This is a genomic window from Flavobacterium tiangeerense, assembly GCF_007830355.1.
Lineage (GTDB): Bacteria > Bacteroidota > Bacteroidia > Flavobacteriales > Flavobacteriaceae > Flavobacterium > Flavobacterium tiangeerense.
The window spans coordinates 115,343-173,013 of sequence record NZ_VLKO01000007.1 but is presented as its reverse complement, the minus strand read 5'-3'; the positions used below and the strand labels follow the sequence as shown (position 1 = coordinate 173,013).

At 32.8% G+C, this 57,671-nt stretch carries 53 protein-coding genes (1 of these 53 cut by a window edge); 17 read left to right on the top strand and 36 right to left on the bottom strand.

Translation table 11 applies throughout. The features are described from left to right. Positions 1-25: 25 nt before the first annotated feature. On the top strand, positions 26-2,416 hold the full coding sequence (locus tag IQ05_RS09585; protein ID WP_144892389.1) for an outer membrane beta-barrel family protein: 2,391 nt from the start codon (positions 26-28) through the stop codon (positions 2,414-2,416). Positions 2,417-2,472: 56 nt separating this feature from the next. On the opposite strand, the gene IQ05_RS09580 is transcribed toward IQ05_RS09585, so the two are convergent. Further along, positions 2,473-3,144, bottom strand: a complete 672-nt coding sequence (locus tag IQ05_RS09580) for a ZIP family metal transporter (RefSeq protein WP_144892387.1) — start codon at positions 3,142-3,144, stop codon at positions 2,473-2,475. Between the two features lie 2 nt (positions 3,145-3,146). Continuing rightward, on the bottom strand, positions 3,147-3,911 hold the full coding sequence (locus tag IQ05_RS09575; protein WP_144892385.1) for a class I SAM-dependent methyltransferase: 765 nt from the start codon (positions 3,909-3,911) through the stop codon (positions 3,147-3,149). 69 nt (positions 3,912-3,980) lie between these two features. Here IQ05_RS09575 and IQ05_RS09570 point away from each other — a divergent pair, with 69 nt between their 5' ends. After that, positions 3,981-5,183, top strand: coding sequence for a THUMP domain-containing class I SAM-dependent RNA methyltransferase (locus IQ05_RS09570; protein ID WP_144892383.1), 1,203 nt, complete (start codon positions 3,981-3,983; stop codon positions 5,181-5,183). Between the two features lie 44 nt (positions 5,184-5,227). Then, positions 5,228-5,464 (top strand): hypothetical protein, encoded by a 237-nt coding sequence (locus tag IQ05_RS09565; RefSeq protein WP_144892381.1) that lies wholly within the window; start codon positions 5,228-5,230, stop codon positions 5,462-5,464. Positions 5,465-5,556: 92 nt separating this feature from the next. Here the strand turns inward: IQ05_RS09565 and IQ05_RS09560 are convergent, their stop codons facing one another. Genes IQ05_RS09560 through rlmD form a run of 3 tightly spaced genes read right to left on the bottom strand, consistent with a single transcriptional unit; the run spans position 5,557 to position 8,336 of the window. Continuing rightward, positions 5,557-6,393: a DUF6048 family protein gene (locus IQ05_RS09560; protein ID WP_144892379.1), complete on the bottom strand. Its 837-nt coding sequence runs from the start codon at positions 6,391-6,393 to the stop codon at positions 5,557-5,559. Further along, positions 6,365-6,886: a DUF6452 family protein gene (locus IQ05_RS09555; protein ID WP_144892377.1), complete on the bottom strand. Its 522-nt coding sequence runs from the start codon at positions 6,884-6,886 to the stop codon at positions 6,365-6,367. Before IQ05_RS09555 ends, IQ05_RS09560 begins: the two co-directional genes overlap by 29 nt. A 37-nt stretch (positions 6,887-6,923) precedes the next feature. Next, positions 6,924-8,336, bottom strand: coding sequence for a 23S rRNA (uracil(1939)-C(5))-methyltransferase RlmD (rlmD, locus tag IQ05_RS09550; RefSeq protein WP_144892375.1), 1,413 nt, complete (start codon positions 8,334-8,336; stop codon positions 6,924-6,926). Positions 8,337-8,566: 230 nt separating this feature from the next. On the opposite strand from rlmD, the gene IQ05_RS09545 reads away from it, so the two are divergent. Then, the gene (locus IQ05_RS09545; protein WP_144892373.1) at positions 8,567-9,619 is read left to right on the top strand and encodes a sensor histidine kinase; all 1,053 of its coding nucleotides are present in this window, start codon (positions 8,567-8,569) and stop codon (positions 9,617-9,619) included. Between the two features lie 58 nt (positions 9,620-9,677). Here IQ05_RS09545 and IQ05_RS09540 read toward each other — a convergent pair whose 3' ends face one another. Continuing rightward, positions 9,678-10,988, bottom strand: a complete 1,311-nt coding sequence (locus tag IQ05_RS09540; protein WP_144892371.1) for a CPBP family intramembrane glutamic endopeptidase — start codon at positions 10,986-10,988, stop codon at positions 9,678-9,680. A 238-nt stretch (positions 10,989-11,226) separates the two neighbouring features. On the opposite strand from IQ05_RS09540, the gene IQ05_RS09535 reads away from it, so the two are divergent. Continuing rightward, positions 11,227-11,637, top strand: a complete 411-nt coding sequence (locus IQ05_RS09535) for an OsmC family peroxiredoxin (protein WP_144892369.1) — start codon at positions 11,227-11,229, stop codon at positions 11,635-11,637. A gap of 55 nt (positions 11,638-11,692) precedes the next feature. Here the strand turns inward: IQ05_RS09535 and IQ05_RS09530 are convergent, their stop codons facing one another. The 3 genes from IQ05_RS09530 to IQ05_RS09520 form a co-directional block, all read right to left on the bottom strand. After that, on the bottom strand, positions 11,693-12,334 hold the full coding sequence (locus IQ05_RS09530) for an SGNH/GDSL hydrolase family protein (RefSeq protein ID WP_144892367.1): 642 nt from the start codon (positions 12,332-12,334) through the stop codon (positions 11,693-11,695). A gap of 105 nt (positions 12,335-12,439) precedes the next feature. After that, a complete protein-coding gene (gene cysM / locus IQ05_RS09525) occupies positions 12,440-13,327 on the bottom strand; it encodes a cysteine synthase CysM (RefSeq protein WP_144892365.1) in 888 nt (295 codons plus the stop codon). A gap of 223 nt (positions 13,328-13,550) precedes the next feature. After that, a complete protein-coding gene (locus IQ05_RS09520; protein ID WP_144892363.1) occupies positions 13,551-13,847 on the bottom strand; it encodes a DUF2752 domain-containing protein in 297 nt (98 codons plus the stop codon). Positions 13,848-13,969: 122 nt separating this feature from the next. On the opposite strand from IQ05_RS09520, the gene IQ05_RS09515 reads away from it, so the two are divergent. Beyond that, positions 13,970-14,131, top strand: a complete 162-nt coding sequence (locus tag IQ05_RS09515) for a hypothetical protein (protein ID WP_317133640.1) — start codon at positions 13,970-13,972, stop codon at positions 14,129-14,131. Next, on the top strand, positions 14,121-14,672 hold the full coding sequence (locus tag IQ05_RS09510) for a Smr/MutS family protein (protein ID WP_144892359.1): 552 nt from the start codon (positions 14,121-14,123) through the stop codon (positions 14,670-14,672). Before IQ05_RS09515 ends, IQ05_RS09510 begins: the two co-directional genes overlap by 11 nt. Before the next feature lie 105 nt (positions 14,673-14,777). Here the strand turns inward: IQ05_RS09510 and IQ05_RS09505 are convergent, their stop codons facing one another. After that, positions 14,778-15,722, bottom strand: coding sequence for a hypothetical protein (locus tag IQ05_RS09505; protein ID WP_144892357.1), 945 nt, complete (start codon positions 15,720-15,722; stop codon positions 14,778-14,780). A 191-nt stretch (positions 15,723-15,913) separates the two neighbouring features. Between IQ05_RS09505 and IQ05_RS09500 the strand changes: the two genes are divergently transcribed. After that, a complete protein-coding gene (locus IQ05_RS09500) occupies positions 15,914-16,831 on the top strand; it encodes an EamA family transporter (protein ID WP_144892355.1) in 918 nt (305 codons plus the stop codon). Positions 16,832-16,853: 22 nt separating this feature from the next. Then, complete coding sequence (locus tag IQ05_RS09495; protein WP_144892353.1) at positions 16,854-17,987, top strand: cysteine desulfurase family protein; 1,134 nt, start codon at positions 16,854-16,856, stop codon at positions 17,985-17,987. A gap of 17 nt (positions 17,988-18,004) precedes the next feature. Here IQ05_RS09495 and IQ05_RS09490 read toward each other — a convergent pair whose 3' ends face one another. The 10 genes from IQ05_RS09490 to truA all read right to left on the bottom strand — a co-directional run bounded on the left by IQ05_RS09490 (position 18,005) and on the right by truA (position 30,365). Beyond that, positions 18,005-18,391 (bottom strand): response regulator, encoded by a 387-nt coding sequence (locus IQ05_RS09490; protein ID WP_086454238.1) that lies wholly within the window; start codon positions 18,389-18,391, stop codon positions 18,005-18,007. Next, positions 18,384-21,413 (bottom strand): PAS domain S-box protein, encoded by a 3,030-nt coding sequence (locus tag IQ05_RS09485; RefSeq protein ID WP_144892351.1) that lies wholly within the window; start codon positions 21,411-21,413, stop codon positions 18,384-18,386. The genes IQ05_RS09490 and IQ05_RS09485 overlap by 8 nt, the downstream gene beginning before the upstream one ends. A 185-nt stretch (positions 21,414-21,598) precedes the next feature. Beyond that, complete coding sequence (locus IQ05_RS09480) at positions 21,599-22,183, bottom strand: fasciclin domain-containing protein (RefSeq protein ID WP_182651071.1); 585 nt, start codon at positions 22,181-22,183, stop codon at positions 21,599-21,601. Positions 22,184-22,377: 194 nt separating this feature from the next. Further along, positions 22,378-23,445, bottom strand: a complete 1,068-nt coding sequence (locus IQ05_RS09475; protein ID WP_167496937.1) for a serine hydrolase domain-containing protein — start codon at positions 23,443-23,445, stop codon at positions 22,378-22,380. Between the two features lie 191 nt (positions 23,446-23,636). After that, on the bottom strand, positions 23,637-24,554 hold the full coding sequence (cysK, locus tag IQ05_RS09470; RefSeq protein WP_144892349.1) for a cysteine synthase A: 918 nt from the start codon (positions 24,552-24,554) through the stop codon (positions 23,637-23,639). Positions 24,555-24,557: 3 nt separating this feature from the next. Continuing rightward, positions 24,558-25,394: a serine O-acetyltransferase gene (locus IQ05_RS09465; RefSeq protein WP_144892347.1), complete on the bottom strand. Its 837-nt coding sequence runs from the start codon at positions 25,392-25,394 to the stop codon at positions 24,558-24,560. Between the two features lie 206 nt (positions 25,395-25,600). Further along, positions 25,601-26,989 (bottom strand): dihydrolipoyl dehydrogenase, encoded by a 1,389-nt coding sequence (gene lpdA, locus IQ05_RS09460; protein WP_144892345.1) that lies wholly within the window; start codon positions 26,987-26,989, stop codon positions 25,601-25,603. 162 nt (positions 26,990-27,151) lie between these two features. After that, positions 27,152-27,670, bottom strand: coding sequence for an adaptor complexes medium subunit family protein (locus tag IQ05_RS09455; RefSeq protein WP_208653360.1), 519 nt, complete (start codon positions 27,668-27,670; stop codon positions 27,152-27,154). Positions 27,671-27,752: 82 nt separating this feature from the next. Further along, on the bottom strand, positions 27,753-29,507 hold the full coding sequence (locus IQ05_RS09450) for an ABC transporter ATP-binding protein (protein ID WP_144892341.1): 1,755 nt from the start codon (positions 29,505-29,507) through the stop codon (positions 27,753-27,755). A gap of 114 nt (positions 29,508-29,621) precedes the next feature. Beyond that, positions 29,622-30,365: a tRNA pseudouridine(38-40) synthase TruA gene (truA, locus tag IQ05_RS09445; RefSeq protein ID WP_144892339.1), complete on the bottom strand. Its 744-nt coding sequence runs from the start codon at positions 30,363-30,365 to the stop codon at positions 29,622-29,624. A 242-nt stretch (positions 30,366-30,607) separates the two neighbouring features. Between truA and IQ05_RS09440 the strand changes: the two genes are divergently transcribed. Further along, complete coding sequence (locus IQ05_RS09440; protein ID WP_144892530.1) at positions 30,608-31,105, top strand: metallophosphoesterase family protein; 498 nt, start codon at positions 30,608-30,610, stop codon at positions 31,103-31,105. Here IQ05_RS09440 and IQ05_RS09435 read toward each other — a convergent pair. The 3 genes from IQ05_RS09435 to IQ05_RS09425 all read right to left on the bottom strand — a co-directional run bounded on the left by IQ05_RS09435 (position 31,080) and on the right by IQ05_RS09425 (position 34,170). Then, positions 31,080-32,807, bottom strand: a complete 1,728-nt coding sequence (locus IQ05_RS09435; RefSeq protein ID WP_144892337.1) for a tetratricopeptide repeat-containing sensor histidine kinase — start codon at positions 32,805-32,807, stop codon at positions 31,080-31,082. The two genes, IQ05_RS09440 and IQ05_RS09435, sit on opposite strands and share 26 nt — an antisense overlap. Positions 32,808-32,875: 68 nt before the next feature. After that, on the bottom strand, positions 32,876-33,538 hold the full coding sequence (locus tag IQ05_RS09430) for a response regulator (protein ID WP_144892335.1): 663 nt from the start codon (positions 33,536-33,538) through the stop codon (positions 32,876-32,878). 218 nt (positions 33,539-33,756) lie between these two features. Then, positions 33,757-34,170 carry a DUF4293 domain-containing protein gene (locus IQ05_RS09425; RefSeq protein ID WP_144892333.1) on the bottom strand — a complete coding sequence of 138 codons (414 nt, stop codon included), beginning with the start codon at positions 34,168-34,170 and terminating at the stop codon, positions 33,757-33,759. Positions 34,171-34,354: 184 nt separating this feature from the next. On the opposite strand from IQ05_RS09425, the gene rho reads away from it, so the two are divergent. The 3 genes from rho (at position 34,355) to IQ05_RS09410 (ending at position 41,399) form a co-directional block, all read left to right on the top strand. Beyond that, positions 34,355-36,112, top strand: coding sequence for a transcription termination factor Rho (gene rho / locus IQ05_RS09420; protein ID WP_144892331.1), 1,758 nt, complete (start codon positions 34,355-34,357; stop codon positions 36,110-36,112). 233 nt (positions 36,113-36,345) lie between these two features. Next, positions 36,346-38,814 carry a zinc-dependent metalloprotease gene (locus tag IQ05_RS09415; protein ID WP_144892329.1) on the top strand — a complete coding sequence of 823 codons (2,469 nt, stop codon included), beginning with the start codon at positions 36,346-36,348 and terminating at the stop codon, positions 38,812-38,814. Positions 38,815-39,068: 254 nt separating this feature from the next. Then, the gene (locus IQ05_RS09410) at positions 39,069-41,399 is read left to right on the top strand and encodes a PAS domain S-box protein (protein ID WP_144892327.1); all 2,331 of its coding nucleotides are present in this window, start codon (positions 39,069-39,071) and stop codon (positions 41,397-41,399) included. 33 nt (positions 41,400-41,432) lie between these two features. Here IQ05_RS09410 and IQ05_RS09405 read toward each other — a convergent pair whose 3' ends face one another. The 5 genes from IQ05_RS09405 to IQ05_RS09385 all read right to left on the bottom strand — a co-directional run bounded on the left by IQ05_RS09405 (position 41,433) and on the right by IQ05_RS09385 (position 46,682). Next, positions 41,433-42,851, bottom strand: coding sequence for an amidohydrolase family protein (locus IQ05_RS09405; RefSeq protein WP_144892325.1), 1,419 nt, complete (start codon positions 42,849-42,851; stop codon positions 41,433-41,435). Between the two features lie 168 nt (positions 42,852-43,019). Continuing rightward, positions 43,020-43,598 (bottom strand): hypothetical protein, encoded by a 579-nt coding sequence (locus IQ05_RS09400; protein WP_144892323.1) that lies wholly within the window; start codon positions 43,596-43,598, stop codon positions 43,020-43,022. An 8-nt stretch (positions 43,599-43,606) separates the two neighbouring features. Beyond that, positions 43,607-44,851 carry an NAD(P)/FAD-dependent oxidoreductase gene (locus IQ05_RS09395; protein WP_144892321.1) on the bottom strand — a complete coding sequence of 415 codons (1,245 nt, stop codon included), beginning with the start codon at positions 44,849-44,851 and terminating at the stop codon, positions 43,607-43,609. 65 nt (positions 44,852-44,916) lie between these two features. Beyond that, entirely contained in the window at positions 44,917-46,155 is a 1,239-nt protein-coding gene (locus IQ05_RS09390; protein ID WP_244289557.1) for an MFS transporter, read from the bottom strand. A gap of 5 nt (positions 46,156-46,160) precedes the next feature. Then, the gene (locus IQ05_RS09385; protein ID WP_144892317.1) at positions 46,161-46,682 is read right to left on the bottom strand and encodes a GNAT family N-acetyltransferase; all 522 of its coding nucleotides are present in this window, start codon (positions 46,680-46,682) and stop codon (positions 46,161-46,163) included. 160 nt (positions 46,683-46,842) lie between these two features. Between IQ05_RS09385 and yaaA the strand changes: the two genes are divergently transcribed. Continuing rightward, positions 46,843-47,601: a peroxide stress protein YaaA gene (gene yaaA / locus IQ05_RS09380; protein WP_144892315.1), complete on the top strand. Its 759-nt coding sequence runs from the start codon at positions 46,843-46,845 to the stop codon at positions 47,599-47,601. Between the two features lie 43 nt (positions 47,602-47,644). Here the strand turns inward: yaaA and IQ05_RS09375 are convergent, their stop codons facing one another. The 4 genes from IQ05_RS09375 to IQ05_RS09360 all read right to left on the bottom strand — a co-directional run bounded on the left by IQ05_RS09375 (position 47,645) and on the right by IQ05_RS09360 (position 52,335). Continuing rightward, entirely contained in the window at positions 47,645-49,228 is a 1,584-nt protein-coding gene (locus IQ05_RS09375; protein WP_144892313.1) for a DHA2 family efflux MFS transporter permease subunit, read from the bottom strand. 76 nt (positions 49,229-49,304) lie between these two features. Then, complete coding sequence (locus IQ05_RS09370; protein ID WP_144892311.1) at positions 49,305-50,384, bottom strand: HlyD family secretion protein; 1,080 nt, start codon at positions 50,382-50,384, stop codon at positions 49,305-49,307. Between the two features lie 9 nt (positions 50,385-50,393). Beyond that, a complete protein-coding gene (locus tag IQ05_RS09365; protein ID WP_144892309.1) occupies positions 50,394-51,719 on the bottom strand; it encodes a TolC family protein in 1,326 nt (441 codons plus the stop codon). Further along, positions 51,709-52,335: a TetR/AcrR family transcriptional regulator gene (locus tag IQ05_RS09360; protein ID WP_394345201.1), complete on the bottom strand. Its 627-nt coding sequence runs from the start codon at positions 52,333-52,335 to the stop codon at positions 51,709-51,711. Before IQ05_RS09360 ends, IQ05_RS09365 begins: the two co-directional genes overlap by 11 nt. A 198-nt stretch (positions 52,336-52,533) precedes the next feature. On the opposite strand from IQ05_RS09360, the gene IQ05_RS09355 reads away from it, so the two are divergent. The 3 genes from IQ05_RS09355 (at position 52,534) to IQ05_RS09345 (ending at position 54,502) form a co-directional block, all read left to right on the top strand. Then, the gene (locus IQ05_RS09355) at positions 52,534-53,112 is read left to right on the top strand and encodes a TetR/AcrR family transcriptional regulator (RefSeq protein WP_144892305.1); all 579 of its coding nucleotides are present in this window, start codon (positions 52,534-52,536) and stop codon (positions 53,110-53,112) included. A gap of 32 nt (positions 53,113-53,144) precedes the next feature. Then, positions 53,145-53,777, top strand: a complete 633-nt coding sequence (locus IQ05_RS09350; protein WP_144892303.1) for a nitroreductase family protein — start codon at positions 53,145-53,147, stop codon at positions 53,775-53,777. A gap of 167 nt (positions 53,778-53,944) precedes the next feature. After that, positions 53,945-54,502: a DUF4494 domain-containing protein gene (locus tag IQ05_RS09345; RefSeq protein ID WP_144892301.1), complete on the top strand. Its 558-nt coding sequence runs from the start codon at positions 53,945-53,947 to the stop codon at positions 54,500-54,502. Between the two features lie 117 nt (positions 54,503-54,619). On the opposite strand, the gene IQ05_RS09340 is transcribed toward IQ05_RS09345, so the two are convergent. The 4 genes from IQ05_RS09340 to IQ05_RS09325 form a co-directional block, all read right to left on the bottom strand. Next, complete coding sequence (locus IQ05_RS09340) at positions 54,620-55,129, bottom strand: GNAT family N-acetyltransferase (protein WP_144892299.1); 510 nt, start codon at positions 55,127-55,129, stop codon at positions 54,620-54,622. Positions 55,130-55,478: 349 nt separating this feature from the next. Further along, entirely contained in the window at positions 55,479-55,709 is a 231-nt protein-coding gene (locus IQ05_RS15510; RefSeq protein WP_244289556.1) for a hypothetical protein, read from the bottom strand. 187 nt (positions 55,710-55,896) lie between these two features. Beyond that, positions 55,897-57,186 (bottom strand): threonine synthase, encoded by a 1,290-nt coding sequence (gene thrC, locus IQ05_RS09330; protein WP_144892297.1) that lies wholly within the window; start codon positions 57,184-57,186, stop codon positions 55,897-55,899. A 127-nt stretch (positions 57,187-57,313) separates the two neighbouring features. Beyond that, positions 57,314-57,671, bottom strand: partial view of a homoserine kinase gene (locus IQ05_RS09325; protein ID WP_144892295.1) — the end only. 569 nt of this gene lie beyond the right edge of the window; 358 of the gene's 927 nt are visible here — the last part of the coding sequence; the start codon falls outside the window, past its right edge; it ends in the stop codon at positions 57,314-57,316.

Here is a 57,671-nt window from a genome sequence, read left to right as displayed (position 1 = left end):
AACAAGTTTTTAAAAAATAGAAATCATGAAAAAAGCAAATTACCTTATCTTTTTATTAGTACCATTCTTTTGTTTAGCACAAGCATCATTTAAACTGAAAGGAAAAATCTCAAGTGAAACAACTCCGTTAGAATGGGCAGATATTTCGGTATCCAATTCAGAAGGAAAAATTATTTACGGGACAACCTCAATGAAAGATGGTAGTTTTGAAATCAATCTTAAAAAGGGGTTTTATAAAATTGGGGTTACCCTTATAAGATTTAATGAATTTGAAAAGGAAATTTTGATAGAAAAAGATATTGATTTAGGAACAATCCTTTTAAAAGAAAGCGCAACCGGTTTGAAGGAGGTTATCATTCAATCTAACAAGAAAACAATCGAACAGAAAACGGATCGTCTAGTTTATAATCTTGAAAATAATGTTACAACGGTTGGTGGAGACGCTTTAAGTGCTATAAATACAGCACCTGGAGTTGTGGTACAAAATAATACAATCAATATTTTAGGAAAAGGAACTTCTCGCGTTATGATAGATGGACGAATGATTGAATTGGTAGGAGAGGAACTGAATAATTATTTAAAATCGATCTCGGCAAGTGACATTAAAAATATTGAAATTATCAGTAATCCCCCATCAAAATATGAGGCGGAAGGAACTGGTGGATTAATTAATATTATTATGAAAAAAGGAGTTCGTGATTCTTGGAAAAATACAACTACACTTTCTTATGATCAAAATAAATATGGTATTACAACTTTAAGAGATAACTTTTTTTACCATAAAAACAAGTTCAGATTTGCTGCTAGTATGAATGTAAAATCAGGTTATTTAAATGATAAAGATGATTTTAAAATGTATTTTCCTGATGGACTGTCGCATTTAAAAAGTGAAACAAAGGTAAAAACCGAAAATCTTTCAGGTAAGGCAGCCCTAGATTATGATCTTTCAGAACGCATAACTATAGGATTTCAATTTTTACGTGATAGAAATAATCCGGATTTTAAATCGGATATTAGAATTGAGAATTACAATACCCAAAATGATTTGGATAATATTACACTGAATAAAAGTTTCACTGATAAAGGATCTCGAAATCAAACTTATAACGCACATATGATTACCAAGCTGGATGACTTAAAACGAAAACTATCTTTTGATATTGATTATTTTGATTATAGTTCCAATTTTAACCGAAATTTTGTGGCTAAAAATTATATGCCAGACATGACATTTATTGATGTGAATCAGTCAGGAAGAAATGTTTCAAATCAAGATATTAAAAACTGGAGTTTTAAGGCCGATATGGAACATCCACTTCAGGCAGTCAATTTATCTTACGGTGCGAAAATAAGTTTTACAAATAGCGAGAGTGATGTACTATACTACAATACAATTACAGGATTTCAAGAATTAGATCCGAACCAATCCAACCGATTTAGATACACCGAAAATAATCATGCGCTGTATGTTAATGCCAATAAAAATCTGGGAGAAAGTTGGAGTTTTCAAATGGGTGTTCGATTAGAAAATACTCATACAACTGGTTTTTCTGAAACTTTGAATCAGGAAAAAGTTAATGATTATTTGAAATTATTTCCAACTTTTTATGCTTCTTACAAGAAAAACGAAAGCAATACTTTTAGTTTAAATTATGGTAAAAGAATTAACAGACCACGTTTTGACTTATTGAATCCGTTCAGGATTTACATCAACAGCAATAGTTATTCCGAAGGAAATCCGTTTTTAATACCGTCATTTAGTGATAATTTTGAGTTTTCACATTCTTATAAAGAAATTTTGAGAACAAGTGTTTTTGTCAATTCAATTACAGATGGCTATGGTGTTTTGTTTACCTCAAATCCAGAGACCAATACACAGATTATAACCCGTGAAAATTATTTTAAAAGCTTAAATTATGGAATAGGTGAAAGTTACTCAGCAAGTTTTACAAATTGGTGGTCTAGTGAAAATTCATTGTACTTTTTGGGAGCAAAAACTGAATTTATTAAAGACATCAATGCTAAACCATCAAACAGTTTACAAATTGATTTTTCGACAAATAACACTTTTTTATTAGGCAAAACAACAAAATTGCAAATCGATTTTATGTATACAACACCATTCAAAGAGGGTTTGTATAAAGTAGGGTATGCCTCGAGTTTTGATATTGGTTTCAAACAGGATTTGTTTAATAAAACCATGCAGATTGCTTTTTTAGCAAATGATATTTTTAACACCTCATATTTAAAAGATTTTACTTCGGTTGTTAACGGTGTAAAACAAGTGTATAGTCAAAACAGCAGTAGTAGATTCGTGCGATTATCTTTAGTTTATAATTTTGGAAACAAAAAGATAAATGTACAACAGCGTGATTTTGGAAATAAGGAGGAAAATAAAAGAACAGGAAGTAATTAGAAAGTTTAAAGTTAAGAAACAGAATCTAACCTATTTCTGTTTCTTAACTTAAAAAATTATATAAAATATGCCAATGCAATTCCTATCACAATCATTGAAACCTTAGCGATATTGAACTTGTGTCCTTCGCTGCTTTCAAAAATAATGGTAGATGAAATATGGAATAAGATTCCTATCACTATTGCTGTAATTTGGGTGGTGTATTGGCTAATAAATGGCAAATAATCAGATGCGAGTGTGCCTAGTGGCGTCATGATGGCAAAGGTAATCATGAAGGCAAAAATTGCTTTTGGATTGAGATGTGAATTGATGAAAAACGTAGTCAAGATGATAGCAATAGGCAAGTGATGTATTGCAATACCAATGGCTAAATTATCATGTTGATGACCCACAGGAAAACCTTCTAAAAAAGCATGAATGCATAAGCTGATGAACAATAACCAAGGAATGTGATTCATGTTTTCATGTCCGTGTACGTGTCCATGCTCTGCGCCTTTGGAGAAAAACTCTAGTATGATTTGGAATAGAATTCCTAACATGATAAAGATTCCAATACTGCTTTGATTGCTTTCATAAACCTCAGGAAGCAGATGCATTACCGTCAACGACAATAAAAACGAACCACTAAAAGCTAAGAGTAGCTTTAAGTTGGTCTTGTTTTTTGGCTTTAATATTGAGGCAATGATATACCCTAAAAGTACAGAAAGTAAAGGTAAAAGGTAATTCATTGTTATTTAAAAATCATTATTAGTCGTTCACTATCTGTTTTATGGAATTTTTTCAGTTTGTAATCTCCAAAGATGTCCAAAAGATAAATTCCTGCTTGATCCATTAATACTTCAAAATCTTTTAGCGTTAGTGCTTTTACTTTTTCGGTGAAATGAAATTTTTGACCTTTGTCCTCGAAGCTAATATCTTTATAAATATGACCTTCTTTTTCATACCTCGTGATGTGAAAATCAATTTCATCAACCGTTTTAGTTTCTTCTGGTACCAAAGTTTCGAGTACATGATTTACATTCATGAAATCAATCACTGCAAAACCATATTCTGACAAGCTTTCTTTGATGGCTATAAGCGTTGTAAGGTTGTCTTTGTCATTTTCAAAATAGCCAAAACTGGTGAATAAATTAAATATAGCATCAAATTTTTCTTTAAAAGGCTCACGCATGTCATGAACTTTGAATTGTAATTTTTCATTAGCATTTTTATTCGCTTCGGCGATACTATTTTCAGATAAATCGGCACCAAGTACGGTAAAACCCAATTGATTTAAATATATAGAATGACGGCCTTTGCCACACGCTAAATCAAGGACTTTAGCATTTTCTGGTAAATTCAGATAATGGGTAAGATTGTCCATAAAAACTTGAGCTTCCCTGTAATTTCTATCCTTATATAAAATGTGATAATAAGGAGTATCAAACCAAGAGGTGTACCAGTTTTCTGTTGATTTGGGTTGATTTTCAAGGGATGTATTTTGAGATGCAGACATTTATTCTTTTTCAATTAATTCGATTGATGCAAATTTAGTGTATTTTTGCAACGAATACTTGATTTTACAATGGAAAATAATTATAAAATGATTGCCAAAACCTTTTTTGGTTTTGAAGAAATACTAGCAAAAGAATTGCAAAACCTAGGCGCACAAAATGTAGAGCAAGGGGTAAGAATGGTTAGTTTTAAAGGTGATAAAGGGTTTATGTACAAGGCTAATTTATCGTTGCGTACCGCTTTAAAAATTTTAAAACCCATTTATTTTTTTAAGGCCAATAATGAACAAGGATTATACAAAGGTATTGCGGGAGTAAACTGGTCTAAATTATTGAATGCGAACCAGACTTTTGTTATAGATACCACAGTACATTCAGAATATTTTAATCACTCTGAATTTGTTTCTCAAAAATGTAAAGATGCCATTGTAGATCAGTTTAGAGAAAGAACAGGTCAACGACCTAGTATTGATAAGGTTCACCCTGATTTAAGAATTAATATTCATATTGATAAAGACCAAGTTTCGGTAGCGCTAGATACATCTGGGAATGCATTGAACCAGCGTGGGTATAGAACTGCAACAAATATTGCACCTATAAACGAGGTTTTGGCCGCTGGAATTTTATTACTTTCAGGTTGGGATGGTCAAACAGATTTTTTAGATCCAATGTGTGGATCAGGTACTTTTTTAGCCGAAGCAGCCATGATTGCGTGTAATATTCCAGCTAATATCAACCGAAAAGAATTTGCTTTCGAAAAATGGAATGATTGGGATAATGATTTGTTTGATGCTATTACGGATAGTTTATTAAAACGTGTTCGCGAGTTTCATTATACCATAAAAGGATATGACAAAGCTCCAAGTGCGGTTCAAAAAGCGAAAGACAATATTAAAAATGCCAATCTTGACGAATACATTTCAATAGAAGATCAAAACTTTTTTGATTCAGAAAAAACTTCTGAAGGCAAATTGCATATCGTATTTAATCCACCTTATGACGAGCGTTTGGATATTCACATGGAGGAATTTTATAAGAATGTTGGCGATACTTTAAAGAAAAATTATCCAGGTACAAACGCTTGGATGATCACTGCAAACCTAGAAGCATTAAAACATGTAGGTTTAAAGCCTTCAAGAAAAATTAAACTTTTTAATGCAGGTCTTGAGGCGCGATTAGTAAAATATGAGATGTATGAAGGCAGTAAAAGAACAAAATTTGCTTCGTCCGTTAGATCAGAGGATTCAGATCAAGACACAACTGGTGCTGAATAAGTAATATCGAATTTTTTACTTTAAAACTTTAAGACTTATAAAAAATGACAAAAAAGCAAATACAAGCATTTGTATATCAACTAGCAAGCTTTGCGGTTTTATTTATCGCTGCAAGATATGCTATTGCTATGTACACTAATTTAACTGGTTTTTGGATTCCAATAACTGCATTTGTAATAGGAACTTTAGTAGCTCCAAAATTTCAAGCCGTACAAACAAAAGACGGTGAAAAATTATATATGAAATGGATTTTCATTAAAGGATTCAAGGAAATAGGGTAGTATAAAATCCTATAAGTTTTATTTTTAAATATAAAATGCACATTCACTTATTACTTTTTTAAGTTCTAATAATGAATGTGCATTTTTTTATACTACTTTTTTGGTACTACAGCTGGCTTTATTTTCTTTTTATAAATAGGAACAAAGTACGTTACTGTATAATTGAATCCTACTCCAAAACTCCCATCGTACGTTCTATTAAATCCCGGAATGTATAAGTTAGAGAAATTCTCGGGCTCTTTATTAGTTACCAATCGATTCAAACGAAGGCTGAAGCCCATAAAAACATTGTTAAATACTTTTGCTTTTATACCCGCAACAACTTCAATCCAACTAGCTGACAAACCATTAAATTTTTGTCCTGAGTTTATAATCGGTGTTTCTTGAAAGTACGGATTGGCATTATATATGCGGTAATTGTTTAACTGCTGATTGAACGTGCTAAAACCATAACGAAGACCAATTGAAATGATGTTTTCCATATCCAGCCAGTTTTCATATGCATTGTAATCAAAACCTGCTTTTATGTAACTTCCTTTTGTGGTAAAGTTGACGCGATCATCAGCTGTGGTTTTATTTTCGTTTCCAAGTTCGGCAGCTAAAAAGTACCTTTTTGTCAGTCTGTAATCACCCACAAGTTCTAATCCCTTATAATCTTTGTCATAAAGTGCACGAGTTACTTTATACAAATCTAAACCTACACGAATTCCATATCGATCAGTTTTAGCTGCAACTGAATTTTTTTTTTCGGTCTTAACATCAGTCGGGACTAGTTGTAAAGGCTCCTTTTTTGTTTGTTTTTCGAGTGTAGTTTTTTGCGGGGCAATAGGTTTTGGTACTGCTCCTTTGGGTGTTGTTTCTTGAGCTTGCATTACAGCAAACGATAAAACGAGAAAAAAACTAAAAAAAGATCTTAATATGTGTTTCATTTTCGTTTTCGATGTTATTTTTTTCAACTGATATGAACTTGATCCATTTTTGATTTGCAGCTGATGCATCAGTATGGGTATAAGGTGTTGTTGGGTCTAATGTAAAAATGCTTTTGTACCCGCATGCTCTTGAAACAAAAAGTTCCTGTGTTGTATAATTGAAACGGATAATATCTTCATCAACTAATGCTAGATTTGGATTTCCCGAGTTTAGTGTAAAACTAAAACTCGTTGAGTTTCCTACCGTTTTTAGTGGAATTGCAATACTAGTACCGTTTGTGGTTTGGCTACCGTTAAATAAAATTCCATCAGTCTTGCCTTCACCTAACACTTTCAAATTAGTTACATTTTTCTTTATTGATGGGTTTTCAAAATCGAAAAATTCAATTATTAATCTTGGGGTTGTAGGGGTTTTTGGATCGCAGATATCGTCTTTTTCACAGCTTGAGAAAGAGAGTGCTAGAGCAAATACGAATAAAATTATTTTTTTCATTTACATTGTAATATTTTCCCTAATAGGATTAAAGTGTCTATCTTCTTTCTAATAAAACCACATTTTCTACATGATGCGTTTGCGGAAACATATCCACAGGACGTACACGAGTTACCTTGTATTTCTCATCCATTAAGGCTAAATCGCGTGCTTGAGTAGCCGAGTTACAACTTACATAAACCACTTTTTCTGGAGCAATTTTTAAGATTTGTTCAATAACATCTTTGTGCATACCATCTCTAGGTGGATCGGTAATAATGACATCTGGGTGACCATGTTGTGCTATAAACGCATCATTAAACACCACTTTCATGTCTCCAACAAAGAACTCACAATTCGTGATCTCATTTCGAACGGCATTAGCTTTTGCATCTTTTATAGCATCTGGGACACTTTCTACACCAATTACTTTTTTAGCTTTTTTAGAAACAAATTGGGCGATAGTTCCTGTTCCAGTATACAAGTCATACACTACTTCATTTCCTGTTAAACCTGCAAAATCTCTTGTGATTTTGTACAATTCGTAAGCTTGGTCTGAGTTGGTTTGGTAAAAAGATTTGGCATTAATGCTAAATTTCAACCCTTCCATTTCTTCTAGAATGTAATCTCTTCCTTTGTATAACTTGATATCCGTATCGTACAAAGTATCATTTGCTTTATTGTTAACTACGTATTGTAACGATGTAATTTGCGGAAACTTTTCGTAAAGATGATCTAAAATCAACTCTCTGTTGGCCTTGTCATTTTCGAAAAATTGAATCAATACCATAATCTCACCCGTTGAAGCGGTACGTAACATTAAGGTACGTAACAAACCCTCGTGTGCTCTGGGGTTAAAGAAAGTTAATCCATTTGCATTTGCAAAATCTCTAACTTCATTACGAATAGCGTTTGAAGGATCTTCTTGTAAATGACATTTATTGATGTCTAGAATTTTATCCCACATTTTAGGGATGTGAAATCCAAGTGCATTTCTATTTCCTAAATTTTCGTCGCTTCCAATTTCAGCTTCGGTTAACCAACGGCTATTTGAAAACGAAAATTCCATTTTATTTCTGTAAAAAAACTTTTTCTCAGAACCTAAAATTGATTCAAATTCTGGAAGTTCTATTTTTCCAATACGTTGCAAGTGGTTTTTGACTTCGTTTTGTTTGAAAACCAATTGTTGATTGTAGTTCATGTTTTGCCATTTACACCCTCCACAAACACCAAAGTGCTCACAGATAGGATCTACACGATGCTCTGAAAACTCATGAAAATGAACTGCTTTACCCTCATAATACGCTTTGCGTTTCTTGAAAGTTTGCACATCTACTACATCTCCCGGAACTACATTCGGGATAAAAACTACTTTACCATCCGGTGCTTTTGCTACCGAAACGCCTTTTGCACCAGCATCAAGGACTTTTATTTGATGAAAGACAACTTTGTCTGTATTTTTCTTAGCCATAGCGCAAAAATAAGTGATTGAAAGGTTTTATAAATTCAATTTTACAAATATTTTTCAATTTTAGTCAATTAAAGCCAATGAATAAGAAAAGAGATGCCACTGTTGTGGTTTTTTTTCAATATTTTTTTTAAAAATGATACAAGTTTTTATAAATATTTATAGAAAAGAACAGCTCAGTTTTTAATTTATTTACCGAATTTTGCACTATCGATTACTTAAAATAGACGCCTATGAAGCTTTATGAAAAATTGAATGCGATTCCTTTTTTGAGAAAAAAATATGCGAGTAAATTTCTTTTTGTTGCTTTTTTAGGAATTCACATTCCACTAATAGGAGTTTCACTTTTTCTTCTTTTTGGAAACCAAGAATTGCAATCTATAATGATTCTAGTAGTTACTTTAATATTCACATTACTTGCAACATTAATAACTTTGCTAGTGCTCAAAAAATTAATAAAGCCTATTGAGCTTGCCTCTAGCGCATTAGTAGAGTATAGAAACAATAGAATCATACCTAATTTACCAACTCATTTTCAAGATGAAACAGGATTGTTATTGGCCAATATTCAATCCTCTATAGCAGATTATGAAGCTTATATTAATGATAAACAAGATTTAATCTATTTGTTATCACATGACTTACGAGGTTTTGCTGCTAATTCTCAGGGGCTTTCTACATTAATTTTAAATGAAAATCCCTCTGAATTAATAGCAGAGTATTCCAATTTAATCACAGATTCGACTAATCAGCAACTTGCATTCATTGAAACTTTAATTACACTGATACGTGATGAAGACGAAATATCAAAAAAAGAATATTTTGTAAACCAAATAGATTTCAATACTGTTTTAAGTAAAGTTTCAGGCCAGTTAGCCGCAAAATTGATTTCTAAAAATTGTACTTTAGAATATGCAACACAGTTGCCTACTACCTTAATTCATTTAGATGAGGATTTATTAGTGCGTGTTTTAATTAACCTTACTGATAATGCTATTAAGTTTTCGTTTCCAGACAGTATTATCAGAATAAATTTGATACAAGACAATAAAACTATTCTTATTCAAGTCACAGATACTGGTTTGGGATTTAAAAGCCAAGATATTGAGCATTTATTTGATAAGTTCACATCAAAAAGCCGTTTAGGGACAAATAATGAAGCCTCAACAGGAATAGGGTTGTATTTGTGTAAAAAAATCATAGAAAAATATAAAGGTCACATTTATGCAGAAAGCAATGGCATGAATCAAGGTTCTACTTTTTCTGTGAGGTTAAATCTTAAGTAATTTTTTTTAGAAAAAGGCAATTTTAAGTTTCTCAAGTTTTTACAAAAGATATTAATTATTACTCTTTATTTTCTTTGAATTCAACCAGGTATTCTTCTTTTTTCTCCTTAGTTTTTACGACTTTTAAACCGTATTGAGATTCTAGCTGCTGGATTATCTTATCTAAACTATCTGAGTTTAGAGTAATGTTGTACTTGTTTTTTGTGTTAGGAGTTTGATCGTTAAATAATATGTTTTTGTGGTTGCTAATGGAAGATGCTAGAGCAGCTAACGTTCCATTTTCGATACGAATTTCTTTAGGAGAGATTGTTGTAGAAGTTGTGATTTTTGGGTCGGTTGCCAAACTTTTTGCTAACAAAGCCGGATTTACAATGCTCATATTCCAACTTTCTTTTTCAATATTTTTTTTGATAATGGTGAAACCCAAATGTTTTTTGAGTTGCTCAAGAGCTAGTTTTCTTGTTTGTAGCGTGTCTTTTGTTTTATTTTTAAAATGAAAATTATAACTTTTTGTTGTTTCCAGAGAATCGTTCACATCTATTAATTGTTCACTAGTTTGTAACACCGGCGCTAGCAAAGTTTTAATGGTTGTATTAGTGTACGCTAAACTGTCCACATAGTTTTTATAAGATGCGTCAGAAAAAGCATCCTTGTTTTGCTCTATTTTAATGCTGTATTTAGGGGTGTTTTCATCAACATTAATCATCATACTATTCATCCCAAGGATTGAAATTCCTATAAAAATAGCATTATGAATGGCATGCATCATGTATCCTGCTAAAAAACCTTGTTTTACTCTCAAGAAACCGGTTATAAGTCCCATCATAATTTGTGGAGCTACTAAAAGTGGTGATAACAATAATACATTTACGGTTATTTCGAAATTGAAAATGTGAAAGAAACCAAACAACAAGGCCGAGAAAAAGAAAACTGTAGCATAGTATTTTGTCCAAATGGTTTGCAGTTTGTCGTTTGTTTTTTGTCGCGCTGCTGTACCACCAAAAGAGGCAAATCCTAGGATAATTTGAATAACACTATTGTACTGATATCGTAAATACAACCTGAAAATTAATTCTTCAAAAAGTGGAATTATAAATACAGCTAAAATAAAAAACAATGGAATTGGTATTGTTTTCATCATTTCTTGAATCGAATGATTTTCAGTATCAATCCATTCAAGCTTCTCTAGTCCGCTAATGATGCCTATCATCAGTAGTAAAACAGGCATCTCAAGTATAATAAAAGCAAGTACGTTTTTAAGTCGTTCTAAAAAAGTTAGTTCAACTCCTTTTTGATCTGTTGGGTTTTTTAAAAAAGAAATGAAATTTTTTAAATTTTCATTAATATTCTCGGAGAAAGAGTGGCTCATAGTTTTTTGGTTAACGGGTATTACCTGATCGATTTTAAACAAATCGTAAGATATTTATCAAACAAACATAATCAAATTATATTATTTTAGGATGTCTTTCACAAATTTTATCCAAGACATTTTTCAGGAAGTTTTTTTGAACTATAGGTACATGCCTAAAGTTACGTTAATTAATATTTTATTAGCAGTTACGTTTGTTTTGGTTTTGTAAATTTGGTAAAACACTAAAAAAAGCATTATGAAAAGATACGCAACAGCACACTGGGAAGGTTCACTTAAAGAAGGAAATGGAACGCTTACTACTCAAACAACTACTCTTGATAAAACGCAATATTCTTTTAAATCACGTTTTGAAGAAGGTGTGGGCACAAACCCCGAAGAGTTAATAGCAGCTGCACATGCTGGTTGTTTTACGATGCAACTATCGGCATATATTGGTGAGGAAGGATTTGCTATTGAAAATATTGAAACAAAATGTGACATTGATTTTGTAGATGGTGTCATTGCCACATCTCACCTTACGGTTAATGCAAAAATTGCAGACATAACAGCAGATGCTTTTCAAGAATTAGTTCAAAAAGCCGAAAAGAACTGTCCAGTTTCTAAGGTTCTGAACGCAACAATTTCTAGTACCGCAACACTATTGTAAACTAAAAATAGTTTCACAAAAAACTCGAGTTGTACACTCGAGTTTTTTTTATGGATTAAATTTCTAAAACTTTTTGAATTGCTTCTTCAACTAAAGGACCCATTACTTGATATCCTGCTAAGTTGGGATGTACTCCGTCTGGGCCATATTCTTTTTTGAGTCCATTTTTCTCATCTTTCATTTCGTCAAAATAATCAAGATAATATATACCGTTCTCTAATGCGTACTTTTTTATCAAAAGATTCAAGGCTATAATTTTTTCAGCAGGAAATTGATTGGGTCTCCAAGAAAAATCATAAGCAGGCAAAACAGAACATAAAATGACTTTTATTTTATTGGCTTGAGCCAAAGCTTCCATTTCAAAAATAGTTGAAGCAATCCTTTGGATCGTAGTTGGGCCAGTATTTCCAGCAATATCATTTACACCACCCAGTATGACAACAACAGCAGGGTTTAAATCTAAAACATCAGCTTTAAACCTTTTGAGCATTTGAGGTGTTGTTTGGCCACTAATTCCGCGGTTGATGTACGGTTTTAATTCAAAAAAACTCGGATTTATTCTGCTCCAAAACTCAGTAATGGAGTCACCCATAAATACAACTCTTTTTTCTCCAGCTGGGGATGGTTTAAGTTGTAAATTTTGTTCTTGGTACTTTTTTAAATTGGCCCAGTCTTGAGCTTGTGTTTTTTGCCCCATGATATATGTTGCTTCTATTAAACCAATTGAAAAGCTATCTTTTATTCAAAATAATAATAATTTTGAGGCTATATTTTTTTCATTGGATTGTATTGATTTTTAGAATTAATCAAATAAATCCGAAGATAAATAACGGTCACCACGATCGCAAATGATTGCTACAATAACACCAGATTCTATCTTTTCGGCAATTTTTATCGCAGCGGCCACTGATCCGCCGCTACTCATTCCTGCAAAAATTCCTTCTTCAAGCGCTAAACGTTTGGTCATGGCTCTGGCTTCTTGCTCTGAAACTTCAATAACTGTGTCTACTTTTTTGGCATCAAAAATTTTAGGCAAATATTCCTGTGGCCATTTTCTAATACCAGGTATTTGAGAACCATCACTAGGTTGTGCTCCCACAATTTGAATGGCAGAATTTTTTTCTTTTAAAAAAGTAGATGTACCAATTATAGTTCCTGTAGTACCCATTGCAGATACAAAGTGGGTTACCGTTCCATCAGTATCATTCCATACTTCGGGACCTGTAGTATTGTAATGAGCTTTCCAGTTGTCATCATTTGCAAACTGATTGAGCATGATATAGCCACCTTCAGCAACTTTTTTATCAGCATAATCTCTTGATCCTATAATTCCGGTTGCCGCTGGAGTTAAAATAACCGTTGCTCCATAAGCACGCATGGTTTGTGTGCGCTCTATGGTAGAATCTTCGGGCAGTATGAGCTCAATTTCAATATTAAATAACTGTGCAATCATCGCTAGTGCTATTCCAGTATTTCCACTAGTTGCCTCTATTAGTTTGTCGCCTTTTTTTATGTCTCCTCGTTCTAATGCCGATTTGATCATGTTGTATGCGGCTCTATCTTTAACACTTCCTCCAGGATTGTTACCCTCAAGTTTCAATAATAGTTTTATATTTTTATTGGCAATTAAGTTTGTAGATTCAACTAACGGCGTGTTACCTATTAAATCTAGTATTTTGTATGATTTCATGAGCTTATTGGATTATTAAAAAAGAAAGTTCCTGCACCAAAAGAGGAGCCTTCGATAAAATTTATTTCTTTTGTTCAAAAAAGTGGTGCAAAGATATTGAACTAAATTAAAATTATGCATTGGATTCAAGTAAACCTATTGTTGCAATTAGGAAACTTTGTTATAGAAGTAATGTTTTTTGACGGAGAAATTTAGTAATATTAAATTTTACTTCAATTCTATTTTACATCAAAAAGATACTTTCAAAATGTTTGAAATAATAACCTACAATCATAAAAACACCATTTATAATTCCCGTTGTTATAATTAGGTTACTATATTTTCTTTTTTTGTCCAAAAAACCTAGGGTACAGCAGGCAATAAAAAGTATGGAGGAATACACTGCGGGATACATTTTAAAAGCTTCTGTAAGATCACCTTGAATCAATAAAAGTAAAGCCCGCTGAAAGCCACAGCCCAAGCATTCAATTCCAAAGATTGTTTTACTTAAACAAGGGAGCATGTGTTTTTCTAAATTCAATTTTTTTCTTTTTACAACTTTACAAATAAACAATAAACTTTTTACAAATTAAAAAGAGCAATTTAAAAATGATTACTTTTGAATATTAATATTAGAAAATGAAAAAATTTATAATTCCTATTATGATAGTAGCCATTGTAGTGGCTCTGTACGAGCAAGTAAGTGCTGATAAAAATATTTACATTATGGCTGTTGCTATAGTTATTTTTATGATGGGAATGATGCAGTTGAGCGCTAAAACACCAAGTAAGAATCAGGAAAATAAGGATGATAATGTTGAATAAAGGAGATAAAGTTTCGGTTCTTGATGACGCCATAAATGGTGTCGTTCTTTCTGTACAAGAGAATCGTGTTACAATAGAAACAGAAGATGGTTTTACAATGGCATTTCTTGCCAATGAATTGATTAAAGTAAGTGACAGTAGTAATTTATTGGATTCTATTAGAAGGATAGATGTTGCTGAAATTAAAAAAGAAAAAGAGATTCCTAAGCCACGTAGTTTTGTAAAAGAAAAAAAATCTAAACATGAAATTTCTGCACCAGAGTTTGATTTACATATTGAAAAATTAGTGCCTAATAAAAGAGGAATGTCTAATTATGATATTTTGACCTTACAAACCGAAACAGCCAAAAGACACATTGAATTTGCCATTAAAAACAGAATTCCAAAAATAGTTTTTATTCATGGAGTAGGAGAGGGAATCTTAAAAGCAGAACTTGATTTTCTACTTGGTCGTTACGATAATATTGCTTTTCAGGATGGTAATTATCAAAAATATGGTTTGGGCGCCACCGAAGTGTATATCAAGCAAAGTGCCATGTAAAATGATAAGTTGGTCATAAAAAGTAAAACCCAATTCTAAAAGTAATTTTATATACTGCTAGAATTGGGTTTTTTGTATCAAATAATATCTGCCTTATTTTGAAAACTAATTTGTAGTCTGTAACTCGCCGTAAATGTAATTGTCACCTAGACTAAAATCATTTGTTCCTTTTTTTAGTTTCACCTTTTTTAGAACAATTGTATGCTTAAACCCCGTTCCGAAAGTTGTTGTGGTAACTTCAATAGTACCGCTAGTATTAGCAACACCTGGAATTGCTATCCATTCTTCGGTTACACTAGGAGTAGCAGGATAAGTGGTGTTGCAAAAATAACTGTCAGTTAATAAACCTCCAAACAGTCTGTAAGTGAGTTTGTTTACAGTGTTGCCAATGAGTGCTATGCGAGGAGTATTTAATGGTGTAGTTTCATTTTTAATCAAAGCTGGATCAATATCAAGTATCAAAGCTTCACTACTGTTTTTATCATATAATTGCTTGGTGTTTGGACATTGTTTCAATACTTTAGTAAATGAAAAAGGGAGAGGTGTAGTGTTTAAAATATAATCACCAAAAGTAAAGGTATCATATACCTGAGTGCCATTTCCCTTATCAAACGTTATATTTTTAAATGTAATGTTGTGGCTGTATCCAGTTATTCTGGTACTGTTATCAGTTTGGTTTAATGGTTTAACGGCTTTAGTTGTAATCACTATTTTTCCACCCGTTGCTATCCATTCATCTACAACAATAGGATTTGCAGGCGGTATTGTTTCACATAACGTTGCAGAGGTTACCGTTCCATTATAAAAACGATAAATTACACGATTTGTAGTATTAATATCTATTTCTTGAGTGCTTTCCTCAGTAGGAAATTGAATTCCTGATGCATCAATAAGTAAGGCTTCGTTTTCTTTTACTTTATAGATAATGTTGGTTTTAGTACATTTTTGAGCTGTTACCGACTCAAAGTTGATGTTCTCTTGTGTTAAATCACCATCATCACAACTGTTTAAAATAACCGCTAAAAATAATATGCTTAAAATTTTTTTCATCATCAATAATTTGAAACAAAAATAGAATTTTTTAATGGGTTCTTGTTGTATTGTAATTTAAAAAACACATTTTTAACATGATATTAAGGGAGTTTTTTTTGAAAGGTGACACTTTGATTACCCAACTTGATTGGTTTTTAAGGCTGTATTACTTTGAGAAATGAGTATCTTTGTACCTCATTTTTTTATCAATGAGATTAAATAAATATTATTCGGCGGCCTTCCTTGCTTTTTTTATGTGGGGTTTTTTCAGTTTCGCACTTAAACCGTTACATCTTTATCCATCACTAGATATCTTGTTTTATCGTGTTTTCTTTAGTGTAATTACGATGGTGTTAATTAATGTTTTTTTTCGAAAAAAAATAATCTCTGAAAATTGGAGTCGTTTTAAGCAATTAGCACCTAAGGAGCAAAAAAAAGTAGTTTGGCTTACTCTAGGCGGAGGCTTTTTTTTATCATCAAACTGGTTTGTTTATATTTTTGTAATGAATCATGTAAGCGTAAATGCTGCTTCTTTAGCCTATTTAATATGTCCTATTGTGACCACAGTTTTAGCCTTTTTTATGCTCAAAGAAAAACTAAGTTATTGGCAATGGGTTGCAGTTGGAATTAGTTTTTTGAGTTGTATTTTGTTATCGTTTGATCATTTCCAAGATATTTTTTTTAGTTTAGTTACTGCTGCAACGTATGCCTTGTATTTAGTAAGCCAGCGAAAAAATAACGAAATTGATAAGTTTTTAGGATTAACCATTCAGTTGATTTTTACTGCGGTTATTTTACTGCCTTTTTATCCAGCATACAGCGGTCCAGTTCCTTCAGAGCCTATTTTTTATACATGCATGTTTATGATTGTAGTTTTTTTTACAATCATTCCACTTTTCTTAAATCTATATGCCTTAAAAGGAATAAACTCTTCAGCGGTGGGAATTATGATTTATATTAATCCGATAATTAATTTTTTATTAGCTGTTTTTTACTACGAGGAACAAGTACGAAATATTCAATTATTTTCCTATTTCTTAATTTTATTGTCTATCGTAGTATTCAACAAAGAAGTATTATTTAAGAAAAACAAAAAATTATTTTCAACTACCAAAGGCGCCAAGTAACCTTTCAAATATATCAACTACAATGCAAAAAGTATATCTTGACAATGCTTCAACTACTGCACTTCGTCCCGAGGTGATTCAGGAAATGACACACGTTCTGGAACAAGAATACGGTAATCCGTCTTCTACGCACAGCTTTGGAAGAAGTTCCAAAAATGTTTTAGAATTGTCTCGAAAAGTTATTGCTAAAAATTTGAATGCTACTGCACAAGAAATCATCTTTACATCTTGTGGTACCGAGGCTAACAATTGGATTTTACAATCAGCAGTAAAAGATTTAAAGGTAGAACGAATTATTACCAGTAAAATTGAGCATCACGCGGTTTTATATACAGTATTAGCGCTACAGCAACAGTACGGAATTCAAGTAGATTATGTAGCTATAAAACCAGATGGCGCTATAGATTTAACCCATTTAGTTACTCTTTTAGCAGATGATAAAAAGACTTTAGTTAGTTTAATGCATGTGAATAATGAAATAGGAACTGTACTAGATTTGAACCGTGTGGGTATCATTTGTAAAGAGCATAATGTGTTGTTTCACTCTGATACCGTACAATCCATTGGAAAAATGAATCTTGATTTACAAAATATCCCGGTTGATTTTATTGTGGCTAGTGCACATAAATTTCACGGTCCAAAAGGAGTAGGATTTGCTTTTATTCGAAAAAATTCAGGATTACAACCTTTATTCTTTGGTGGAGAACAAGAAAAGGGATTGCGCGCAGGAACCGAAGCCTTACATCAAATAGCGGGTATGGCAAAGGCTTTAGAACTTTCGTATTTAAATTTAGAAAAAGAGCAAAAGGACATTGAAGCTTTAAAAAAATATTTGTGGGATCAATTACAAGTATATATTCCAGGTGTAAAATGTAACGGTGATCTTTCGGGTTTTTATAATGTTATAAATATTCTTTTACCTTTTGATAAAGAAAAAACAGCAATGATTTTGTTTCATTTAGATATGAAAGGTATTGCAGTTTCAAGAGGAAGTGCTTGTCAATCAGGAAGTATTAAACCTTCCCATGTTTTGGCAGAGCTTTTAAGTGAATCTGATTTAGTGTTACCAAGTTTGAGAGTTTCTTTTAGTCATTTTAACACTACACAAGATGTTGATACTTTTGTAGAAGCTCTTGTAGCCATTCAAAATAGTTAATCGCATTAAAAATAAACTTACACAATCAGTTGTTTTAGTTCGTCAAGAGATATAGGCTTAACAATATAATTTGAGATTTCGTTATATTTTTTTGCTTTTTCAATATCAGTGGGGTCAATTGAACTGGTCATGATATAGATAGTAATTGTTTGTTTGATTGGAATTTTGATAAACTCATCCAGAAATTGCCAACCATTCCAAATAGGCATATTTATATCTAATAAAATTAAATCAGGGAGTTTTCCATCCGTATTTATTATTGTTTTTAGTTTGTCAAATGCTTCTTTGCCGTCTCTAAAAATCATAAAACTATTGCAAAAATCTGCAATTTCCATAATTCTTTTAGCACCAAAAACAAAGATTGGGTCGTTATCAATTATACAAGCAATATCTATCTTAGGCATTTTGAAAATATAATTTAAAAGTGGTTCCTTTATCAACTTCACTAGTTACGGTAATTTTACCGCCTATAGCTTCTATTTGGTTTTTTGTAATAAATAACCCAATCCCTCGAGCATCATCATTCATGTGAAAAGTTTTATACATTCCAAAAAGCTTATCTCCGTTTTGTTTTAAATCTATCCCTAGACCATTGTCTTCAATACTTAATACAATTTTATCATTCTCAACAGTAGCATTCAACTTAATATAGGCCTTCCTTTTATCTGATTTGTATTTTATAGAATTCGATAAAAAATTCAATAAAATACTTTCTACATAAGCAGGAATGCCTAAAATAAACACATCACTTTTTACTTCATTTTGAATATTTACTTGTGCATTTTTAGCTAAAATTTGTATGTTGTTTATGCTGTTTTCAATTGCGTCACTTAAATTAACGGGTGCTATGTTCTCTGTTATAGTGGTATTCATAATTACCACTTCATTGAGGTGTCCAATAGTATCTTTTAAGTTTTTTGAAGCTAAATCTAGTAGTTGAATGATTTCATTATCGGCATAAGAAGGATTTTCATACAAAAGCAAATCTAACATCATAGCAATATTGCCGGAGTGAGATCTTAAGTTATGAGAAACAATATGTGCGAAATTTTTCAATCGTTCGTTTTGATCCTTTGTGACAAATAATAGCGACTGTATTTCATTTTCTACTTTTTTGATGCTACTAATGTCTACAGCGATCATTAAATAACCTGTAATTTCATTATTCCTTTTTACTGCTGTAACTGTAAGTTGTACCGGAAATTGAGTTCCGTCTTTTTTTACATACGTCCATTCGCTGGTTTCAAATTTTCCTTTATGTAGCACGTGGGTAAAAACTTCAAAACCTTTGCAGTTAATATTTTTTTCAATTAATATTTTTTCTTCTTGTGCTTCAATTTCTTCTTGTAAATGAATAGTTTCAGGAGTTTTTAAATGTATAACTTCCTCTTTCGGGTATCCTAAAAGATTTTCGGCACCAGTATTAAAGGTTGTTATTAGTCCATCAATATTAGTCTCAATAATAGCAACTTGAGTGCTAGCATCTAGTATTCCTTGAAGTTTTGATACAGCCTGTTCTAGTTTATTTTCAGCATTTTTTTGGGATGTAATATCTATGATTTGGGATATGATGTACAAAGGGTTATTATCAGAATCCCTAACAATAGATGCTGCTAGAATAACATAAACAATTGTTTCGTCTTTACAAATGTATTTTTTTTCAAGGTGATAAAAATTTATTTTACCCTCTACAAGTTCTTTTAGTAAAGCAAGATCTTCATCTAAATCATCTGGATGAGTAATGTCTTGAAAAGTGAGTTGCATTAACTCTTCATTAGTGTATCCTGTAATTTCGCATAAGTTTTTATTCACTTTTAGCCATTGCCCGTGTACATTGAGTAATGCCATACCTATAGCGGCACTCTCAAAATTCCCTCGAAAAGCCTCTTCACTTACTAACAGTTGTTCTTGAATTTTTTTTCTTTCAGTGATGTCTTCTGTGAGCATAATTAATCCTCCTATCTTTTCTGAATCGGTGTACCAAGGTTTAACTACCCACCTTATCCACTGTGTTGAACCATCTAGTCGAACAAATTTTTCTTCATCTCTTTTGTGAGTGTCACCAGTTAAGCATTGTTGGTGTATTTTTTTCCATTCCTCACCTATCTCGGGGAAAACATCGTAATGTGATTGGCCAATTATCTTTTGACCTTCTAAACGATAATCAGTAATCCATTTTTCAGACGAAGCAATGTATTTCACCTGTGTGTCAAACATTGCAATAGCGGTAGGGGTTTGTTCTATAAATAATTTATTTCTCTCAAATGTTTTTTTAGTTTCGGTAATATCAGTATGAGTACCATACATCATTAAGGGTAGTCCTTCATCAGTCCAGTTTATTATTCTTCCGTGATCTAAAACCCAAACCCATTCCCCATTTTTATGTTTCATTCTACATTCACAATGATAAAAATCGCGCTCTTTATTATAGCATTCTTCAAGAATTTTTTGTGATTGGAGTAAATCATCAGGATGTGCGAAGTCAATCCAAGTTTGGATACTAATGGGTTGTAATTCTTCAAGTGTGTAACCTATAATTTCTGCCCAACGATTATTAAAAATTGCTTCCCCAGTTTGAATATTCCATTCCCATGTCCCTAAGTTGGTTCCTTCAAGTACACTTTGTAGCTTTTCTTTCTCTTTTATTAATTCAATTTTGGCATTCTTTTCAATAGTTATATCTTGAAAAGTTCCATAGACTTTGGTACATCTACCTTTTGTAAATACTGTTTGGCCAATAGTTCTAATCCAGCGGTGATTTCCTTTTGCAGTAATTATTTGTAAGCGATAATCAAATGGTTCGTTATTTTTTATCGCATTAGATATTGCTATGTTAATTATATCTCTGTTATCACCCTCTTTATAAAAATGAATTGCCGTTTCTAGATTAGGGATATAGTTTTCACAAACTTCATGGATTTCCTTTGTGATTTTACTCCAATGGATTTGTTGAGCTAAAATGTCAAATTCCCAATACCCAATTCTCGCTGCTGAATTGCAGTTTTCAAGTAAAAGCTCTTGTTCTTTTTGGTATGTAATGTCAATATGAGCTCCCAGTAACCGTAAACCATTGCCATCTGGGCTTTGAATGATTTTACCATTGCATTTCATCCAAACTGTAAATCCGTTTTCATGGGTAAACCTACAAATTTGCTCGTAAGTAAAATCAATAGAATTTGTACGTATTACTTCTTGAAGTAATTCCAAATCTTCTTTGTTAATCAGATCTTTCCATGATTTGATTTTGCTTGGTAATTCGTTATAATTATAACCTAGTGTTGACCAGAACTTAGGGCTCATGTAGTTATGATTGGGATTTTCAATATCCCAGTATGTCAGGCCGTCAAGAGCTGTTTCTTGTATAAAATCAAATACAGAGTTATCTTTTTTGATTAATTCGTATAATTCGGTTTTCAAATAACTCATACGTATTTTATTATTTGTAAACAAAATTAATTTATTTTTTTATTCGATATGTATTTATTTCGAATAATTATGCCAAATTGAAATAGATAAGGATCAAAAATTTTAATCATTCATAAATTGATTTACTAAAAAAAAACCGTCACAAAAATAACATTGCAACGGTTTTTAAATTTTAATTGAATCAATTATTTTGGCATTACCACAGAGTCAATTGCATGAATTACACCATTTGAAGCAGCCACATCAGCAAGAACAACAGTAGATGTTGCTCCATTTGCATCCGTTAAAATTACTTTTCCATCTTTTAAGCTCAATTCGATTTTACCACCTTGAACAGTTGTAACGGTAAATTTACCATTATTTTTGTTGATTGCCTCAGTTACTGCTGCTGCGTCAAATTTTCCCGAAACTACATGATACGTTAAAACTGCTTTCAGTTTGTCAAGACTTTCTGGTTTCAATAGCCCATCAACTGTACCAGCAGGCAATTTGTCAAAGGCTGCATTGTTTGGTGCAAAAACTGTAAATGGTCCTTCGCTACTTAATGTTTCTACTAATCCTGCCGCTTTTACAGCAGTTACTAATGTAGAAAAATCAGCATTTCCAGCTGCTACACCTACAATGTTTGGTGTTTCAACAACTGCTGCAGAGTCAACTGCAACTGTTGTTGTGTCAGCGGTTTCTGCTGTTTCAGCAGTTTTCTTTTCTCCACATGAAGTTGTAATAACTCCTAATAGTGCCATAGCACCGATTACTTTTACTAATTTCATTTTAAATATTTTAGTTTAATTAAATTAAGATATTCAAATATAGGCATTTAATGCATTTGTTTAATATATTTAACAAAAAATTAAACAAAATTAAAAGCAGATGGTTTTCAAGAGTTTAGCCAATCAGTTTTGAATTTAAAGTAATAATTTTTGAAATTGTAAAACACTTTTATTTTCTGTAATAATAATTCTATTTATTTGATAACAGCATTTATTTTACTCCAAAGGGCATTGTCAAAACCAGAAACTGCAAAGTTAGGGTTTGATGGGTCAGAAGCATTTCCCATTCTAACAATTACCATTTTCTTACTCGGGATAACATAAATTCTTTGATCGCTGGCTCCCATTGCTGCATACATATCAGCAGGTGCATTAGGCACAAGTGAGCCTTGAAATACGGTTTGCTCACCTGGTATCATTGCACTCGATTTACCGTTCAACCACCATAGGTAGCCGTAAGATGGATTAATATTTTGAGACGTATTTACACTCTCGTTAAAAAAGGATTCGTTTACAATTGTTTCATTATTCCATTTTCCTTTATTTAATGCTAATAGTCCAAATCGCGCCATGCTTTTTGTTGTACTATGGTATATTGTGAAAATAGCTCCAAAATTCCAAAAGCCATCCATGCCAATTTTATTTTTTAATTTTTCATTAAAATAATTTTCAAATGGTTTATTGCTAGCTTTTGCAATCACATCAGTTAATTTCTGAAAAACATTACTATAAGCCCATCGAGTATTGGCATCAGCAATGTAGGTTATATTTGATTTTATCATGAATTGTTTACTGTCATCATTTCCTGCAGTCATGGTCAATAAATTACGAACTTGGATAAGATCTTCTTTAGGTAATGGCATACTAGTCCATTCTGTACCCAGGTAATTAGATACTTTTGTGTTCAAGTTTACTAGTCCTTCTTGCACTGCTATTCCGGTTGTAGTTGCTACAAGTGTTTTACCTGCGCTATTCCATTCCCATGTATCTGTTGCTGTGTGTCCGTTAAAATATTCCTCCATTACTATTCTGCCGTTAACAAGAATTAGAAAGGATTTTGTATTTTTTTGGATTAAAAAATCTTTTAATGGTTGTATTGCACTTTGATTCCAACCTAAACTTGCACTTGATGTGGTTTCCCAGTTGCTATTTGAATTTGATGGGAAATACATTTCAGTTGTGGGATTTAGTTCTACTTCCTCATTATTATTGCTACAGCTGCTTACTAATACAATACATAGTATTAAAATAAAATTTTTCATAATAGTTTTTTTTCTATGACTTCATATTTTTAAAAAGGTTTAATTATTTCTTGTTTTGTCAGTTTAAAATCTTTTAAAATTCGAATTTAGGTATGAAATAAGCGTATTTAATGTTAATTTTAACAATTTAATTTTATAAACTAGAATAAAAAAACCGACTTACAATTGTAAATCGGTTTCTAGAAATTTATTTAAACAAATAAGCCTTCAATGCTTAAGTAATGTTCTCCTGTGTCGTAACAAAAAGTTAATACATTTGCATTTTCAGGAATTTCAGGAAGTTTTTTGGCTACTGCCGCCAGTGATGCTCCTGATGATATTCCTATAAACATTCCTTCTTCTTTTGCGGCTCTTTGTGCATATAAAAATGCTTCATCTTTACTAACTTGAATTGTACCATCCAATAAATCAGTATGAAGATTTTTAGGGATAAATCCAGCACCTATCCCTTGAATAGGGTGAGGAGCAGGAGCGCCACCACTAATTACAGGAGAAGCTTCTGGCTCTACTGCATAAACTTTAAGGTTTGGGAAATGCTGTTTTAGTATTTCGGCACAACCTGTAATATGACCACCCGTTCCTACTCCGGTAATTAAGTAATCCAAGCCTTCTGGGAATGCTTTTATAATTTCTTGTGCAGTAGTTTTTTTATGAATTTCAATATTAGCCGGATTTTCAAACTGAAGTGGAGACCAAGCATTAGGAGATTCAGCAACTAGTTCTTGTGCTTTTTCTAGTGCTCCTTTCATTCCTTTTTCTCGGGGTGTAAGTACAAACTCAGCACCGTACAAGCTCATGAGTCTGCGTCTTTCAATTGACATCGATTCTGGCATTACCAATACTAATTTGTACCCTTTTACAGCTGCAACCATGGCAAGACCAATTCCAGTATTACCAGATGTGGCCTCAATAATGGTTCCACCTGCTTTGAGTAACCCTTTTTCTTCGGCATCTTCAATCATGGCAAGTGCAATTCTATCCTTGATGCTTGCACCAGGATTAGCGCGTTCTAGTTTAATGTAAATATTATGGTTGTTGCCAAACAAACGATTGATTTTTACATGTGGTGTATTGCCAATTGTGTCGAGTATGTTGTTGAATTTTGTCATAACTTATATAGAGAAAAAATTAATATCTTTTGTTTCTAGTTGATTTAAAACTGTGTTTTTATTAGACTGCATGACAAATGAATACGGATTAACACTTTTGGTTATAAACGTATTTCCACCAATAATACTGTGATTACCAATTATTGTACTACCACCTAAAATGGTGGCATTAGCATAAATGATAACATGATCTTCAACAGTAGGGTGTCGTTTTTTTTCTTGCATGCTTTTTTCTACTTGCAAAGCTCCTAGAGTTACACCTTGGTAAACACTCACATGTTTTCCTATCACTGTGGTTTCACCAATTACTATTCCTGTTCCATGATCAATTATAAACGGAACTCCAATTGTAGCATTGGGATGGATATCTACTCCTGTTTTACTGTGTGCATACTCCGTTAAAATTCGGGGCAGTAGGCAAGGGGTTCTTGTTGCGATGGCATTCGCTATACGATATACTTCAATTGCAAAAAAACCTGGGTAGGAATTAATGATTTCCTGAATGCAATCAGCAGCTGGATCTGTGTCAAGAATGGCTTGAGCATCTTGCTGCATGTTAGCGTATAAATGTGGTAAAGAAGTATAAAACGCTTCGGCATCATCAAGTATCACCTCTGTTGGTTTGTTCTTTACAATTTCGGATAAAATACTAATAAAATCGGCTTTGTTTTGATTTAAAAGTACTTCTATTTGAATGGTCTCTAAGGCTTTTTCAGGGAATAAAATTTTGAATAAGTCATCAATCCAATTGACAATTTTAGAGGAATCAATTGCTCGTACCCAATTATTATTTTGGTTTTCGCTTAAAAGTGAAGAAAATCGTTTGTTTTCAGGTGTCATTTTTATAAAATAAGTTCTAAATAATGTGGTCCTGCCCACGTTTTACAAAGATATAGGAGATTTGTTTAGAAAGTAGGGTACGTTTTGTAAATAATTGTTAATGTACAAAAAATATACAAATTAGTGTATTTCTGTGTGCATTGAAGCAAAAAAAATCCGATTGGCAAACGAGCCAATCGGATTTTATGAATTCAAAGAGTTTTATCTTACAAGTGAATAACCTCACCGTAAGCATCAGCAACAGCTTCCATTACTGCCTCACTCATAGTAGGGTGTGGGTGAATGGCTTTTAATATTTCATGTCCAGTAGTTTCTAGTTTACGAGCTACAACTGCCTCAGCAATCATATCAGTAACACCAGCACCAATCATGTGGCATCCTAACCATTCGCCGTATTTAGCATCAAAAATTACTTTTACAAAACCATCTGGTGTTCCAGAAGCTTTTGCTTTACCTGATGCTGAGAATGGAAATTTACCAATTTTTAATTCGTATCCTTTTTCTTTAGCTTGTTTTTCTGTTAATCCAACAGATGCAATTTCTGGAGTTGCATAGGTACAACCTGGTACGTTTCCGTAATCAATAGGCTCTACGTGAAGTCCTGCAATTTTTTCTACACAGTTAATTCCTTCAGCAGATGCAACGTGCGCCAATGCTTGACCAGGAGTTACATCACCAATGGCGTAGTAACCTGGAATATTGGTTGCATTGAAAGCGTCAACTAAAATTTTATCTCTATCAGTTGCAATTCCTACTTCTTCTAGTCCAATGTTTTCAATGTTGGTTTTGATTCCAACTGCTGAAAGTAAAATATCAGCTTCAAGAACTTCTTCTCCTTTAGCTGTTTTCACAAATGCTTTTACACCAGTACCAGTGGTATCAATGCGTTCTACAGAAGAGTTTGTCATGATTTTTACACCTGCTTTTTTCATAGAACGTTCCATTTGTTTAGAAATGTCTTCGTCTTCAACAGGAACAATGTTTGGCATAAATTCAACAATAGTTACATCTGTTCCCATTGCGTTATAGAAATGAGCAAACTCAACTCCAATTGCTCCAGAACCTACAATGATCATCGATTTAGGTTGTGTTGGCAATGTCATGGCTTGTCTGTAACCAATTACTTTTACACCATCTTGAGGCAAGTTAGGTAATTCACGAGAGCGAGCTCCAGTAGCGATAATAATATGATCTGCACTGTATTCTGTAACTTTATTTTCTTTGTCAGTAACATCAACTTTTTTGCCTGGTTTTAGTTTTCCAAAACCATCAATAACGTCAATTTTATTTTTCTTCATTAAGAATTGAACACCTTTGCTCATTCCATCTGCTACTGATCGGCTGCGTTGTACAACAGCTGGGAAATCTTTATCAAATGAGGATACCGTTAATCCGTAATCCGAAGCATGTTTTAAATAATCAAAAACTTGAGCCGATTTAAGTAAGGCTTTTGTTGGGATACATCCCCAGTTCAAGCATACACCACCTAAGTTCTCTTTTTCTATTACGGCTACTTTAAAGCCCAATTGAGATGCTCTAATTGCAGTAACATAACCACCAGGACCACTTCCTAAAACTATAATATCGTATTTCATTGTAAAGTTTTTTTGTTTTTTTATTGATAAGAAAGCAGTATTTCTACTATTTTCATTTACGACTTGTTTGAATCGCTTTTCGGATAGCAAAATTAAGGATTTATTTTAAAAAAAATTAACCGTTTTATAAGTTTATTAGCAATGGTGTTTGCACCAGCTGAATCATTTCATTTTTAAATAGGCTTCAACATAATTTGTGGTCGAAAAATACTCATCTCTAAGCTTTTTTAAATGGTTGGTAACAATTGCTAGTTCGGGATAATTTGGGTCGAGACAGTCCTTGATTTCTTTATCCCTAACCGAAATAATGATGTACCAAAAACCATTTCTAGAAGTATAATTGTCCTCGAAGATCGGATCATTCCCTTTGCTTTGTATACCGGTATCAACGGCAATTGGAATTAAATTCAGCGTTTTTGTCACTCTTTCTCTTTCAAAAAAAGACATATAAAAAGTCTTGTTGTCAATAATAATGGGAACGTTTGAATCTACATTGCTGTGTTTTAAATTGTATTTGGTATTGATAAAGTTGTAAAATTCATCAGCCTTTTTTTTGTCTTCAAAGACAAATCCGTAGCAATTTGGAAGGTCTTTTTTGAATTTTTTGGCTTGTACAATTTTATCACCCTCAATATTTGGCGCAATTCGCAATGGGATGCACGAATAGAATAATAGCATCATGAAACCAAGTCCAAGTTTTTTCAATGGGTTATTGGGTTAAGTGGAACAATAACTGCAAGTAAATGTAAGTTTTTTATTTGAATCAATTCGCCACTGAAAACTGAGAGTCATACAAATTCTTATAAAAACCACTTTCACGATTAATTAGTTCTTGATGTGTACCTTGTTCAACGATTAGTCCTTTATCCATAACTACGATTTTGTCTGCGTTTACAATCGTGGCTAATCGGTGTGCAATAACAATAGAGGTTCGGCCTTTAGTAATGGTTTCGGTAGCACGTTGAATCAATTCTTCAGAGTAGGTATCTATAGAAGACGTGGCTTCGTCAAGAATTAAAATACTTGGGTTACTCACATAAGCTCTCAAGAATGCAATTAATTGGCGCTGACCAGAGGATAGCATTACTCCGCGTTCCTTGACATCAAAGTTATAATTATCAGGCAAGCTCATTATAAATTCATGCACTCCAATTTTTTTGGCTGCAGCCAATACTTGGTCGCGATCAATTTCAGGATTATTTAAGGTGATATTATTAAAAATAGTATCAGCAAAAAGGAAAACATCCTGCAATACTACCGCAATTTGCTTTCGTAAAGAACCTAAAGTATAATTTTCAATATTTTGATTATCAATATATATGGAGCCGCTATTGATTTCGTAAAAACGATTCAGTAAATTGATAATAGTAGATTTTCCTGCACCTGTAGAACCTACAATGGCAATTGTTTGTCCAGCGTTTACTTCTAAATCAATTCCTTTTATTACTTCTTCATCAAGAATATAACCAAAACGAACTTTATTAAATTCAATATTTCCTTTAAAAATTGGTGCCTCAAGAGTACCTGTATCTTGTATTTGATCTTGGGTGTCCAAAATATCAAAAACACGATTAGCCGCAATCATTCCCAGTTGCATCTCATTGAATTTATCAGCTATTTGTCTTAGTGGATTGAACAACATTCCAATAAACATGGTGTATGAAAATAAATCTCCAAAAGTAGTGAAATTGTCTCCGTTTAATATTTTGATTCCGCCGTAAAGCACAATAAAACTAAGTGTCAATGACGAAATAATATCTGCAATAGGGAAGAAGATAGAGTTGTATAAAATGGTTTTTATCCACGCTTTCTTGTGCTTGTCATTTATCTCTTTGAACTTTTCTGACTCAATATTTTCCCTATTAAAGAGTTGAACAATCTTCATGCCCGTGACACGCTCTTGTACAAAGGAATTCATATTGGCAATTTGAGTACGCACTTCCTCAAAAGCAACTTGCATTTTCTTTTGGAATATCCTCGTAACAAAAACCAGGATAGGCATGGCGACAATAACAATCCAAGTTAGGGTCCAGTTCATGTAAAACATAAAACCGAGCACCACAACCATTTTCATCAAGTCACTAATTATCATGAACAAACCTTGACTAAAAATTCTAGCAATAGATTCGATATCAGAAACCGAACGAGTCACCAATTGCCCCACAGGAACGTGGTCAAAATATTTCATTCTAAAACTCAAAATGTGCTGAAACAGTTTGGTACGAATGTCTTTTACAATGTCTTGACCCAACCAGTTGGCCCAAAAGACAAAGTAAAATTGTGAAAACACTTCTAATAAAAGCACAATCCCCATTAAGATTACATACATCAATAATCCTTTTTGATCTTGTGTAGCAATATAACCATCAACGGTTTGTTTCAATAAATACGGGCGTAACGCTGCAAATATTGACAATGAAATGGCAAAAATAACCACTCCATTAAAACGCCATTGATAGGGTTTTGTAAATTTTAATATACGCTTGAATAATCTAGTATCAAATGCTTTTGCTTTCATATTATTTTTTGGAGCTGTTTACTTCGTCAATTCGCTTTGCTCTTGTCTGCTATTCGTTACAAATGTAATTCACTGAACTCCTACGAAAATAAAAGTTGAGTGAAGTAATCAGGGCTATTGTGTAATGTAATCGTATTCTATTTTGGTTAAATACAAACCATGTGCTGGAACCGAAATCCCGGCCTTATCTCTGTTTTTACTAGCAATAATGGCTGTAAAATCATCGAGTGTAATTTTATGCAACCCTACATTGATCAACGTTCCTACAATGGCACGCACCATATTGCGTAAAAACCTATTTGCCGAAACGGTAAAAACCAACGAATTGTTGTCTTTTTGTGCCCAATGCGCTTCATAAATCGTACAATCAAATGTGTTTACATCAGTGTTTACTTTAGAAAAACATTGAAAATCAGTGTGTTCAAACAGTATTTGTGCTGCTTGATTCATGAGTTCAATATCCAACGTTTGATGAAAGTACCAACTCTTATCTTGTAAAAATACATCTTTAAAAGTATGAATGTGATATTCGTAAGTTCTTTTAGTAGCATCAAACCTAGTGTGAGCATCATCATGAACTGCTATCAGGTCATAAATTACAATATCTTTGGGTAAATAAGAGTTGAGTTTGTGAATCAAACTTGTATTATCAAATGATTTTTCTATGTCAAAATGAGCATACATTTCTCTTGCGTGAACTCCTGTATCAGTCCTTCCGGCACCCATAAGATTTAGGGGTGTATTTAGCAATACCGAAAAGGCTTTGTTCATGGTTTCTTGAACAGAGGCTGCGTTAGGCTGGAATTGCCATCCGTGGTAATGCGTGCCATTATATGCAAATTTAACGAAATATCTCAACAGTTTTTTTTTGATGCGACAAAGATACTTATTAATTTTTGTGCAAGGAAATGACAAACTGCCAAAGTTTGTTAAGAATGAATTCGATTTCATTATTGAACCAAGAATGGCTATTTTTACAAAAATTTCTAGCCCAGATAGTAGCGGTATCTCCCGATTTTAAAAAACAAGGCTTTTTAGCCGTAGTTTTTTTGATCGGGAATAAAGCGTATAGCTGGAAAAAGCTCCTAAAAAAACTTACATTGAAAAAAATCCTTTTACTTTCGGATACGCACAGTCATATAGACGATACCATTTTAAAATATGTGGACCAAGCCGATGAAGTGTGGCATGCGGGCGATATAGGTAATCTGATTGTTACTGATGCGCTACAAAAAGTAAAACCTTTGCGTGCTGTTTATGGTAATATAGATGATGCAAAGGCTCGAATGGAATTTCCATTACACAACCGATTTATGTGTGAAGGAGTTGATGTGTGGATCACACATATTGGTGGTTATCCTGGGAAGTACAATGCTAGTATTAGAGAAGAACTACTTGTAAATCCTCCGAAAATATTTATTTGCGGACACTCTCATATCCTAAAAGTTATGTTTGATAAGAAATTGAATCTTTTGCACCTTAATCCTGGAGCCGCTGGTATAAGTGGTTTTCATCAAGTACGCACTATGCTGCGATTTGTAATAGAAGGAGATAAAATTAAGGATATGGAAATTATTGAGTTGGGTAAACGGGGTTAGAATTCTTTTTATGGTAGTGTATGGGAACTTCAATACTTACAGTTGTACCCCAATTGAGTTTTGAATCAATATAAAATGTCCCTTTCAAGTTATTGATTCTAGATTTGATTTGGTTAATTCCAAAACCCTCAAGAATATGAAAATTAGAAGAATCAAAACCTTTTCCGTTATCAATAATTTTTATTTGCAACGTGTTATTATTTTCGTCCAATGAAACTATAGATTGGCAGGCTGTACTGTGTTTTATAGTATTGTTAATGAGTTCCATAATGATGAAATAGATTTTCATTTCAAAGTCTTCGTCATAACGGGTGTTTCGATCTACTGAATTGTTAAAGACAAAGTTCAGTAATGAGTTTGTGTTTTTTTCGCATAGATCTTCCAGAGCATCAAATAATCCAAAACGAACCAGTAACGAAGGCATTAATTCATGGGATAAATCCCGAACTTGGTCGTGTGCATTTTCAAGGATTTGTTTTGTTTTAGTAATTTCAGTGGGGAAATTTTGTGTTTGATTGGTAAAAGCTTGTAATTGCATTCCAGCAGATGACAATAGAGCACTTATGTTATCATGTAAAAAAGAAGCAATTTTTTTCCGTTCTAATTCTTGACCATTAATGGAGGCATTTAGTATGTTTTCTTGAACCTTGCTTTGTAAGTCTTTAATTTTGTTTTTGTGTTTTAACTTTGCGTTTAAAGTTAAAATATAAAAGACCAAAGAGAGTAATAGTAAGATTACAGCTACAACAATTACAATTTTTTTATTGCGGTATTGTTCTTCTAATAGTTCTATTTGTTTGGTTTTGAACTCACTCTCAATTTTGTCGATTTCACGTTTATATTCGTCGATTTCAAGATTTATTCCTGCAACATTTGCTTTTTTTATTTTTTCCTCGTCTTTTAATTCTTCGGTCAATCTAATGTAGGAGTCGAGGTAAGAGTATGCTTTTTTGTAATCTCCAGTTTTTGTTAAAAATTTAGAATACTCAAGATAAGAAAATGATAAATCTGATTTTTCATCTCCTTGAATCCCTAGTCTGATGGCATTCTCAAAATGTAAGGTAGCTTTTTTAGTATCATTAATACTCGAATAATACATTCCGTTAAGCATGTGCAGCGCTACAATTGTAGATGCATCACCGTCCTTTTTATGATTTTTATTGATGTAATCTAAATAGGGACACCCATTTTTAAAATCACCAATATCAAAGTACGCCCAGGTAATATTTAGTTTTGTAAATAAAATTTGTGCAACATCATTAATATTAGTGCTGTATTCTAATGATTTTTTATAGTAATAAATTCCTTCTTTGTATTGTTTTTTATCAAAGCAATAAATGTTTCCAATATTGTTGTATAGCCAGTTTTTTAATACATCATTATTGGTTTTTTTGGCATAAATTAATCCTTTGTTGTAATAATAAAATGCTTTGTCAGGTTCTGAAAGTTGATCAAAATTAGCTGCAATAGTGTTGTAGCAGCTAGCAATGATATTATTGTCTTTAATTTGAATAGCTTTGCTGAGTGCTAGTCTAGATTGTATCAAAGATTTCTCATAGCTGCCCTCTCGCATGAGTTCAATAGATTTGTTAGAAAGCAGTATGATATCCTTCATTGTTTGGGTTTTGTCTTCGGCCAATAACAAAACAGGGAAAAAGCCAAAAATAAATAAAAACAGAATTGTAATTTGCTTGTTTAACATGCTGCTGTAATTAATTCTTGTATTTAAAAGCCAATACAATGGATGTATTAATAGTGATATATTGATATTTAGGTTTTTATAAGCTTGTTTTTAAGGGCATATTTAACCAAACTAATGGAGTTTTTTGCGTCTAATTTTTTCATAATATTTTTACGATGCGTTTCTACAGTATTCATACTGATAAAGAGTTGATCGCTTATCTCTTTTCCGCTAAATTCAAGAGCAATTAATGTTATAATCTCAAGTTCTCTATCTGTTAAGATAAAATCTCCATTTTGATCGAGTTTGTTTAATTTTGGATTTTCTTTGGTAGCAGAATTAAATATTTTCTCTCTAACAGATCTACAAAAATATTCTTCCCCATTGTGCACAGCTTGAATGGCTTCAACAATATTTTCACCTGCACATTTCTTGGTCAAATAGCCACTTGAACCTAATTTCATAACTTCTTTAATGATTCGTAAATCATCGTGACTGGATAAAATTATAATCTTACAAGGAAATCCTTTTGATGCAAACTCTTTTATGACTTGTATGCCATCTTTTTCGGGCATGTTGATGTCTAGTACTAATATGTCAGAATTATTTTGAACAACTTCCTGATACAAATTAGATCCATTTACAGAAAAACCAACGACTTCAAAGTGAGGGTTTGTGTGGAGAAGCGTTTTAATACCATCGATTAATATTTGATGGTCATCTGCAAGGTGAATTCGGATTTTATCAGACATAAAGTTTTAATATAATCAAATATATAAAAAATAACAGACACTAATTTGATTTTGTATTTATTATTTCTTACAAAATTTTTAAATTTAATGTAATTGAAATATTTATCAAATGGCAACAACGTATTGTATTAATTTATCTTATCATTTTCAATAAATAACAAAAAAACCCGAAAATTAATTCGGGTTTTCTTCGCACTAATAAATAAAAAATTATAGTATTATCTCAATCTGTCCACAGATTTTACGAGATCTTCATCTTTCTTGATCGCCTTATTAGCCAAAACTAAAAACACGATAGCAAGAACAGGTAGAAACATCCCAATACCTTTCTTAGAAACAGCAGGTGTTTCTCCAGATAAATTTAGCGAACGATAGACAAACAATGCTAATAAAATCATATTTAATATGATATTCAATCTGCCCATAACAAATTGATTTTGTCTCTTTTTGAATGAAATGATACTCACTAGTGTCAGCATAGTACTTAGTCCAAGAATGATGGTATAGATTTGATTTTGCATAAAATAATATGCTTTTCCATCATTTAAGGTCCAAAGTGGCAAGAAAAACAACAAAACACCAGTCATAATGAATACTAATGCTAGGTATACGGTTTGAATTCGTTGTATCATTTTTTATATTTGTTTTACAAAAATATATTTTCTTTTTTAAAAATACTATTGTATGCTAATTTTTTATTCGTATTATTGCATCATAATACCGTAATAACTTCATACTGCGGTCAGTTGATTTAAAAAATTACCACCTATCTTTTATAACATCTCCAACAAAATTAATTAAATTCCTAGAACATTCATGTTTGATATTTCTGCATTAAAAGAAATGAAGCTTTCTGAGCTTCAAGAAATTGCTAAATTAGCAAAAACCATAAAGTTTAACGGTGTAAAAAAAGAAACATTAATTGGGCTAATACTAGAGCAACAAGCACTTAGTAAAGCACCGGAGAATGTTGCAAAACCTAGTGAGAATCTTGAAGAGGAAAAAACAAAAAGAACAAGAATACTTCCTGTAAAAAAAGCACCCATTCAAAAAAACGAAAAAAGTACGCTTTTTGAAAATGATATATCCGTTACTCCAGAGGCAATTACTACTGTATCTCCTGATAACGAAACTGCAACAGATACAAAAACAGAGGACATTCCAGCAGTGTCCACGAATATTGAGGAAGATGGTGTTAAAAGGGGTAAAGCTATAAAATTTAATAAATCAGCATACGAGAAAAAGATAGCTTTAAAGAAAAATAAGGAAGAAGTTAAAACAGTAGAATCAGAGCCAGAAACGATAGTTGAAGATGCTCCTGCTGTAAAAAATGAATTACCACTTGCTATAAAAAAAATAAACCCGAATCAGCTCAATAAGCAAAACACTAACGGGAACGTAAATCAAAATCCGAATTTTAAGAACAAAAAAAGCAATTTTGCTGCTGCCGATTTTGAATTTGATGGAATCATTGAAAGTGAAGGAGTGTTAGAAATGATGCCTGATGGATATGGTTTTTTACGATCTTCAGATTACAATTACTTAGCATCACCAGATGATATTTATTTATCTACTTCACAAATTAGACTTTTTGGATTAAAAACAGGAGACACGGTAAAAGGAGTCGTACGTCCACCAAAAGAAGGTGAGAAGTTTTTCCCATTAGTGCGCGTTTTAAAAATCAACGGACATGATCCACAAGTTGTTCGAGATAGAGTTTCATTTGAGCACTTAACACCAGTTTTTCCATCAGAGAAATTCAAATTGGCCGAAAAACAAAGCACTGTTTCTACTCGCATCATCGATTTGTTTTCACCAATAGGAAAAGGACAGCGTGGTATGATTGTAGCACAACCAAAAACGGGTAAAACCATGTTGCTTAAAGAAATTGCAAATGCTATTGCCGCCAATCATCCTGAAGTTTATTTGATCGTTCTATTAATTGACGAGCGTCCAGAGGAAGTTACTGATATGCAACGCAGTGTGCGTGGTGAAGTAATTGCTTCTACCTTTGATAGAGAACCACAAGAACACGTTAAAATAGCTAACATTGTTCTTGAAAAAGCAAAACGATTGGTAGAATGTGGTCATGATGTTGTTATTTTATTAGATTCCATTACCCGTTTGGCAAGAGCTTACAATACCGTTCAGCCTGCATCTGGTAAAGTATTAAGTGGTGGTGTTGATGCGAATGCGCTACAAAAACCAAAACGTTTTTTTGGAGCTGCTCGTAATGTAGAAAATGGAGGATCTCTAAGTATCATTGCAACTGCATTAACTGAAACAGGATCTAAAATGGATGAAGTAATTTTTGAAGAATTTAAAGGTACAGGAAATATGGAGTTGCAATTAGATAGAAAAATTGCTAATAAACGTATTTTTCCAGCTATTGATTTAACTTCTTCTAGCACAAGACGTGATGACTTATTGTTAGATCAAAAAACATTACAAAGAATGTGGATTATGAGAAAATACCTTTCTGATATGAATCCTATTGAAGCCATGGACTTTGTAAATGATCGATTTAAGAAAACTAAAAATAACGAGGAGTTTTTAATTTCTATGAATGATTAAATTTCATTTAAACATTTAATTCGTACTAAATACCAAACCCAAAAGAATTTCTTTTGGGTTTTTTTATGTTTTTCTAATACTCTAAAACCAATATAGAAATGCAAAACTTAGTTTTAAAAACATCAAACCACGCCATTTGTTCGTTGTTAATTAATTGTTAAATGGTGTAATATAATTTAGTAAAGCTTGATTTACATTTATTTTTATAGCAAATAACCAATAAAACCTACTAAATGAAGAAATTTTTCATTTTTACTGCTATTGCTCTTACCAGTCTTGTACCTTTAGAAAATCAGGCCCAATCTAAAAAGGAAAAAGACAAAAATGCCGTTGTAGTAACAGCTCCTGAAAAGAAACCAGAGACAACTATTAAGGAGTATAGCAAAGTAATTACAAAAGATGCTATAACCGATGAGGGTTTGTTTACAGTCCACAAAGTAGACAAAAAGTATTTTTTTGAAATCCCCAATAAGCTCTTAGATAAAGACATGTTACTGGTGAGTAGATTGTCAAAACTACCTTCAAATTTAGGTGGAGGATATGTAAATGCAGGTTCGGAAACGAATGAACAACTCATTGTTTGGCAGCGTTTTCAAGATAAAATTTTAATAAAACTTAAATCGTTTAATGCGGTTGCTGCCGATAGTTTACCAATAAGCATTTCGGTTAAAGCTAATAATTACGAGCCTACTTTATTCGCTTTTGATATTGTGGCTTTTAGTAAAGACTCTTTGAATACGGTGATTGATGTAACTAAGTTTTACAATACTGATGTTCGTTCTATAAGCGGATTATCAGCAGAAATGAGAGATACTTACAAGGTGAGAAACCTTGATGAATCCCGCAGTTTTATCAATACCATGAAAAGTTTCCCTATGAACATTGAGGTGATTCAAGATTTTACCTATAATGCTTCAAAACCACCCGTGCAAGTTGATTCTGAAACAATCAGCATTCAAATGAATCAATCGATGATTTTATTGCCAGAAAAGCCCATGCAACCCAGACTGGCCGATGATCGGGTAGGATGGTTTACGATGGATCAAATTGACTATGGCAGCGAAGCCTTAAAATCAGATAGTAAAAGATACATTCGCCGCTGGAGATTAGAGCCTAAAGATCCAGTTGCGTACGCCAAAGGAGAGCTTGTAGAGCCTATAAAACCAATAGTTTATTATCTTGATCCTGCTACTCCTGTTAAGCTTAGAAAGTACATCAAGCAAGGCATTGAAGATTGGCAAAAACCATTTGAAACAGCAGGTTTTAAAAATGCTATTATTGCCAAGGATGCTCCGAGCAAAGAAGAAGATCCTGATTTTAGCCCAGAAGATATTCGCTATTCTGTGATACGTTATGTTGCAAGTACAACAAGAAATGCTGTTGGACCTAGTGTTTCTGATCCTCGCACTGGAGAAATTATTGAGAGTGATGTAATTTGGTATCACAACCATTTGCGTTCGTATAGAAATCGTTATTTACTAGAAACAGGCGCAGCAAATCCTTCAGCTCGAACATTGAACACTAGTGATGAAGAAATGGGCGAAATGATGCGAATGGTTATTGCACATGAGGTAGGGCATGCACTTGGTTTTCCTCACAATATGGGTGCAAGTTGTGCATATAATACAGAGAGCTATAGAGACGGAGCTTTTACTCAAAAAAACGGAATCGCAGCAAGTTTAATGGATTATGCTCGATATAATTATATTGCCCAGCCAGGAGATAAAAACATTCGTTTCATTCGACAAATGGGACCTTACGATCATTATGCCACAAATTGGGGGTATCGATACATACCAAATGCAAATTCTCCAGAGGCTGAAGTTCCAACTTTGGATAAGTGGATTATGGAAAAAGCAGGAGATATAACCTATAAGTTTGGAAGTCAAAGTAGTAGTTTTGATCCTACTTCACAAACAGAAGACATCGGTAATGATGCTATGAAAGCAAGTACTTATGGATTGAAAAATTTACAGTATGTTGCAACTCATTTACCTGAGTGGACAAGCGATGTGACTAATAATTACGAAGACCTTGATGAGTTATACAAAGAAATGCTAGATGTGTGGGGCAGGTATGTAGGGCATGTTGTTACTAATATAGGTGGAGTGTACGAAAGTTATAAAAAACCCAATCAAAAAGGAAGTGTATATAATGTTGTGCCAAAAGAAAAACAAATTGAAGCCATGCAGTGGTTGCAGGCTAATGCATTTGCTTCTCCTACATGGATTGTTAATGTAAATACCTTAAAAAATCTTGACTATGCTGGATATACAGAGCGTTTTAGAAACATACAAGCCCGTTTTTTAAATAGTGTTTTAAGTTTTGAACGTTTAGGCAGGTTACTAGATGCAGAAATCGTAGGTTCTACAAATTATAAGGCGTTAGATGCTTTGGCAGACATGCGCAAAGGAATTTGGAAAGAAGCTTCGGCTGGAGCCAATGTTACCATCTACAGACGAAACCTGCAAAGAGCTTATATAGAAAGAATGAGTTATTTGATGAAAGAAGAAATAAAATCAGGACGCCCATCTGATTTTTATAATGTAGCACAATCAGATGTACGTGGCCTGGTTCGTGGGGAATTGAATGTATTAAAAGTACTTTTGACAACTGCTCGATCTGCTGCTGTCAATATTGAAACAAAATATCATTATGAAGATGCTATAAAAAGAATAGATCTAATTTTGAATCCAACATAAGAATAGGTGTCCAGTAATAATTTTATAATTTGCCTCCAGATGTATTTTATTCATTTGGAGGCATTTTTTTAGATACTTACTCTTTAGAATCTTAGTTTAAATTCTCTTATGTTAATTTTAATTTTGGATTTGAGTCGTGTCTTGAAATTAGTTTTATACAGTCTTTTAAGAAAAAAATAAATAATTATTAGACAACAGTGTTAGAAATGATTTTTTTTCTTTGTAAATTTCCAAGTAAATCAAAATCTTTTCAAATGAAAGTTTACCCTACGCCTGAAAATGAAATTGAACGCCTTAAAGTACTCCAGGAATACGCAATTTTAGATACTATTTCAGAGAAAGAATATGAGGCTATTACGCAACTTGCTTCTTATATATGTGGAGTTCCAATAGCTCTGGTGAGTTTAATTGATAAAGACAGACAATGGTTTAAAGCTAGTGTAGGGCTGGATGCAAGTGAAACATCACGTGAAGATTCTTTTTGTCAATATACCATCATGAACAATCATGTTTTTGAGGTAGAAAATGCAACTGAGCATGAGCTTTTCTTTGACAATCCATTAGTGTTAGGTGATCCTAACATAAGGTTTTATGCGGGTGCTCCATTACTCAATAAAAACGGTTTTGTGATGGGGTCACTTTGTGTTATTGATACAGAACCTAAAAAATTAAATGAAGAACAAAAAAATGCTTTACAACTTTTAGCAAATCAAGTGGTAGCATTATTAGATTCTAGAAAGACAAATTTAGAATATCTAGATTCTCAAAAAGAATTGCAAAACTTTATAGATCTATCAAAGGATTTGGTTTGTATAGCAAATCTAAACGGGCTTTTTTATAAAGTAAACCCGGCCTTTACAAAAGTTTTAGGATTTGAAAAACAAGAGCTAGAAGGAAAACCTTTTATAGATTTTGTTCATCCTGAGGATGTGCAATCAACACTTGATGAGGTAGGAAAACTTGCTGATTTAAAGCAGACAGTGAGTTTTGAAAATAGGTTTAGAACTAAAGATGGATCATATATAAATTTGAGTTGGAACACTTCACCAGATCCAGAAACAGGAAATTTATACGCAATTGCTAGAAATGTTCAAAAAGAAAAGCTTGCAGAACAGCATTTAAAAGAAGTGAACTATTTGCTGGAGGAGTCACAACAAATTGCTAAAATTGGCAGTTATAATTATAATTTTGTTACAAAAAATTTGATTTGGTCTGATGAGTATTATCGTATTTTTGAAATGGATAAGATGCCTACAGATGAGTTAGTTGCAAAAATTAGAACTTTAATCCATCAAGATGATTTAATAGTTTTGGATAATATTATGGGAGAGGTGTCCAAAACCGGTAAAAGGTTCAAAACAAATTATAGAATAGTTTTTCCAGACGGAAGAGTTAAATATATTTTAGCTATTGGTGAACCTGTAATGGATGCTCAAGGTTCCATAATTGCACTTAACGGTGTTGTACAAGACGTTACAGACATTACGGTTGCCGAACAAAATCTTTCCGAAAAATCTAAAGAAATCAAAGATATCAGAGCTGCACTCGATGAGGCTGCTATTGTATCAATATCTAATAGAAAAAGAAAACTAACGTATGTTAATGATAATTTTTGTACTGTTTCAAAATTTGATAGAGAAGAGTTAATAGGAAATGAACAACCAAATATGGCTGCTTTTTTCGAAACTGAAATAGGAAAGCAAATTTTAGAAAATATTAACAGCGGCATAATCTGGAAAGGTGAAGTACGACATAAAGCCAAAGACGGAACCTATTATTGGGAAAATAAAACAATAGTTCCATTTTTAGATAATAAAGGAATTCCATACCAATATATTTCAATAGGGACTGATATTACCGATAGAAAAAATGCTGAAGAAAATTTAATAGCTGCTCTTGATAGTTTAGAAAAGAAGAATAGAGAGCTAGATGAATATGCTCATGTAGTGTCTCATGATTTAAAGTCACCTTTAAGAGCTATTTATAACCTCTCTGAATGGATTGTTGAGGACATGCCTGACATGCCACAAAAAGTAAAAGGAAATTTTGATTTACTGCGTCGTAGAGTATCTAGGATGGAAAATTTAATTAATGGCGTTCTTGAATATTCAAAAATTGGTCGTTTGGAAATTGAAAAAGAAAGTATTGATATTAATGAGCTTTTAGAACAATTAATAGACTCAATAGTGCCAGATAATTTTGAAGTTACCATGGGGACAAACTTTCCTATTGTACTTGCTGAAAGGATTTTATTGCAACAAGTATTTACGAACTTAATTAGTAATGCTGTGAAATACAATGATAAACCAAAAGGGAAAATTCATTGCTCCTACAAATCTTTGAAGGATTATCATCAATTTACTGTAAAGGATAACGGACCTGGAATTGCAGAAGCTTATCAGCAAAAAGTATTCAAGGTGTTTCAAACTATAGAAGCCCGTGACGTAAAGGAAAGCACAGGAATAGGATTAGCAATTGTTAAAAAAATTGTGGAAGAAAAAGGCGGTGTCATATATATTGACAGCAAAGAAGGTGAGGGATGTAGCTTTATATTAACCATTCCTAAATGCCAACATGTTAGTTAAAACCAATTCAAGTTATCAATAAACACGAATTTTTTACAGTTTTGAAAATTGATTTTCAAAATGTGCAAAGCGTTTGTCAAGATCCATAAGCAATTGTTTTTTTACAGCCTCTTCTTTAATAAAACTAAAGTTAATGCTGTTGTAAACGTATTGCTTGATGTCTTTGTACGTAACTTGATTGTATCTTTTGGCTAATAAAACATATTGCTCAGTCATATTTGTACGCAAAATACCAGCATCATCTGTGCTAATTACTATTGGAACACCAAATTTTTTATATAAAATAAACGGATGACGCTCTTCTTTAACTTTTAAAATAAATTCATTACTCACTAAATTGATTTCTATAGGAATATTTTTAGAAGCCATGTATTGTAATAATTTATAAGAGTCTTTTTCATAAGCTATATCCACTCCGTGACCTATTCTTTGGGCGCCAGCAGTTTTAATTGCTGCTTCAATATGCCATGTTAATTCTTCGGGTTGTACAAGCCCAAGAGTAAGTTCACCGGCGTGCATGGTATATTTTACATTGGGAAAACGAGAACTACAATATTTAAACATCATCATGTGCAAGCCATAATCTTTCATAGAGGTTTCTCCGTCTTCCGGAGAGACAATATTTACACCTGCCATCAATTTGCTCTCGTTTGCAGAGATAAATGCAATCACTATGTTTTTAAATAAATCAACAGGTTCCATAAAACGCAACACAAAATTTTGATAGCGCATGGTAAACTGTGCATCGTCAATTTTTAATTCGTTGTGTAATTTAGCAACAAAATTAGTATTGAAGTTTTTAGCATATAGTTCAGCATCTCTTTTTTGGTAAATGATAAAAAGAGAATCTAATGTTTTAAGTATTGCCTTTTCATCTTTGGCTGCAGCCAATTGTCTTAATCTTGAATCGAATTTTACTAAATCATCGGTTTGTAGCGTATTTGGAATTGTGGACAATTGCGTTTCAATATAACTTACATTTTCAGCTATAGCTCTTTTTTTAAGCTCTAATAATCCTGCAGCAAAATTACCTTGAATTGCCGGTTCGAATTTCATAAATGATTCAAAAAATAATTTATCCGAAGGATAATCTACATAGTTATAATCTTTAATAGACCATTTTTGCATTATTTTTTGTTTGTATGCATCCAGAGTACCATTTGCCTTGAGCGCAGAAAATAAGGACCAGTTTCCTGAATTTTCTTTTACTTTTCTCACGTCCATGGTTTCTGTGTTGAGGTAGAAATCCTCTTTTATAGCATGTTGCAATAAAGGCTCTGCATAAATTGATCCTGAAAAATGGTGGTGTAAATCTCCTCCTTTAGGCATTTGCGAAAAAAAAGCAGTGAGTTCTATTTCATTGTTTCTTATTTTTTCAAAGTAAGTATCAGCGTTTTGTGCGTAAACAGTGTTTAAGAGAAATGCAACTAATAGAGTATATACTAATTTCATATTTTTTAATTAAAGCTTAGGTAATGTCCTGACTTCCTGAAAAAGAAAATGGTTGAAGAAAGCCGTTCTTAAAAATGTTTCTATTTTTAAGGGAATATAATAGTTTGCAAAAATAAGCATTTTCATTATCTGTTTTGGCTACTGATAAAAAAGATTATTTTGAGCGCTTTATTGCAATTCAAAAACTAATTTTTCTAAAAAAGTATTGTTTAAATTTTTAGTCATTTTGCTTTTTTTCTTGTTGCAATTTTTAAAATAGTTTTTGTTAGATAAATAAGTTTCAATTCCACTTTTGAACTCATAAAGAGAAAATGAATACCCATTTATTTCATTTTTTTCAATGGTGTAATTTTTAGTTGTTTTGTCAAATGGAATAGTGTTTTTATAAATAACATTGTTTTTATAAATTGGTATTTCACCTTCATTTCCAGCACCTAGAATTACCATTTTTCTATTTTGGTTTAGTGAAAAGAAAAATACTTCTTCTTGACCAATCCTATACTCGGCCCATCTTGAAGCACAAGTCCAGTCTTTAAACTTTTGGATTCTAAAAATTTTGTATTTGGAGTTACCTTTATAAAACATCGAAAATTGAACAACGATATTATTTTTTTCAACGTTAATGATTGTACCATTACCAATAAATTCTGCATTATCAATTAATTCAGATAAAATTAACGGTCTATATTTTGCTTGGCAAACGGTGTTTAAAAACACAAGTAATAAAATAATTGTTGCTTTTTTCAAGGAGTAGTTTATTTAGATTTCATCATGGCTTCGGCTGCGAGTCTACCTGTTTTCATGGCAGCATTTATAGAGCCATTGAGTAAGTTATCTCCACAAATAAATACATTTTCGGATAATGTAAGTTCTTGACTAGATATATCATTTCGAACCGATTCTTGGTTGGGCAATGCATATTCTATTTGGTATGATTTAATCATCTTCCAAGATTTAACTTGATCACCATACCATTGTTTCAATTCTTGTTTCATGTTTTCCGCCAGTGTATTTTCGTTAATAGTTGGGATGCCATTGTAAGAAACAGAAATTAATATTTTGCCTTGTGGGGCATAGGCCTTAGACACATTGGTCATCACGGTCATGTTATTGACCCATTTTTTAAGAGTAGAAGCATTAAGAACAACAACTGCCTTGTTTGTGGGAGCTTTTTCAGCCACAAAGTACACATTGGTTACTTGCTGTGATTGCATTTTTTGATTAGGACAATGCGTTTGAGTTAGCGCATTTGCATTTGTAGCCAATAAAATTTGGTTGGCTTCAAATACTTTTCCATCATCAGTTATTACTGTATTGCTATCTATTTTTATTACTTTAGTATTAAATATTATACTGCCTTCAGGGAGCATTTTCACTAATTGTTTCGGAATTTCTTCCATTCCTAATTCAGGTACGGCAACATCACCATCAGAAAACATTTTCATCACAAAATCAAACATTCTGCTAGAAGTTTTTAATTCGTTTTCAAGAAAAATCCCGGATAGGAAGGGAGAATAAAATCGATTTATCATTTTTGAACTAAAACCATACTCTTTTAATTGTTGTAAAGTGGTTTGTTCTTTTTGTTCAAAAATTGCTTCAATACTTTGTTTTTGTAGTTTGTTTTTAAGCCACAATGTATTCAGCTTATCTTTTATAGTTCCCACGGGAGCAAATAATGTTGCTAGTGTTGCTGATGGTCTTCTAAAAGGATCAGCAATTTCAAAGCTTCCCTTGTCATAGATTACGGTGGTACCCGGAAGCATTTTTTTGAGATTTAAAGCTTTGTAATCCAGTAAAGCTCTCGTTTCTGGATAAGCAGTTAATAAAACCTGAAAACCTCGATCAAAAAGGAAACCGTCTTTTGAATCTGTTTTTATTCTTCCTCCTGCGCGTTCACTACTTTCTAAAATTAGTACTTTTCTACCTTGGCGGTGCAAATATACTGCTGCTGTTAATCCAGATAATCCAGCTCCTACAATAATAACGTCCTGTTTCATAGTATAAATTTAGACAAAAATAAATCATTTTTGCTGTTTTTTTGGCACTTCAATTTTGATGTTTTTTATTCGGAATAATCTAGGTCAGTGTCAAAAGTTTCTTTAAGTTTCCAAAGTGCTGTTAATGCAATAATTGAGAGTAATGTGCCAACAATCATTGCTGATTTTAAAATTTCACCATCAAATACGCTATCTCTAAATAAACTATAAATAAGTAATATAAGGGGTAGTGATCCTCTAACAAAGTTGGGTACTGTTGTAGTTACTGTTGCCCGAATATTAGTGCCAAACTGTTCTGCAGCAATTGTGACAAACAATACCCAGTATCCTACAGAGAAACCCATCAAAAAGCATAATGTGTAAAAAGTAATTGTTGTGATATTAAAAGCATTTAAGAAAATGAATACCATGATTAAATTTAAAAGTAAAAAAAGAGCCATTACTTTTTTTCTGCTTTTTAGCCATTGGCTTATTAATCCGCTGGCAATATCACCAAAAACGAGTCCGCCATAACACCAAGCAATAGCTTTACCAGCTGCAATAGTTTCGTATCCTTGTACTCCAAGTGCTTTTGCAAATTCTGGCGAAAAAGTAATTAGTACTCCGACCAAAAACCACAGCGGAACTCCAATAAGAATGCATTTCAGGTATTTATAAAATCTAGTTTTATTCGAAAACAAAGACAGGAAATCACCTTTTTTCTCGGTACTTTTATGTGCATCCTGAAACATTTTTGATTCTGAAATTTTAATTCTTAAAAAAAGAAGTAACAATCCTAAAATTCCACCTGCATAATAGCACAAGCGCCAATCTTGAAAAACTTGGTACACTAAATATGCAGCTACAGCTCCAGAAACTCCCACGGCTGCTACAATCATAGTACCATATCCTCTTTTTTCTTTAGGCAAACTTTCAGTAACTAAGGTAATCCCAGCGCCTAGTTCACCTGCAAGACCTATTCCTGCTATTAATCTCCAAAAAGCATATCCATCTACTGTGGTGACCATACCATTAGCAATATTTGCAACAGAATACATGATTATAGAGCCAAATAAAACAGAAATCCGACCTTTTTTATCACCAAGAATGCCCCAAAGGATTCCTCCAAAAAGCATCCCAAACATTTGCATGCTTATCAAATATTCACCTTGGTTACGAATGGCATCTCCTGTAATTCCTAGATCAATAAGGCTATCTGTACGAACAATTCCAAAAAGTAATAAGTCATAAATGTCTACAAAATAACCTAGGGCAGCCACGATAACAGCTGCATTTAGTATTCGGGTTGGTTTTTCTGCTGCCATCATAATTATTTTAATTTCAATTGCATTAATAAGTCAGTTTGTTGTTCTTCACCCATTAAAAATAGGTGTTTGTCAAATTCAATAAATCCATTTTTTCTATAGAATTGCAATGCTCTATGATTTTCCTCCCAAACGCCTAACCAAATGTAATTGACTTGCTTTTCATGACCCATTTGTAATGCAAAATCAAATAATTGTTGGCCAATATTTTTTCCGTGATAGGATTGTAATACATAAATTCTGTGTATTTCAATCGCATCCGTATCTTGTGGCTCTGTTTGAGCCTCGCCAGTGTTTAACTTGAGATAACCCACAACTTCATTATTCAAAATAGCGATGAAAAATTCCGATGAGGGATGTTTTAACTCTTTTGCTAATTGTTCAACATTTAATTTTTCTGTAATGTAAGAATTAATATTTTCGGGGGTATTGACAGCTGCGAATGTTTCAGTAAAGGTTTGTATGCTTATCTTTTGTAACAGCGAAAGGTCTTGTAATGTGGCTTTTTTTATTTGGATATTGTGCATAGAAATGGTTCTGGTTTTTACCAAAAATAAATAAAATAACCATTGATTTTTATAATCTATGACACTATTCGACAAATCAATTTAAAGATTCATGAAATCTAAATTTCAATTAGTACTTTTGGGATTACTAATATAAAAGCGTTCGAGAAGAATATTGTGTATGAAAATTGTGATATCGCCAGCTAAATCCTTAGATTTTGAGAAGAAATTGCCCGTTGAAACGTTTACCAAGTCTATTTTCTTAAAAGAGTCAGCTGAAATTCATTCAGTTTTAAAAGAAAAAAAACCAGCTGATTTATCAGTATTAATGAGCATATCAGATAAACTTGCAGATCTCAATTGGAAACGAAATCAAGAATGGAAAACTCCATTTACTCCTAAGAATGCTCGTCCAGCAGTATACACTTTTGATGGAGATGTGTACGTAGGATTGGATGTATTTACTCTTTCACCTTCAAAAATTGAAATTTTACAAGACAAATTACGCATACTATCTGGACTTTATGGCATATTAAAACCATTAGACTTAATGCAGGCGTATCGATTAGAAATGGGTACAAAATTACCTATTGGCGAAAGTAAAAATCTTTATGAGTTTTGGAAACCTTCCATTACTAAAGCTTTAAATAAGGAGCTAAAAGAAGGGGAGTTGTTTGTTAACTTAGCGAGTACCGAATACTTTTCGGCTGTTGATGTTAAGTCATTAAAAGTTCCGGTTATTACACCTGAGTTCAAAGATTATAAAAACGGCAAACTCAAGATTATTAGTTTTTTTGCTAAAAAAGCCCGCGGAATGATGGTTCGTTATATCATAGATACCAATGCAGAAACTATTGAGGATTTAAAAGGCTTTAATTATGATGGATATCAATTTGATGCCACAGAGTCAAAAGGAAATAACTTGGTTTTTACCAGATAGAAAATAAAAAAACCGTTAATATCGATTAACGGTTTTTTTTATGTTAATGCATAGCATCAGCAGGATTTATTTTATTTTTTCCCTTTTTAATCAAAAGGATAAATGGAATACATAACAAGAACAAAGCTCCTAAGTACAAGAAAATATCCATGTAAGATAGCACTGAACTTTGAACCATGACTTTATATTCTATTGCTTTATAGGCTTTTGCCAATGCTTCATTTTCGGGATAACCTTTTGACATGAAACCCAGTTTAAGCTGCTGTACTGTTTTTTGTACTTCAAAAGATGTTTTGTCTAAGTGTGCTATTAAATTTACTCGATGTTCTTGATTGAATCGAGCAATAAACGTGGTTATAATTGCAATACCAAAAGATCCTCCTAGCTGGCGCATCATTCCTGTAAAAGCGGCCCCTTCACCAATGCTTTTTCCTTTTAAAGTAGATAGAGAAAGTGTAGATATGGGTACAAATAATAATCCTAAACCTATTCCTCTAAGAATTAGTGGCCAATACAGGTGTTCTTCCCCAGAGTCTGGAGTGATCACACTTTGCATCCAAAAAGTAAAAAAGAAAAACATTAAAAATCCGACAGCTACCATATAAGCTTGTGGAACTCCCCGCTGAATCATTTTACCAATGAACGGCATCATAATTCCTGTAGTTATAGAGCTTGGAATTAGTAATAGGCCCGCATCTAAAGCACTCCACCCTAAAACGGATTGTGTATAAATAGGGATTATAAAGGTAGAACCATACAAACCAAATCCTAAAATAAAGCACATAATTGTTCCCACCCTAAGATTAGTGTCTTTTAAAACTCTCAGGTTTACTATGGGGTGTTCATAAGTAAGCTCCCTCCATATAAAAAGAACTAACCCAAAAACAGTAACTACACTAAGGGTTATAATTGTAATATTATTGAACCAGTCATCTTGCTGCCCATGTTCAAGAACGTACTGTAAGGAACCTATAAAAGCGGTTAATAAAAAGATGCCCCACCAGTCTACCTGGCTTGCTTTTAATTTTTTACCGTATTTAGGACTTTTTACAAATGATAGTGTCAATAATGTAGCAATAATTCCTATCGGTATATTGATGTAAAAAATATACGGCCAAGAAAAATGATCAACAATATATCCACCAAGCGGCGGTCCTAGTGTAGGTCCTACAATGACGCCCATACCGTATATCGCTTGAGCCATTCCACGTTTTGCAACAGGATAACTTTCTGTAATGATGGTTTGTGCTGTAACTAATAAGGCACCTCCACCCAATCCTTGAATGAATCTAAAAGCAACGAGTTCCCATATATTACTGGCATTTCCACATAAAAAGGATGAAACCGTAAATATAATTATAGAAACTGCAAAATAATTTCTACGACCAAATTGCTGTGACAACCAGCTCGTCATCGGGATCACAATAACATTTGCAATTGCATAAGCCGTTATTACCCAAGCCACATCTGTAAGTGATGCACCTAAGCTTCCACGCATGTTGTTTAAAGCTACATTTACAATTGTGGTATCTACAATTTCCAGCATGGCACAAAGTACTGCTGTAATTGTTATAATGACACGCCTAAAACCGTATTCTACTAAATCATCTTCTCCCGATTCAACCATTTTATTACTAAGTGTAAACTATCATTAGAGTTAAAGTTTTTCGTTTTATAAGTTCAGATTAAGCATTTTAAGATGCTTAATCTATTCTAACATCAACATCTACATTCATACCAGGTCGTAATAATTTTATTTTCTCGGCATCATTTGTTGGGTCTAAACTGATTTTAACTGGTAATCTTTGAATTGTTTTTACAAAATTCCCTGTTGCATTATCTGGCGGAAGCAAAGAAAATCGTGAACCTGTAGCAGGTGAAAAGGAAGTTAAAGTCCCTTGGAAATCATAATCGGGATAAGCATCAACTTTTACAGTAACTTTTTGTCCCACTACCATTTTGTTAAGCTGAGTTTCTTTAAAATTTGCAACTACCCATGCTTCATTATTATTGATGATGTAAAATAAAGATTGTCCAGGTTGTACTAGTTGTCCTGGTTGAATGTCAATTTTTGATACTTGTCCATCAATTGCTGCCGTGATAACAGTGTAAGATAAGTTTAGCTTAGCTGCATCAACCAATGCTCTTGCGCGCTTAATATTGGCAGCGGCTACTTCAGTTTGTTTATTAGATACTTTTGATTTTGCTACAATTACTGATTTTTGAAAAGCACTAGCTCTTTCTTGTTGTTGTAAAACGCGTACTTGATTTTCGGCTTCAAGTTTTGCAGCAAGCGCTTGCTCATATTGTTGCTTAGTTATTGAGTGGCTTTTATATAAGTTTTCATAACGAATGTAGTCACTGTTAACTCTTCCTAATCTAATTTTCGCCGTTTCTATATTTCCACCTGCAAACAATACATTGGCATCTGATACAGATATACTTGCTAATGCACTACCAATATCTGCTTTAGAAACTTCAAAGTTGCCCTCTGCACCTATAAGTGCCGCTGTTGCTTCATCGATTTTTAATAAATAATCTCTTTTATCAATTGTAAAAAGGGTGTCTCCTTTTTTGACAAAATCGTTGTCTTTGATGTACACTTTATCCACATATCCTGAAACTCTAGGAATAATAGGATTCATCTTTTTCTCAATTTGGGCATCATCTGTTTCTTCATGTGCTAGGGAATGCATGTACTTGAAGGTACCGTATGTACCACCCAAAACTACCAATGCTACTAGGATAATTATAAATTTTGTATTTGTTTTTTTCTTTTCCATGGTAGTATTTTATTTATGAGCGAGATTGAATGATTGTGATAATTGACCTGTAACCGAGAGTAACTCGTAATATTTTTGAATACTATTGGCTTTCGCCAAAGCTTTATTAATTTTTGAATTGAGTTGCTCTACATCAGCTTCAAGCAAATCATTTGTGTCAGATAGTCCGTTGTCATACTTATCTTTGACAATCCGATAATTTTCTGTAGCTTGCTCTTGTGCTTCCTCATAAACTACAGTTTGTTTTAAAGCAAGATCATAGTCCTCTATTGCTTTTTTGACTTGTGTCCGAATGTAATCGGTTAAAATTGCTTCGTTATTTTGCACTTCTATAACTTTATTTTCAGCAATTTTCACCAAGGTTCCGTTTTTCAAAAGCATACTTAAATCATACGAAATTCCTACGCCTACATTCATAGCATTTTGAACTGTTATGACATTGCTTAAGTCTAGTGCGGTATATCCACCTACAAGCGCTATGGTAGGGTAGTAGGAGCCTTTGGATATTTTTACACTTGTTTCACTAGCTTTACCTTGATGCTGTAACGCTTTTAAATCTTTTCTGTTTTCTAAGGCTGGTAATTCATTAGTAGGCACATTTGTCATTTGAAAATCAGCAAAATCAGCTTCTCTAATTTCAAGTTGTGTTTCGGGATTTAATTTTAACAGCGTAGTTAAATAAAAATTGATTGTTTTTAAGTTGTTTGTGGTCTCATCGAGTGATAACTGAATTTTTGAAACTTGTAATTTTGATTTCAGTAAGTCATTTCGAGGAATTATACCGTTTTTTTCAAGTTCAATAAAATCTTTAACTCTTTGTTTGGCACTTTTTTGATTTTCCTTTAAAATTTCAATTGTTTTTTGTGCTTTGTATAAATTTGCATAATACTCAATAACACGCAAAGCAATTTCCTCTTTGGTTTGTTCTGCATTTGCCATTTCTGCCTGGTACAAATAGTCCTGAGCTTTAATGCTATTTTGGAGTTTAAAGCCTGCAAAAACCGGAACAGTAGCATTCAATTGTCCTACCATCAATTGATTGACAACGGGCATTTGTTGTGGATCACTACTTTGATTTAACTTAAAATTGATACCGGCATTTGCCAAGCGTTGGTATTGTCCTGAAAGTTTTAAATCTGGATATTGATTGTTTTTAGTAGCTTGTAACTCGAGTTTTTTTGTTTTGATTTTAGTGTTAGCTAAAGTAATCTCATTACTTTTACTCCAAGCCATGTCTATTGCTTCCGTAAGCGTAAGACTTGTTTTCTGTTGTGCTTCTACAGCTGAAATTCCAATGAAGAAAATCCCAAAGAGCATGAATTTACTAGCTTTCATATATTAGCAAGGCTTTTATTGTTTGTTGAATGTGATTAGTCAAATTGGTCTTTATGTAATTGTTATATAAATCCTCTGTTTTTAAATTCAATAAATTCTCAAAAAAAGGTTTGTTCATGTGGAAATGAAAAAAAGTTCCTAAAATAGTTGGAGTTATAAGAGGTATAATAACATCTTTCCTAAAAATTCCTTTTTTTTGTCCTTCTTCAATAATCAATTCTAGGGATTTTAAATTTCCTTTTCTAAGTTCAGAGAATGCTTGAATGTTTTGTTCTCTTTTTTTAGATGTAAATTCAAAATGTAAAATGCGATAAATTCCCTTATTTAGGTTAATCCTATCAATGTAAAGGGCTATTAATTTGTTTATTTTTTCCAGAGGTTCTATTTCTTCTTGAAGGAGTTTCTCCAATTGGAGTTTTAAATCTGAAGTGCGATAGACAATTAATGATTCAAGCAAACGTTCTTTGGAACCAAAATAATAGGAAACCATAGCCACATTGATCTGGGCTAGTTTAGCAATGTTCCGTATTGAGGTACCGTCAAATCCTTTTTCTGAGAATAGAGTTTCTGCAACTTCTAGGATTTGAATTTGTTTGTCATTAAAATTACTTTTCAAACGAATCTTTTTTTTGATTTAGCAAAATTAAACATGTGTTTAATTTAAACAGTTGTTTAATTATTTTTTAACTTTTATTTAACAATATTTTTAAATCTGTAAATTAACTATTAACTTAAATTTATGAACGTTCATTCTTTTTTTTGAATACTTTTGTACAATATTATAGTTCGAGTTGGTTTGAACAAGAAATAGAATATGGCACAGCTACAAAAAAGTATAGATAAACGTACGGCATTATTAAAAGCTACCTTGCAGCTTGTCAACAGTGGTGGTATTCAAGGAGCATCAATGGCTAAAATTGCGAAAGCTGCTTCCATATCTCCTGCAACCATTTATCTTTTTTTTAGTAGTAAACAGGAATTGTTAAACCAGTTGTATCTTTCTGTTAAGTCAAGTTTTACTCAAGCCGCTTTTGTCAATTATGCCGAGGATATCTCTTTAGAAAAAAGATTCAAAACGATTTGGCACCAAATGGTACATTATAAATTAAAACATCCAGAGGAAGCATCATTTTTGTCACAATGTGATAATACCCCTATGATTGATGATCAAACAAGGCAAGAGGGGTTGCTCTTTTTGGCTCCACTTTTTGATTTATGGAAAGAAGGAATAAGTAAGGGAGTCATCAAGAATAGTTCGCCATACTTATTGTATGCCCATTCCATATATCCTATGGCGTTCTTAATGAATATAAATAGTAAAGATTTGTGTACTGCGGATGAAAATATTTTAAACGAAAGTTTCCAGATGGCCTGGGATAGCATCAAAGCTTAAAAAATAAATAAATTTAATATACTAAATATAACATGGAATTAATAGACAAATTAAAATGGAGATATGCTGCAAAAGCAATGAATGGTGAAAAGGTTTCACAAGAAAAATTAGATACTATTCTTGAAGCCGCAATTCTAGCACCTACATCAAGTGGTTTACAGCCTTTTGAGATTATGGTAGTTACTAATCAAGAGATTAAAGAAAAGATAAGAGTTATAGGATGGAACCAATCGGTGATTACAGATTGTTCACATTTGCTTGTTTTTGCTGCTTGGGACACATATACTGCAGAGCGTATCAATACCATGTTTGATCTTACAAATGAGATTCGTGGTTTTAAAAATGAAGGATTTGAAAATTACAGACAAATGCTTTTAAGCAGTTATCCGCAAAAAGATCCAGAAGTTAACTTTCAACATGCAGCTAGACAAGCGTATATTGCTTTTTCTATGGCCATTGCAGCGGCTGCTTTTGAAGGGGTAGATACCACACCAATTGAAGGTTTTGATCCTGATGCTCTTGATGAAATTTTAGGTTTAAGAGAAAAAGGCTTAAGAAGTTGTGTTATACTTCCTGTAGGATACCGCGATGCTAAAAACGATTGGTTATCAGACTTAGTAAAAGTTAGAAAGAGTAAATCAGATTTAGTTACTTTTATTGACTAGTTCTAAGAAAATAATCTTTTAAAAAATCTCTCCTACTTGGAGAGATTTTTTTGTTTAGGATGTAAAATGATTTTTCAATTAGAATGTAATTTGTGAATATCTATTTGAAAAAAAAGGTTGTTTTTTTTCTTTAAAATTTATCTTTGGCATCCTAAAAAATAATTGAAATGAGTAATATTTGGTACGAATGCAAAGTAAAATATAGAAAAACAGACGAGACTGGTGGTCAAAAAATTACTACCGAGCCTTATCTTGTAGATGCTCTATCGTATACAGAAGCCGAAAGTAGAATCAATGAAGAAATGGCAGCATATATTAGTGAAGAATTTAAAATCACCAATATTAAAGTAGCCAATTATGCTGAAATTCACCCTTTTGAAAATGCAGACAGGTGGTTCCGTTCTAAAATTTCACTAATTGCTTATGATGAAGAAAGCGGAAAGGAACGCAAAACAAATATGTATGTCTTAGTGCAAGCCAATGATGTAAGAGAAGCGTACGATAATACGATAACGATCATGAAAGGAACCATGGGTGATTACACCATTCCTGCTGTATCTGAGTCAGCTATTATGGATGTTTTTCCTTATTTCAGTGGTGATGAAGGTGAACTTGAGCAATTAGAACGATTTAATGCCTTAAAAGCTTCAAAACCAGATATCACTCCAGAAATAGAAGATCACATGGAATTTGTAGACGAAGTAGAGGAAGAAACTATAGCATAATTGGAAGCTTAGTTTATTAATTATAGCTATACTTTTTAAACACGGTTCTCAAATCTCTTCTTTTGCTATCAGCAGCAGCATAAGGGATTTGTAAACCGTTTTTATTTTGGTAACGGATTAAGGTTTAAGTGTTTTTTCAAAAGCTTTTCGAGGACTTCCTCTAAAAAAAACTTCGCCGCAATATTGATATCCCAAACTTTCAAAAATACGCAACATAGGCAGGTTATCAAAGTTGGTATCTGCTTTTATGCTATAAATGTTTTTTTCAAGTGCTAGTTCTTCAACATATTTTAAAATCATTTTTGCAAGTCCTTTTCCTGTTTGGCTTTCGCCAATGGCAATTCGGTGTACCACCAGGAAGTCGTTATTTGTCAGCCATTTTCCTTGAATATTTTCATAAGCAGGCTCATAGTTGAAATAAACAGCTGTATATCCTATGATAGTTTGATCTTGTACTAAAACATATCCAGCGCCTTTTAAAATATCGTTGTTTATAATTTCTGGATTTGGATAACCATCTTGCCATTGTGTGCTTCCGTCATTTTTTCTTCGCAAAATAGCGTTCTGTAAAATGGTCCAAATTGCAGCAGCATCTGTTTGATTTGCTTGTCTAAAATGAATGTCCATAGTAAATGTATTTTTGTTGGTTGCTTTTATTAATCGATATTAAAATAAATCTTTGAACTATAATTCATTTACCCTTTTGTGTAAAAAACAGAAATGTATTTCAATAAAACTAAAGCATTAATTTTTAGAATTGTTGTTTCGCTCAATGTATTCAATCCAATTTTTGATTCTTTCAACATACATTTTGAGATAGTTTTCAGTAATTAAGTTATTGGACCAATCAAATCTTTGCGCTTGTATTCCTAAAAAAATATAAATAGATGCTCCCGCTTCTGGAATTCCATTAATTTCTTGAATGAAATTCTCTTTTTTATCTAAAATTGGAATTGATACCGAAAAAGAATTTTCTCTAAAAATTCAAAAGTTCTAATTCTTGCTCAATTTCTAATTTAGTTCGCCAATTATAGCAGTATACTCTTAAAACAAATTTAGTTTCATTTTTCGAAATAAAGTAGGTGTGATTTACACCTGTCCGGTACAATTTACAATTATAATCGTCTGTCAGTTCGTACCTTTTTTTGATAAAATCTCCTAATTCTTTTTCTGACAATGTTGAGGCTATTACTGGAAAAGTGGTCATCTAACGTTTTTTTAATAAATGAAATCAAATTAGGAGTCTAAACGTACTATTTTTAAACTAAAAATAGTTGGTTTTAATTCATTGTTGCGGATAAAATTATTAAAAATTACTCTTTATTTAATCGAATTATTGCTATCATTTTAATTTTAAAAAAGGGCGTTTTCAAGAACGTAAAAATCGTCTGTATCTATTTTAAAATATTTCTCAAATCCTCATACGTTTCAATTTTAACGCTCACTTTTTCTTTACCTAAAACATTTTCTATCTGGATTGGTATGGGTAATGTAATATTTAATGTTGGTTCCACTGTATCCAAAAACTTAATGGGATGTGCCGTTTCTAAGAAAACACCTATTGCATTTGGATAATTTTCTAATTCTTTTTTTAATCCAAGATAGCCCACAGCTCCATGAGGTTCTGCAATATAACCGTTCGTGTCATAAATGGTTTTCATGGCTGTTAAAGTTTCTGCATCAGAGAACGTAAACGAAGAAAAATCTTTTTTAAATTGCTTCAAATCATTTTGGTACATTTCCTGAATTCGGATGAAATTACTTGGGTTTCCTACGTCCATCGCATTTGAAATGGTCGCTTTGGAAGGTTTTGGATCGTAAATTCCATTTTCTAAAAATCTCGGAACCGTATCGTTTACATTCGTTGCAGCTACAAAATGTTCAATGGGTAATCCCATTTTTTTAGCAATAATCCCTGCGCAAATATTCCCAAAATTCCCACTTGGACAAGAGAAAATTAAAGGTTTATTATGTTTATTTAATACCTTGTAAGCAAAGAAGAAATAAAACATTTGCGGCAACCAGCGCGCAATATTGATGGAGTTTGCTGATGTTAAGTTTTTATGTTGTAGACTTTCTTCCAAAAACGCTCTTTTAACCATATCCTGACAATCATCAAAAACGCCATCCACTTCAAGTGCTTTAATATTTTGTCCCAAAGTGGTCAATTGTCGTTCTTGAATATCGCTCACTTTACCCGATGGATATAGTATAATGACTTCAACGCCTTTTACACCAAGGAAACCACTGGCTACAGCACCACCTGTATCGCCAGAGGTGGCAACTAAAACCGTATTTTTACTATCGGCCTTATCTTTGTTGAAATACCCCAAACAACGAGACATGAATCGCGCACCTACGTCTTTGAAAGCCATTGTTGGGCCATGAAACAATTCAAGAGAGTAAATGTTTTTTTCAATTTCGACAATAGGAAAATCAAAGCATAATGTTTCGGCGATGATTTTTTTTAAAGTATCTGCTGGGATTTCGTCACCTACAAATTGTTGGATCGCTTCAAAAGCAATTTCTTCATTGCTTAAATTTTCGATGTTGTCAAAAAAAGACTCTGGAAGCGGAGTAATTGTTTCAGGGAAATACAAGCCTTTATCAGTTGCTAATCCTTGTATTACGGCTTCTTTGAAAGAAACATTGGGTGCGTTATGGTTTAAACTGTAGTATTCCATTATGTTTTGTAATTATATAATCCCCACCCCAACCCACCCCAGAGGGAAGGCAGACGAAACGGGATTCAGAATGTGTTTATAATAATTTTAAAATCACTATATTTTTCCTTTATTCCCCCTCCGGGGGTTAGGGGGCTATTATTTTAATTCCTTCCTCATTTACTTTTGAAACGTGAATTTCATACGGTAAATTCATTTCATCGTATACAACGCTCATGGCTTTTGCGATTTTATTAGCGGTTTCCTTTCCTTTGCTTAAAGCAAAAATAGAAGGACCTGAACCCGATATACCTGAACCTAAAGCTCCGTTTTCGTAGGCTGTTTTTTTGATAAAATCAAATCCAGGAATTAAAACACTACGCAAGGGTTCTATGATTTCGTCATGCAAGGACCTACCTATTAATTCATAATCTTGAGTGTACAAACCTGCAACTAATCCGCCTACATTTCCCCATTGTACAATGGCACTTTTTAAGGAAATAGTT

Excerpts from the sequence above, each read along its gene's own strand:
- IQ05_RS09585 (WP_144892389.1), top strand. The coding sequence starts at position 26 with ATGAAAAAAGCAAATTACCTTATCTTTTTATTAGTACCATTCTTTTGT.
- IQ05_RS09580 (WP_144892387.1), bottom strand. The coding sequence starts at position 3,144 with ATGAATTACCTTTTACCTTTACTTTCTGTACTTTTAGGGTATATCATT.
- IQ05_RS09575 (WP_144892385.1), bottom strand. The coding sequence starts at position 3,911 with ATGTCTGCATCTCAAAATACATCCCTTGAAAATCAACCCAAATCAACA.
- IQ05_RS09570 (WP_144892383.1), top strand. The coding sequence starts at position 3,981 with ATGGAAAATAATTATAAAATGATTGCCAAAACCTTTTTTGGTTTTGAA.
- IQ05_RS09565 (WP_144892381.1), top strand. The coding sequence starts at position 5,228 with ATGACAAAAAAGCAAATACAAGCATTTGTATATCAACTAGCAAGCTTT.
- IQ05_RS09560 (WP_144892379.1), bottom strand. The coding sequence starts at position 6,393 with ATGAAACACATATTAAGATCTTTTTTTAGTTTTTTTCTCGTTTTATCG.
- IQ05_RS09555 (WP_144892377.1), bottom strand. The coding sequence starts at position 6,886 with ATGAAAAAAATAATTTTATTCGTATTTGCTCTAGCACTCTCTTTCTCA.
- rlmD (WP_144892375.1), bottom strand. The coding sequence starts at position 8,336 with ATGGCTAAGAAAAATACAGACAAAGTTGTCTTTCATCAAATAAAAGTC.
- IQ05_RS09545 (WP_144892373.1), top strand. The coding sequence starts at position 8,567 with ATGAAGCTTTATGAAAAATTGAATGCGATTCCTTTTTTGAGAAAAAAA.
- IQ05_RS09540 (WP_144892371.1), bottom strand. The coding sequence starts at position 10,988 with ATGAGCCACTCTTTCTCCGAGAATATTAATGAAAATTTAAAAAATTTC.
- IQ05_RS09535 (WP_144892369.1), top strand. The coding sequence starts at position 11,227 with ATGAAAAGATACGCAACAGCACACTGGGAAGGTTCACTTAAAGAAGGA.
- IQ05_RS09530 (WP_144892367.1), bottom strand. The coding sequence starts at position 12,334 with ATGGGGCAAAAAACACAAGCTCAAGACTGGGCCAATTTAAAAAAGTAC.
- cysM (WP_144892365.1), bottom strand. The coding sequence starts at position 13,327 with ATGAAATCATACAAAATACTAGATTTAATAGGTAACACGCCGTTAGTT.
- IQ05_RS09515 (WP_317133640.1), top strand. The coding sequence starts at position 13,970 with ATGATAGTAGCCATTGTAGTGGCTCTGTACGAGCAAGTAAGTGCTGAT.
- IQ05_RS09510 (WP_144892359.1), top strand. The coding sequence starts at position 14,121 with ATGTTGAATAAAGGAGATAAAGTTTCGGTTCTTGATGACGCCATAAAT.
- IQ05_RS09505 (WP_144892357.1), bottom strand. The coding sequence starts at position 15,722 with ATGAAAAAAATTTTAAGCATATTATTTTTAGCGGTTATTTTAAACAGT.
- IQ05_RS09500 (WP_144892355.1), top strand. The coding sequence starts at position 15,914 with ATGAGATTAAATAAATATTATTCGGCGGCCTTCCTTGCTTTTTTTATG.
- IQ05_RS09495 (WP_144892353.1), top strand. The coding sequence starts at position 16,854 with ATGCAAAAAGTATATCTTGACAATGCTTCAACTACTGCACTTCGTCCC.
- IQ05_RS09490 (WP_086454238.1), bottom strand. The coding sequence starts at position 18,391 with ATGCCTAAGATAGATATTGCTTGTATAATTGATAACGACCCAATCTTT.
- IQ05_RS09485 (WP_144892351.1), bottom strand. The coding sequence starts at position 21,413 with ATGAGTTATTTGAAAACCGAATTATACGAATTAATCAAAAAAGATAAC.
- IQ05_RS09480 (WP_182651071.1), bottom strand. The coding sequence starts at position 22,183 with ATGAAATTAGTAAAAGTAATCGGTGCTATGGCACTATTAGGAGTTATT.
- IQ05_RS09475 (WP_167496937.1), bottom strand. The coding sequence starts at position 23,445 with ATGAAAAATTTTATTTTAATACTATGTATTGTATTAGTAAGCAGCTGT.
- cysK (WP_144892349.1), bottom strand. The coding sequence starts at position 24,554 with ATGACAAAATTCAACAACATACTCGACACAATTGGCAATACACCACAT.
- IQ05_RS09465 (WP_144892347.1), bottom strand. The coding sequence starts at position 25,394 with ATGACACCTGAAAACAAACGATTTTCTTCACTTTTAAGCGAAAACCAA.
- lpdA (WP_144892345.1), bottom strand. The coding sequence starts at position 26,989 with ATGAAATACGATATTATAGTTTTAGGAAGTGGTCCTGGTGGTTATGTT.
- IQ05_RS09455 (WP_208653360.1), bottom strand. The coding sequence starts at position 27,670 with ATGATGCTATTATTCTATTCGTGCATCCCATTGCGAATTGCGCCAAAT.
- IQ05_RS09450 (WP_144892341.1), bottom strand. The coding sequence starts at position 29,507 with ATGAAAGCAAAAGCATTTGATACTAGATTATTCAAGCGTATATTAAAA.
- IQ05_RS09435 (WP_144892337.1), bottom strand. The coding sequence starts at position 32,807 with ATGTTAAACAAGCAAATTACAATTCTGTTTTTATTTATTTTTGGCTTT.
- IQ05_RS09430 (WP_144892335.1), bottom strand. The coding sequence starts at position 33,538 with ATGTCTGATAAAATCCGAATTCACCTTGCAGATGACCATCAAATATTA.
- IQ05_RS09425 (WP_144892333.1), bottom strand. The coding sequence starts at position 34,170 with ATGATACAACGAATTCAAACCGTATACCTAGCATTAGTATTCATTATG.
- rho (WP_144892331.1), top strand. The coding sequence starts at position 34,355 with ATGTTTGATATTTCTGCATTAAAAGAAATGAAGCTTTCTGAGCTTCAA.
- IQ05_RS09415 (WP_144892329.1), top strand. The coding sequence starts at position 36,346 with ATGAAGAAATTTTTCATTTTTACTGCTATTGCTCTTACCAGTCTTGTA.
- IQ05_RS09410 (WP_144892327.1), top strand. The coding sequence starts at position 39,069 with ATGAAAGTTTACCCTACGCCTGAAAATGAAATTGAACGCCTTAAAGTA.
- IQ05_RS09405 (WP_144892325.1), bottom strand. The coding sequence starts at position 42,851 with ATGAAATTAGTATATACTCTATTAGTTGCATTTCTCTTAAACACTGTT.
- IQ05_RS09395 (WP_144892321.1), bottom strand. The coding sequence starts at position 44,851 with ATGAAACAGGACGTTATTATTGTAGGAGCTGGATTATCTGGATTAACA.
- IQ05_RS09390 (WP_244289557.1), bottom strand. The coding sequence starts at position 46,155 with ATGGCAGCAGAAAAACCAACCCGAATACTAAATGCAGCTGTTATCGTG.
- IQ05_RS09385 (WP_144892317.1), bottom strand. The coding sequence starts at position 46,682 with ATGCACAATATCCAAATAAAAAAAGCCACATTACAAGACCTTTCGCTG.
- yaaA (WP_144892315.1), top strand. The coding sequence starts at position 46,843 with ATGAAAATTGTGATATCGCCAGCTAAATCCTTAGATTTTGAGAAGAAA.
- IQ05_RS09375 (WP_144892313.1), bottom strand. The coding sequence starts at position 49,228 with ATGGTTGAATCGGGAGAAGATGATTTAGTAGAATACGGTTTTAGGCGT.
- IQ05_RS09370 (WP_144892311.1), bottom strand. The coding sequence starts at position 50,384 with ATGGAAAAGAAAAAAACAAATACAAAATTTATAATTATCCTAGTAGCA.
- IQ05_RS09365 (WP_144892309.1), bottom strand. The coding sequence starts at position 51,719 with ATGAAAGCTAGTAAATTCATGCTCTTTGGGATTTTCTTCATTGGAATT.
- IQ05_RS09355 (WP_144892305.1), top strand. The coding sequence starts at position 52,534 with ATGGCACAGCTACAAAAAAGTATAGATAAACGTACGGCATTATTAAAA.
- IQ05_RS09350 (WP_144892303.1), top strand. The coding sequence starts at position 53,145 with ATGGAATTAATAGACAAATTAAAATGGAGATATGCTGCAAAAGCAATG.
- IQ05_RS09345 (WP_144892301.1), top strand. The coding sequence starts at position 53,945 with ATGAGTAATATTTGGTACGAATGCAAAGTAAAATATAGAAAAACAGAC.
- IQ05_RS09340 (WP_144892299.1), bottom strand. The coding sequence starts at position 55,129 with ATGGACATTCATTTTAGACAAGCAAATCAAACAGATGCTGCTGCAATT.
- IQ05_RS15510 (WP_244289556.1), bottom strand. The coding sequence starts at position 55,709 with ATGACCACTTTTCCAGTAATAGCCTCAACATTGTCAGAAAAAGAATTA.
- thrC (WP_144892297.1), bottom strand. The coding sequence starts at position 57,186 with ATGGAATACTACAGTTTAAACCATAACGCACCCAATGTTTCTTTCAAA.